The organism is Rhizobium sp. SG570, from assembly GCF_012275345.1.
Classification (GTDB): domain Bacteria; phylum Pseudomonadota; class Alphaproteobacteria; order Rhizobiales; family Rhizobiaceae; genus Rhizobium; species Rhizobium lusitanum.
The window spans coordinates 1-57,671 of record NZ_JAAZQI010000009.1 but is presented as its reverse complement, the minus strand read 5'-3'; the positions used below and the strand labels follow the sequence as shown (position 1 = coordinate 57,671).

52 protein-coding genes (1 of these 52 running past the window's edge) are annotated in these 57,671 nt (G+C 60.6%); 18 read left to right on the top strand and 34 right to left on the bottom strand.

All coding sequences use genetic code 11. The annotated features are described in order from the left end of the window. Both FHT28_RS18760 and FHT28_RS18755 read right to left on the bottom strand, forming a co-directional pair. A protein-coding gene (locus FHT28_RS18760) for a DNA translocase FtsK (protein ID WP_168597024.1) crosses the window boundary here: on the bottom strand, positions 1–1,930 show its 5' portion. It extends 1,055 nt beyond the left edge of the window; only the first 1,930 of its 2,985 coding nucleotides appear in the window; it begins with the start codon at positions 1,928–1,930; its stop codon lies off the left edge, out of view. A 209-nt stretch (positions 1,931–2,139) separates the two neighbouring features. Then, positions 2,140–4,647, bottom strand: a complete 2,508-nt coding sequence (locus tag FHT28_RS18755; RefSeq protein ID WP_168597023.1) for a DUF1217 domain-containing protein — start codon at positions 4,645–4,647, stop codon at positions 2,140–2,142. Positions 4,648–4,974: 327 nt separating this feature from the next. Here FHT28_RS18755 and FHT28_RS18750 point away from each other — a divergent pair, with 327 nt between their 5' ends. Next, positions 4,975–5,541 (top strand): DUF6101 family protein, encoded by a 567-nt coding sequence (locus tag FHT28_RS18750; protein ID WP_037198541.1) that lies wholly within the window; start codon positions 4,975–4,977, stop codon positions 5,539–5,541. Between the two features lie 120 nt (positions 5,542–5,661). Here FHT28_RS18750 and ubiA read toward each other — a convergent pair whose 3' ends face one another. Both ubiA and FHT28_RS18740 read right to left on the bottom strand, forming a co-directional pair. After that, positions 5,662–6,624, bottom strand: coding sequence for a 4-hydroxybenzoate octaprenyltransferase (gene ubiA, locus FHT28_RS18745; RefSeq protein WP_168597022.1), 963 nt, complete (start codon positions 6,622–6,624; stop codon positions 5,662–5,664). 64 nt (positions 6,625–6,688) lie between these two features. Next, entirely contained in the window at positions 6,689–7,498 is an 810-nt protein-coding gene (locus FHT28_RS18740; RefSeq protein ID WP_037198538.1) for a MipA/OmpV family protein, read from the bottom strand. A gap of 271 nt (positions 7,499–7,769) precedes the next feature. Between FHT28_RS18740 and FHT28_RS18735 the strand changes: the two genes are divergently transcribed. After that, a complete protein-coding gene (locus FHT28_RS18735) occupies positions 7,770–8,201 on the top strand; it encodes a hypothetical protein (protein WP_168597021.1) in 432 nt (143 codons plus the stop codon). 96 nt (positions 8,202–8,297) lie between these two features. On the opposite strand, the gene FHT28_RS18730 is transcribed toward FHT28_RS18735, so the two are convergent. Both FHT28_RS18730 and FHT28_RS18725 read right to left on the bottom strand, forming a co-directional pair. Continuing rightward, positions 8,298–9,557: a cyclopropane-fatty-acyl-phospholipid synthase family protein gene (locus tag FHT28_RS18730; protein ID WP_037198537.1), complete on the bottom strand. Its 1,260-nt coding sequence runs from the start codon at positions 9,555–9,557 to the stop codon at positions 8,298–8,300. A 145-nt stretch (positions 9,558–9,702) separates the two neighbouring features. Next, complete coding sequence (locus tag FHT28_RS18725) at positions 9,703–12,012, bottom strand: Tex family protein (protein WP_168597020.1); 2,310 nt, start codon at positions 12,010–12,012, stop codon at positions 9,703–9,705. Positions 12,013–12,260: 248 nt separating this feature from the next. Between FHT28_RS18725 and purD the strand changes: the two genes are divergently transcribed. From purD to FHT28_RS18710, 3 genes are all read left to right on the top strand, one after another. Then, complete coding sequence (purD, locus tag FHT28_RS18720; RefSeq protein WP_168597019.1) at positions 12,261–13,529, top strand: phosphoribosylamine--glycine ligase; 1,269 nt, start codon at positions 12,261–12,263, stop codon at positions 13,527–13,529. Positions 13,530–13,640: 111 nt separating this feature from the next. After that, positions 13,641–14,069, top strand: a complete 429-nt coding sequence (locus FHT28_RS18715) for a plant virulence effector HPE1-like domain-containing protein (RefSeq protein WP_037198533.1) — start codon at positions 13,641–13,643, stop codon at positions 14,067–14,069. A 385-nt stretch (positions 14,070–14,454) separates the two neighbouring features. Continuing rightward, positions 14,455–16,272, top strand: coding sequence for a methyl-accepting chemotaxis protein (locus tag FHT28_RS18710; protein ID WP_168597018.1), 1,818 nt, complete (start codon positions 14,455–14,457; stop codon positions 16,270–16,272). 73 nt (positions 16,273–16,345) lie between these two features. On the opposite strand, the gene FHT28_RS18705 is transcribed toward FHT28_RS18710, so the two are convergent. The 11 genes from FHT28_RS18705 to FHT28_RS18655 all read right to left on the bottom strand — a co-directional run bounded on the left by FHT28_RS18705 (position 16,346) and on the right by FHT28_RS18655 (position 26,940). Beyond that, positions 16,346–16,837, bottom strand: coding sequence for a DUF523 domain-containing protein (locus FHT28_RS18705; RefSeq protein WP_037198531.1), 492 nt, complete (start codon positions 16,835–16,837; stop codon positions 16,346–16,348). 13 nt (positions 16,838–16,850) lie between these two features. Then, positions 16,851–18,965, bottom strand: a complete 2,115-nt coding sequence (gene glyS / locus FHT28_RS18700; RefSeq protein ID WP_168597017.1) for a glycine--tRNA ligase subunit beta — start codon at positions 18,963–18,965, stop codon at positions 16,851–16,853. A gap of 157 nt (positions 18,966–19,122) precedes the next feature. After that, positions 19,123–19,422, bottom strand: a complete 300-nt coding sequence (locus tag FHT28_RS18695; RefSeq protein ID WP_246704895.1) for a DUF559 domain-containing protein — start codon at positions 19,420–19,422, stop codon at positions 19,123–19,125. Between the two features lie 170 nt (positions 19,423–19,592). Next, the gene (locus FHT28_RS18690) at positions 19,593–21,530 is read right to left on the bottom strand and encodes a DUF2207 domain-containing protein (RefSeq protein WP_168597016.1); all 1,938 of its coding nucleotides are present in this window, start codon (positions 21,528–21,530) and stop codon (positions 19,593–19,595) included. A 90-nt stretch (positions 21,531–21,620) separates the two neighbouring features. Beyond that, entirely contained in the window at positions 21,621–22,877 is a 1,257-nt protein-coding gene (locus FHT28_RS18685; protein ID WP_168597015.1) for a 3-phosphoshikimate 1-carboxyvinyltransferase, read from the bottom strand. Between the two features lie 87 nt (positions 22,878–22,964). Next, a complete protein-coding gene (locus FHT28_RS18680; RefSeq protein WP_037198525.1) occupies positions 22,965–23,516 on the bottom strand; it encodes a LemA family protein in 552 nt (183 codons plus the stop codon). Positions 23,517–23,666: 150 nt separating this feature from the next. Then, the gene (locus tag FHT28_RS18675; RefSeq protein WP_037198523.1) at positions 23,667–24,626 is read right to left on the bottom strand and encodes a glycine--tRNA ligase subunit alpha; all 960 of its coding nucleotides are present in this window, start codon (positions 24,624–24,626) and stop codon (positions 23,667–23,669) included. Between the two features lie 124 nt (positions 24,627–24,750). Beyond that, entirely contained in the window at positions 24,751–24,942 is a 192-nt protein-coding gene (locus FHT28_RS18670; protein ID WP_034508388.1) for a membrane protein, read from the bottom strand. Positions 24,943–24,958: 16 nt separating this feature from the next. Next, positions 24,959–25,819, bottom strand: coding sequence for a S49 family peptidase (locus FHT28_RS18665; RefSeq protein ID WP_047640411.1), 861 nt, complete (start codon positions 25,817–25,819; stop codon positions 24,959–24,961). A gap of 105 nt (positions 25,820–25,924) precedes the next feature. Further along, on the bottom strand, positions 25,925–26,701 hold the full coding sequence (locus FHT28_RS18660) for a methyltransferase (protein WP_168597014.1): 777 nt from the start codon (positions 26,699–26,701) through the stop codon (positions 25,925–25,927). A gap of 8 nt (positions 26,702–26,709) precedes the next feature. Next, the gene (locus tag FHT28_RS18655; RefSeq protein ID WP_168597013.1) at positions 26,710–26,940 is read right to left on the bottom strand and encodes a DUF2007 domain-containing protein; all 231 of its coding nucleotides are present in this window, start codon (positions 26,938–26,940) and stop codon (positions 26,710–26,712) included. 108 nt (positions 26,941–27,048) lie between these two features. On the opposite strand from FHT28_RS18655, the gene FHT28_RS18650 reads away from it, so the two are divergent. The 4 genes from FHT28_RS18650 to moaB all read left to right on the top strand — a co-directional run bounded on the left by FHT28_RS18650 (position 27,049) and on the right by moaB (position 31,513). Further along, complete coding sequence (locus FHT28_RS18650; RefSeq protein WP_168597012.1) at positions 27,049–28,065, top strand: polyprenyl synthetase family protein; 1,017 nt, start codon at positions 27,049–27,051, stop codon at positions 28,063–28,065. A gap of 123 nt (positions 28,066–28,188) precedes the next feature. Next, a complete protein-coding gene (locus FHT28_RS18645; RefSeq protein WP_047640437.1) occupies positions 28,189–30,042 on the top strand; it encodes a tetratricopeptide repeat protein in 1,854 nt (617 codons plus the stop codon). Between the two features lie 8 nt (positions 30,043–30,050). After that, complete coding sequence (locus tag FHT28_RS18640) at positions 30,051–30,959, top strand: 4-(cytidine 5'-diphospho)-2-C-methyl-D-erythritol kinase (RefSeq protein WP_168597011.1); 909 nt, start codon at positions 30,051–30,053, stop codon at positions 30,957–30,959. Further along, complete coding sequence (moaB, locus tag FHT28_RS18635) at positions 30,959–31,513, top strand: molybdenum cofactor biosynthesis protein B (protein ID WP_168597010.1); 555 nt, start codon at positions 30,959–30,961, stop codon at positions 31,511–31,513. Before FHT28_RS18640 ends, moaB begins: the two co-directional genes overlap by 1 nt. Before the next feature lie 31 nt (positions 31,514–31,544). Here the strand turns inward: moaB and FHT28_RS18630 are convergent, their stop codons facing one another. After that, on the bottom strand, positions 31,545–31,859 hold the full coding sequence (locus tag FHT28_RS18630) for a hypothetical protein (protein ID WP_037198515.1): 315 nt from the start codon (positions 31,857–31,859) through the stop codon (positions 31,545–31,547). A gap of 176 nt (positions 31,860–32,035) precedes the next feature. Next, entirely contained in the window at positions 32,036–32,554 is a 519-nt protein-coding gene (locus tag FHT28_RS18625; protein WP_037198514.1) for a glycosyl transferase, read from the bottom strand. A gap of 206 nt (positions 32,555–32,760) precedes the next feature. Here FHT28_RS18625 and FHT28_RS18620 point away from each other — a divergent pair, with 206 nt between their 5' ends. Together FHT28_RS18620 and FHT28_RS18615 are read left to right on the top strand one after the other, a co-directional pair. Next, positions 32,761–33,918, top strand: coding sequence for a PA0069 family radical SAM protein (locus tag FHT28_RS18620; protein ID WP_047560873.1), 1,158 nt, complete (start codon positions 32,761–32,763; stop codon positions 33,916–33,918). A gap of 110 nt (positions 33,919–34,028) precedes the next feature. Then, positions 34,029–34,688, top strand: a complete 660-nt coding sequence (locus FHT28_RS18615; RefSeq protein ID WP_168597009.1) for a ribonuclease HII — start codon at positions 34,029–34,031, stop codon at positions 34,686–34,688. Positions 34,689–34,709: 21 nt separating this feature from the next. On the opposite strand, the gene FHT28_RS18610 is transcribed toward FHT28_RS18615, so the two are convergent. The 12 genes from FHT28_RS18610 to FHT28_RS18555 form a co-directional block, all read right to left on the bottom strand. Next, complete coding sequence (locus FHT28_RS18610; protein ID WP_168597008.1) at positions 34,710–35,474, bottom strand: phosphotransferase; 765 nt, start codon at positions 35,472–35,474, stop codon at positions 34,710–34,712. 129 nt (positions 35,475–35,603) lie between these two features. After that, complete coding sequence (locus tag FHT28_RS18605; protein ID WP_047560865.1) at positions 35,604–36,095, bottom strand: F0F1 ATP synthase subunit B; 492 nt, start codon at positions 36,093–36,095, stop codon at positions 35,604–35,606. A gap of 3 nt (positions 36,096–36,098) precedes the next feature. Further along, complete coding sequence (locus FHT28_RS18600; RefSeq protein ID WP_037198509.1) at positions 36,099–36,692, bottom strand: F0F1 ATP synthase subunit B; 594 nt, start codon at positions 36,690–36,692, stop codon at positions 36,099–36,101. 78 nt (positions 36,693–36,770) lie between these two features. Beyond that, positions 36,771–36,998: a F0F1 ATP synthase subunit C gene (locus tag FHT28_RS18595; protein WP_004109844.1), complete on the bottom strand. Its 228-nt coding sequence runs from the start codon at positions 36,996–36,998 to the stop codon at positions 36,771–36,773. A gap of 66 nt (positions 36,999–37,064) precedes the next feature. Then, the gene (locus tag FHT28_RS18590) at positions 37,065–37,817 is read right to left on the bottom strand and encodes a F0F1 ATP synthase subunit A (RefSeq protein ID WP_037198508.1); all 753 of its coding nucleotides are present in this window, start codon (positions 37,815–37,817) and stop codon (positions 37,065–37,067) included. Positions 37,818–37,896: 79 nt separating this feature from the next. Continuing rightward, entirely contained in the window at positions 37,897–38,241 is a 345-nt protein-coding gene (locus FHT28_RS18585) for an AtpZ/AtpI family protein (RefSeq protein ID WP_037198506.1), read from the bottom strand. A 307-nt stretch (positions 38,242–38,548) separates the two neighbouring features. After that, positions 38,549–39,730, bottom strand: coding sequence for a cell wall hydrolase (locus FHT28_RS18580; protein WP_092572956.1), 1,182 nt, complete (start codon positions 39,728–39,730; stop codon positions 38,549–38,551). 170 nt (positions 39,731–39,900) lie between these two features. Continuing rightward, the gene (locus tag FHT28_RS18575) at positions 39,901–41,802 is read right to left on the bottom strand and encodes a potassium transporter Kup (RefSeq protein ID WP_037198503.1); all 1,902 of its coding nucleotides are present in this window, start codon (positions 41,800–41,802) and stop codon (positions 39,901–39,903) included. Between the two features lie 17 nt (positions 41,803–41,819). Next, a complete protein-coding gene (locus tag FHT28_RS18570; RefSeq protein ID WP_037198501.1) occupies positions 41,820–42,797 on the bottom strand; it encodes a magnesium transporter CorA family protein in 978 nt (325 codons plus the stop codon). Positions 42,798–43,211: 414 nt separating this feature from the next. Continuing rightward, positions 43,212–44,360: an Mrp/NBP35 family ATP-binding protein gene (locus tag FHT28_RS18565; protein WP_037198500.1), complete on the bottom strand. Its 1,149-nt coding sequence runs from the start codon at positions 44,358–44,360 to the stop codon at positions 43,212–43,214. 666 nt (positions 44,361–45,026) lie between these two features. After that, a complete protein-coding gene (locus tag FHT28_RS18560) occupies positions 45,027–45,767 on the bottom strand; it encodes a LuxR family transcriptional regulator (RefSeq protein ID WP_173410450.1) in 741 nt (246 codons plus the stop codon). 324 nt (positions 45,768–46,091) lie between these two features. Next, positions 46,092–46,901, bottom strand: a complete 810-nt coding sequence (locus FHT28_RS18555) for an IclR family transcriptional regulator (RefSeq protein ID WP_052212580.1) — start codon at positions 46,899–46,901, stop codon at positions 46,092–46,094. Between the two features lie 135 nt (positions 46,902–47,036). Here FHT28_RS18555 and FHT28_RS18550 point away from each other — a divergent pair, with 135 nt between their 5' ends. The 5 genes from FHT28_RS18550 to FHT28_RS18530 all read left to right on the top strand — a co-directional run bounded on the left by FHT28_RS18550 (position 47,037) and on the right by FHT28_RS18530 (position 51,264). Further along, complete coding sequence (locus FHT28_RS18550) at positions 47,037–47,807, top strand: SDR family oxidoreductase (RefSeq protein WP_168597007.1); 771 nt, start codon at positions 47,037–47,039, stop codon at positions 47,805–47,807. 22 nt (positions 47,808–47,829) lie between these two features. After that, entirely contained in the window at positions 47,830–48,762 is a 933-nt protein-coding gene (locus tag FHT28_RS18545; protein WP_037198494.1) for a 2-dehydro-3-deoxygalactonokinase, read from the top strand. After that, a complete protein-coding gene (locus FHT28_RS18540) occupies positions 48,762–49,397 on the top strand; it encodes a 2-dehydro-3-deoxy-6-phosphogalactonate aldolase (protein WP_092572959.1) in 636 nt (211 codons plus the stop codon). The genes FHT28_RS18545 and FHT28_RS18540 overlap by 1 nt, the downstream gene beginning before the upstream one ends. A gap of 3 nt (positions 49,398–49,400) precedes the next feature. Next, entirely contained in the window at positions 49,401–50,291 is an 891-nt protein-coding gene (locus FHT28_RS18535) for an SMP-30/gluconolactonase/LRE family protein (RefSeq protein WP_037198491.1), read from the top strand. 355 nt (positions 50,292–50,646) lie between these two features. Beyond that, positions 50,647–51,264 (top strand): PRC-barrel domain-containing protein, encoded by a 618-nt coding sequence (locus FHT28_RS18530; protein WP_037198489.1) that lies wholly within the window; start codon positions 50,647–50,649, stop codon positions 51,262–51,264. A 69-nt stretch (positions 51,265–51,333) separates the two neighbouring features. On the opposite strand, the gene FHT28_RS18525 is transcribed toward FHT28_RS18530, so the two are convergent. Together FHT28_RS18525 and FHT28_RS18520 are read right to left on the bottom strand one after the other, a co-directional pair. Further along, complete coding sequence (locus FHT28_RS18525) at positions 51,334–52,689, bottom strand: EAL domain-containing protein (protein ID WP_047560850.1); 1,356 nt, start codon at positions 52,687–52,689, stop codon at positions 51,334–51,336. A gap of 125 nt (positions 52,690–52,814) precedes the next feature. Next, on the bottom strand, positions 52,815–54,551 hold the full coding sequence (locus FHT28_RS18520; protein ID WP_037198486.1) for a response regulator: 1,737 nt from the start codon (positions 54,549–54,551) through the stop codon (positions 52,815–52,817). A 346-nt stretch (positions 54,552–54,897) separates the two neighbouring features. Here FHT28_RS18520 and mutL point away from each other — a divergent pair, with 346 nt between their 5' ends. Then, on the top strand, positions 54,898–56,730 hold the full coding sequence (gene mutL / locus FHT28_RS18515; RefSeq protein ID WP_168597006.1) for a DNA mismatch repair endonuclease MutL: 1,833 nt from the start codon (positions 54,898–54,900) through the stop codon (positions 56,728–56,730). A gap of 83 nt (positions 56,731–56,813) precedes the next feature. Further along, complete coding sequence (locus FHT28_RS18510; protein ID WP_047560846.1) at positions 56,814–57,044, top strand: DUF2093 domain-containing protein; 231 nt, start codon at positions 56,814–56,816, stop codon at positions 57,042–57,044. 147 nt (positions 57,045–57,191) lie between these two features. Here the strand turns inward: FHT28_RS18510 and FHT28_RS18505 are convergent. After that, positions 57,192–57,671: IS630 family transposase (locus tag FHT28_RS18505; protein ID WP_168597005.1), on the bottom strand; the 480-nt coding region annotated here is incomplete at its 5' end.

Here is a 57,671-nt window from a genome sequence, read left to right as displayed (position 1 = left end):
ACAGGATCATCGTATTGATGGCGACGGATTTGCCCGAGCCGGTGGTGCCGGCGACGAGCAGATGCGGCATCTTCGCCAGTTCAGCGATGACGGGTTCGCCGCCGATCGTCTTGCCGAGGCCGAGCGCCAGCTTGTAGCCGCTCTTTTCGAAATCCGGGGATTCGATCATCTCGCGGAAATAGACGGTCTCGCGGGTAACGTTCGGCAGTTCGATGCCGATGACGTTGCGGCCGGGGACCACAGCGACGCGGGCTGATAATGCGGACATTGAGCGGGCGATGTCATCGGCAAGATTGATGACGCGCGAGGATTTGACGCCGGGTGCCGGCTCGAATTCGTAGAGCGTGACGACGGGGCCGGGGCGAACGTGGATGATCTCGCCCTTGACGCCAAAGTCTTCCAGCACGCTTTCCAGCAGGCCGGCATTCTGCTCCAGCGTTTCCTGGGTCATGATCACGCCGGAACGGACGGCCGGCTCCTGCAGCAGCTCGCGCGGGGGAAACTCATATTCTCCCTCGCCGCTCTGGGCGATCGGGCGCCACTCGGGCGGCGTCAGCGATGCCGGTCGACGTGGCGTAATCCGCGACGGCGGCGCATCGATCAGCCGCTGGGCAGCGGCTTCGACGGCGGGAACGGTCGGTGTTGCCTTGGCAATCGGTCCGGCAGGTGCAGGTGCTGCGACCTTGGCCGGCATAGCCACGACCATTACCGGGGCCGGACGAGATTCGGCAACCGGAGCGGCCTCAGCGCCGTAGACGGCCGTTACGAAAGCGGGCGGTACAAATACCTCCGGCTGGGCTACGACTTGCGGCTCGACAACGGCAGGTGCGGCAATCTCTGATGCCTCTTCTACGACCGGCGCCAGAACGGCAGCTTCCCAAGCCGCGAGTTCGTCCATGGCCGGCGTGCTGACTGTTGCCGTCGAGAGGCTGGGAACGGCTTCGGCCAACACAGCAGCTTCAACGGCAGAAGCCGCTTCGACAGTCCGCTGAATCTCTGCAACCGCAGCCGGTCGGCGGCATTCCACGATGCGGAACTTCGCGACGATCGATTCGGCTTCAACCTTAAGCTCGGAAATCATCACCGGCTTGGTCGGCGCGCCCCTGATGGCGGACACGAATTCGCCGTCGAAGGGCATCGCGTCCCAGAAAGCGAAATCGGAGAGATGAGCGAGCCGCGACTCGACCACAGGCGCGGCAACGGATTCGGAAACATTCAACGATACTGGGGAAGCGTCCAGCGCGGTCGCCGGAGCCTTCGAAAATGCGGTAGCGATAACGGTCATCTCCAATGCGTCCGGCTCGGTTGCCGGAGATTTCTGAATTACTGATGGCATGTAGCTCTCCACCGCAAAAGGCATGTCCTCAAGCAGCGGCAGATGGAACTCGGCGGGCTGCGCCGGCTGTGGCGCAGCGAGGGTGGCCGGTGCCTCGATGACGGGCGGTTCCATGACCCGCATCGCGGCATGAGTGGAGACCGGCGGCGTGATTTCGGCCGGCGGCTCGGCGGGCGGGCGACGGCTGATGATCTCGTTTTCCCGCGTGCGGGTGAAACGAACGTTCGGACCCATCAGAAAAGCGTTCTGCCAGCCGGGCGAGGCAAGATCCTCCGCCGAAATTCCATGCGGCAGGACGGTCATCACCGGATCCTTCTCCGCGGGCTTCGCCTGCAAAGCCTCGACGACCGGTTTCGGTACGGCGGCCGTCCGCTGCCTTGCCTCTTCGGCACGCCGCAATTCCTCGGCGCGGCGATGCTCCTCGGCCTTGCGCTTGGCTTCGCGGGCGTTGCGAATCTTCTCTTCCAGGAATGCACGGCGGGCAGCAATCTGCTCGATCCGACGCGCCTCCTCGGCGGCCTGTTCCGGGTCGAGTTCGCCCTCCGGCTGGACGCCTTGTGACGCATTCGAAAGTGTCGTTCGGGAAAGACGCATGAGACCTGCAACCCAGTCATTGATATTGCCGATGGCTTCTCAAATCGAATAGGGCAAGGATGGTTAATAAGTTCCTTCTGACCGCTGCTGAAAGCACGTATTCCTGCTGTCTGTGCCGCCCGAACAACATCGAAAATTCCGCGCAAATAGGCGCACTTGCCGCGCGGAAACGCGGCGGCAATGCAGATCGGATTTTTTTGCGGGGTTCGTTACTTGGACGAGGACAGCTGCGCGATCGACAGCAGCGTGTCGGCGCTGATGCCGACGCCCGATGAAGAGCTCGTCAGAATCGACAGGGCCGGCGACGTGGACGACGCGGTATTGTTCTCCAGGTCATACATGGCAGAGAATCGCTGCAGCAGCTTATTGACCTTGTCCGGATCCTGAAGATCGGAAACGTTAACGAACTTGCTCAGCATATTGGCCTGGGTAGTGACATCCATGGAAGAGATCGAGCTCGGCAAGCTGTAGGTGGTGGTTATGACCTGGTAGAGCGCGGTGTCGCCCATGATGTCGTAAATCGAATTGATACTCGGCGCCTTGCGCTGGAAGTAGAGCGCCAGGCGCACACCGGCGTTGGTTTGTCCTTCCTGATCCTCGAGCGTCTGATGCAGGTAGAGATCGTTCGTCTGGGCGAGAGCGCCCCCATTCTGTGCGGTGCCGAGCTTGCTGTCCGTCAGGTTCCCGCTCGTATCGAAATTGAACGCCTCGACGATGCTCTTGAACTTGGCACCATCAGCGGTGTTGATAAAGCTCTTGGAGTCGGACGGATCGGAGGCGAAAGCCTTCTTCAGCGTCGCCGTGTCGACGGTTTTCGGATCGATGCCGTTGGCGGTCAGGATGAAATTTGTGAGCTTGCTGTCGGCAAGCAGACCGGTGACGCTGGTGACATTGACGATGTTGGTCGCGAAATAGGTGCCGGCAGTCTTGGCGTCATTGGTCGCCTTGGTCAGCAGGGCGCCCGTCAATCCTGCCGTGGAGCGGCTGGAATATTCGGAAATATAGCTGTTCGTCTGCGTTTGCGACAGGGACTGGACCGGAGGCTTCAGATTGCCCGCGCTATCGAAATTGAAGGCCTTGGCAAGCGCCGTAAAGCGCGAATCCTTAAGAGAGCTGACATAGCTCTTGGAATCGTAGGGATCGCTTTCGAGGATCTTGGTCAGCTGGGTCTTCGTGACCTCGTTCGAACCGATGCCATAGGCGCGCAGAGCCATCTGGTAGAGTTCGGGCATGCTGTCGTTGGACGTGCTGCTATCGGCGGTATTGCTCGTGAAGAAATCCTTGATGGTCTTCACGTTGGCGATGCGGTTCTTGTAGTTGTTGACCGCATCGGTCGTCAGGTTCGACTGCGAAGACCGATAGTTCGTCATATAGGCGGTCGAGGCAGCATCGATCGCGCTTTGGGACTGAGCCGTATCGCCAGAAGCAAGCGTGCCGTCCGATTGGAAATTGAACGCGGCGACGACATCCGTCAGGCCGAAGATGGAAGCGGTCGTCGGATCGGAAAAGGCATTTTTGAAGACGATGGCGGGTGTGCTCGCATCGACGCCGTAGGCCGTCTTGATAAAGTCGAAGAGGCGGGTGTCCGACGTCAACTGGTCGACTGACGTGATAGAGCCGATATGGTCCTTATAGTACAGAGCGTTGTCGGCCGCGCCGACACTGGTGGTGTACGAGGGCACGCCGGAGTTATAGGCGCTCATGACATCGGCCTGCTGGCCGAGGGTCTGCGGCCCCCCAGGGTAATTCGTCGTATAGGCCGTGGTCGTGGCGCTCACCTGAGCCGATGTCTGCGCCTGCGAGCCGGAAGCGACCGTCCCATTGCTTTGGAAATTGAATTCGGCCATGACGCTGGTCAACCCGTTCGAGCTCGCAACGCCCGCATCCTTGGCCGAGGCATTGAACTGGTCGGCGGTGATATAGACCGGGATATCGAAGGCTGTTTTGACGTACTGGAACAGCCGCGGATTGGACGTCAGCTGATCGACCGACGTGACATTGCCGATATTGGCCTCGTAATAGGCGTTGTCGCCGTCGGCCGTGGATGTCTTGACCGTGCCATCCGCGTTGAAATTGAACTCCGCTGCGAGAGCCTTGTCGGCCGCGCTGCCGTTCTGATTGACGTAGCTGTTTGGATCGCTGGTATCGCTCGTCAGCATCTGCTTCAGGATCGAATTCGATGCGTAAGTCGGATCGATGCCGTAGGCCTGCAGGACGTAGTTCCTCAGGCGCGTGTTGCCGAGCAGGTCATCGACAGACTTAACCGAGCTGATGTTCTGGCTGTAGTAACTCGTTTCCGTCGCGGCAGCCGTCGCCTCATTCGTATATGATTGCTGATAAAGCCCGATCAGATCGTCTTCCTGCTTGCTGGATTGCGCCGCGTTCGTGCTGCCCGTACCGAAATTGAACGCCGCGGCAAATTCCTTGTAGCGCGGATCGGTCAATTTATTGGCGAAACTGGTGGAATCGCTGAGGTCGCTGGTCAGCACCTGTTTCATAAAGGCCTTGGCGTATGTCATGTCGGAGAGCCCGTAGGCCTCCATTGCATAACTGTACAGCTGATAGTTATTCACGAAGTCATCGACGTTCTTTACTTTGCCGATATTGGCATTGTAATAGTCGATCAGGCGCTTATTCTGAGACTGTGATGCCACCTGATTGAGCGACGTTGACATATCTCTGGTTGCAACCGTATAACCAAGATAAGTGGAAATCATCAGCAAAATCCCAATAGATCTCTAATATAAGCTCGCACAAGCCCGCGAATCTGGAAGCATTTTCCCACACAAACCTTACCTGAGACTTACAACACCTCATCCTTTGCGTGTACCGCGATGGAGCAGCCGCCGTGCCTTGCATTCACTTTATGGAAACCCTGATGCATTCGATTTCGCTAACCATTTGAGGACGCAAAGTTTTCTTAACCGCAATTTTTAAGCTGTCTGGAAGGGACCGCGCCTAATCTGCCCAACAACGAGAGGACAAAAGTTCTCCGAGAGAAGACCGGAAAACCGGCTCTCAGGTAAAGCAAGGGTAGAGAATCGATGACAAATACCGTCCTGAAGCCCGACTGGGCTGGAACCACACTGCGGCTTGATCCGACGCGCTTTCCGCAACAGGTCAGCTATGCCATGCGGGGTGCCGAGGGTGACGTTACCATCACGATCGATGAGCGCGGCGCCGTGCTGCGCAAGATCCTGCCGTCCAGCGGCCTGCCGCTGTCCGTCGCCCTGCCAAAACGCGCTTTCATGGGTGTCGCCGCTCGCGCCATCGACCATGGTGACGGCGAAGTCACCGTTACGCTTGAACTGCATCACTCCGATCCGGACCTCTGCATCCCCCTCCTTGTTGCCCACGATCTCAGCGACATCGCTGCCGATTGGCGCTCCTGGTCGGAAGCCTTCCGTATCCCGATGCTGATGATCGAGGCCGATGGTGTTGCCCGCCCGCTGGAAGAGCATCTGGGCAGTGTCCGCGCGCTGGACAGCCAACCGCGTCGACGTCATTCCTATTTCGCCGATCGCCGCCCACGCTTCCTCGTGCGCCGCTCGACCGGCAAGCTCGGCATCAAGATGAAGATCGAAGGCCGCGAGATTATTGCGCGGCACTGAGCTGTCAGGATTAAGTTCCGACATTGCCAAAGATCGGCCGTGGGATGTGCAACCCTGCGGTCGACAGATTTTATGACCTCAGCAAACGCTCATCGCCAGTCATGCTCAATGGTTACATGCTCACGGAACAAGAAGCAGGAACGACAGGAAGAGCCCGGCAAAGACAATCAGGCCAACCCGGTTGTTGGATAGGAACAGGGCTCGGCACTGCTCGCCATCATTGATGTCAAGCACGGCGATCTGATAGGCGAACATACCGCCCGCGACGATCAGGCCGACATAGGAAAGCCAGCCGGCTCCGGCCAGGGCGAAGGCGATCAGCATCAGAAGCACTGTCGCGCCGTAGAGGCCGATCAGCCAGAGGCGCGTCTGGTCGCCGAAGAGCCGCGCGGTCGAGCGAACGCCGATCAGCTCGTCGTCTTCCTTGTCCTGATGCGCATAAATCGTGTCGTAGCCGATCGTCCAGAGGATGGCGGCGGCGTAAAGCACGATCGGAGCAAGCGACAGGCTGCCGAAAAGGCCGGCCCAGCCCATCAAAGCACCCCAGGAAAAGGCAAGACCCAGGAAGAACTGGGGCCAGTCGGTGAAGCGCTTTGCGAAAGGGTAGAGCGCGACGATCGCAAGCGACAACACGCCGAGAAGGACGGCAAACCAATTGAACTGCAAAAGCACGAGAAGGCCGGCCAGAGCCTGGAGCGCGATGAAGACCTTGGTCTGAAAGCGTGTCACGCGGCCAGACGGCAGTGGGCGCGAGCGCGTGCGCGCGACCTTCATGTCGATCCCGTGATCGACCAGATCATTATAGGCGCAGCCGGCGCCGCGCATGGCGACCGCACCGACGAAATAGAGGATGAGGTGATAGATCACCACAAAACCCGGCGAACCATGCCCCATGGAAATGGAGGCATTGGCGGCAAGTGCCACCGACCAGAAGCACGGCCACATCAGAAGCTGCCAGCCGATCGGCCTGTCCCAGCGCGCAAGCTGCGCATAGGGCCAAAGTACCGGCGGCAGAACGCGGTAAACCCAGTTTCCGGATGGCGCGTCAGCGACGCGCCCGTTGATGTCGCCTGTCTTTTGCATAGGCGATTAGTAGTGATATCCGGCGCTGAAGGTCAAGCGGCGGAGCCTAAGCCCCGCTCATTTCTCAGTTCATCGTGAAGTTGAACTTGTAGCTGGCGGAGACGCCGATCAGCAGCTGGTTGCGGTCGCCACGCTCGCGCACGAGGCTGCTGTCACCGGCCGGGCCGGTAAGACGCGTATATTCCAGGAAAGTGCTGGTGGTCCAATTCTCGGACGGCTTCCATGTCAATGCGCCACCGGCACCGACGGATTTCACGCCGCCGCCCGGGTTGTAACGGCTGAGGCCGGAGGCGGCCGCCTCCCGCGCGTTGACGCCGTAATAGGTGTTGAAATAATCGTTGGAGGCGAGCGTCATGCGCGGGCCGCCGGACAGGCGCAGTTCCGGAGTGATGTCGGTGAAGGCGTCGACGGCGGCATCGGCAACGAGGCCGCTATGGGCGCGAATGCCCTGGCGGACTTCGACGCGGGCGCGCAGCCAGTCGGTCGGATAGGCCTCGGCAAAACCGCCGGCCTCAACGCCCCACTTGACCTTCTTCAGGCCTCTCAGCTCACGACCGTCGCTGCTGTCCCGGCTCGGCACGAACTTGCCGACGATACCGACTCGGAACGCGTCACTCTCGATCAGAGCAAAGGACGGATTGTCGTTGCGCGAGGAGAAACGCGGACCCGGGCCCTGCTTGCCGACGGAGATCAACGGCGACCACTGCAGCTTGTTGTGCTTGCTGCCTTCGAATTTCGGCGCCGAGAAACCGGCCGCACCGACGCTTAGGTACCAGTTACCCGACCAGAAATGCTGGCCGTCTCCCGCCGAAGCCGCACCGGCTGAGGCAGCGAACAAGCCGAACGTGAAAAGCAGACGCGATTTCGTAAACACAATGCAACTCCATAATACGCAATACAAAGGGCCATACACGCGGCCCTAGAGTTGCCTCAAACTATTCGGATCGCGTTACCGCTCTCTTAACCACGCGCGGTCGAATTCGGGACCGACGGCAAAATTCTCGATGAGACTTGCGCTGGTCTCCGGCTTGCGCCGATCTGTCGCAGCGATTTAATTTCGGCATGCGCTACTCAATCCAAGGTAATGGCGCGACGCCAGAATTTGAGCAGTGACCTGCTCATATGAAGGTTGAACAAGAGGCAAAATGAAAACCAAATCTTGGATTTATCTCGGTGCGTTTCTCAGCATCGGCTTGATGCTTTCCAGCTGTGTCAGCGCACCGATCGGGGGCGCCAAGCAAGATCAATATTCGCACAGAGTCATTTCGGGCAAGAAGACCGCGCTCGGAATGGCTTCGTCGGTGAAGCGGGACTGCACCTTCAACTCCTACCCCTATACGGCGGTGGTCAAGCAGCCCAGCCATGGCAAAGTCACATTCGAACATGGCACGGTTCACGTCAAATACGACAAGGATAGCGATGCCTATATCTGCAGCGGCAAGCCCATTGAAGGCACTACGATATACTACACGTCCGATCCCGGTTTCGTCGGCACCGATCAATTCATCCTGCGGGTGACCGTATTGTACGGAAGTAAAGTCAGCGACGAGAATCTGACCGTCAAAGTGGTCAAATAGCACCCATATCCTCGCTAGCTGGCGGGACTGAACGCTAAAGCGCCGGACTTTGGAAATCCAAAATCCGGCGCAACCATTCAAAACAACGGCGAAGGTTTAGAACACTATCTTCTCCAGCGGCGCCCGTGTCGCCTCGAACTCCCTCAGCTTCGCCTCGCGCTCGCCAATATAGTTGCGGTTGTCGGGAACGGCGAACTGGTTCTTGGCAATCTGGATCTGCATGATGAAGAGCTCATCCCAGCGGAAGCCCATTTCCGAGCCGGCCAGATAGAATTCCCACATGCGGAAGAAATTCTCGTCGTAGAGCGCCACGGCTTCCGCCTTTCGCGCGACGAAGCGCTGGCGCCAGTGCCGCAGCGTATGCGCATAGTGCATCGGCAGGATTTCGACATCCTTGACCAGAAGCCCGGCCTTTTCCAGCGGCGGCAAAGTCTCGCCGACCGAAGGAATATAACCACCCGGGAAGATATACTTTTCGATAAAGGCATTGGTGGCAAAGCTCGGCTTCGGACGCGCAATGGAATGCAGCACCATCACACCGTTGTCGTCGAGCAGTTCCGAAACCTTCTTGAAGAACCTGCGATAGGCGCCGATGCCGACATGTTCGAACATGCCGACAGAGACGATGCGGTCGAACTTCCGGCCCGCCATGTAACGGTAGTCCTGCAGCTCGAAACGGACGCGGTCGGACAATCCGCGCTTGGCGGCGCGTTCACGGGAGACCTTGAGCTGCTCTTCGCTGAGCGTGATGCCGGTAAAATCGAGGCCGGGATTGGCTTCGGCGAGATACATGCCCATGCCGCCCCAGCCGGAGCCGATCTCCAAAACGCGCTGGCCGGGCTCAACCAGCAGCTTGGCGGCGATATGGCGCTTTTTGGCCACCTGCGCTTCGTCCAGGCTGATGCCAGGCGGCACGAAATAAGCGCAGGAATATTGCCAATCATCGTCGAGGAAGAGATCGAACAGCTTGGCCGAAAGATCGTAATGATGCGCAACATTGTATTTGTTGCGATTGATCGGCGACCGGCTCTTGAGCTGCTGCCAGACGATGCGCCCCATCAGTAGGGCCGCCATGCGCAGATCGAAGATTTCGTTGGTGGTGTTCTGCTTCACCAGAGAGAGGAATTCATAGATATCCCCCTGCTCGAGAATGAAGCGCCCTTCCATATACATCTCGCCGAGCTTCAAGGTCGGATCGCGCGCGATCGCGTCCTCCGCCTGCTGGTCGGCGAGGCGGATGGCGACCATTTCGCCGGACCCATCGCCGATCATGTGCGTCTCGCCGGACGCGAGCGTAAGTTTCAGTGAGCCTTTACGGACAAGTTTCGTAACAAGAGAGAAGAGTGCCGACGCCATGGACGCCTCGAATGTTATGACATGACATTAGGGCTGACTCTAGCGCTTCAGAACATTGTGGCAAGCGCACCTTTTCGCACTCTGTAGCACTCCGGCAACAACACTGCCAGAGTGTGACATTCTTGCAATGTCTCTCGCTAAGTCCTTATTTTCGCTTGAGTGCATCGGCCAGAGCGGCACCGAAACTGCCCTGCTGCTCCGCCTTCGGACTACTATCGCCCCTACCGCCAGCGTTGCGTGCCCCACCTTGCTCTCGCGAATCACGTGCCGGCGGCGGCGCCACAGTGCCGCCATCTTTGCGCATCGAGAGAGCGATTCGCTTCCGCTTCACGTCGATTTCCACGACCGTGACCTTCACGACGTCGCCAGCCTTGACCACCTCATGCGGGTCCTTCACGAAGCGATCGGCAAGCTGCGAGACATGCACCAATCCGTCCTGATGGACTCCTATATCGACGAAGGCACCGAAGGCGGCAACATTGGTCACCGTACCTTCGAGAAGCATTCCTGGCTTCAGGTCGCCGATCTCGTTGATGCCCTCGGCAAAGGTCGCGGTCTTGAAGCTCGGGCGCGGATCGCGGCCAGGTTTTTCCAGCTCGGAAATGATGTCGCGCACGGTCGGCAGACCGAATTTCTCGTCGATGAACTGCCTGGGATCGATGGCCTTCAGCTTTGCCGTATCTCCCATCAGGCTGCGCAGGTCGCGTCCACAGGCGGCAACGATCTTCTTGGCGACGCCATAGGCTTCCGGATGCACCGACGAGGAATCGAGCGGCTCCTTGCCGTTGGGAATGCGCAGGAAGCCGGCGCATTGCTCGAAGGTGCGCTGGCCGAGGCGGGCAACCTTCAACAGATCGCGGCGGGTCTCGAAGGCCCCCTCGCCGTCTCGATGCTTGACGATCGCATCGGCGATCGACGGACCGAGGCCCGAGACACGGGCCAGCAGCGGAGCGGAAGCCGTGTTCAGATCGACACCTACGGCATTCACCGCGTCCTCGACGACCGCGTCCAGCGAACGTGACAGCTTCAGCTGATCGACATCGTGCTGGTATTGGCCGACGCCGATCGACTTCGGCTCGATCTTGACGAGTTCGGCCAGCGGGTCCTGCAAGCGGCGGGCGATGGAGACGGCTCCGCGGAGCGAGACGTCGAGGCCGGGAAATTCCAGTGCCGCAGTCTCCGAGGCGGAATAGACGGAGGCGCCGGCCTCCGAGACGATGACCTTGGTCGGCTTCGGCGCCGGCAGATCGGCGAGCATGTCGGCCACAAGCTTCTCCGTCTCACGGCTGCCGGTGCCGTTGCCGATGGAAATCAGCTCGACCTTGTGCTTGCGTACCAGTGCCGCCAAGGTCGCCTGCGTGCCGCGCACATCATTCTTCGGCGGGAAGGGATAGACGGTCGTCGTCTCCAGCAACTTGCCCGTGCCGTCGACCACCGCCACCTTGACGCCGGTGCGGATGCCCGGATCGAGACCCATCGTGGCGCGCGAACCGGCGGGGGCTGCGAGCAGCAGATCCTTCAGATTGCGGGCGAAGACGTGGATCGCCTCCTCTTCGGCGCGCTCGCGCAGCTCACGCATCAGGTCGAGCGACAGCGACATGGAAAGCTTCACGCGCCATGTCCAGCTCGCGACTTCCATCAGCCAGCGGTCGCCGGGCCGGCTCGGGCCGATCTCATAGGCCGTGGCGATCATCCGCTCGACCGGCTTGTTCGGCGAGATGGCGTCAACATCGACATCAATGGTCAGCGTCAGAACCTCTTCGTTCCATCCCCGCAGCATGGCAAGCGCGCGATGGCCCGGCGCGGTTGCCCAGCGCTCCTGATGCGAGAAATAATCGGAGAATTTGGCGCCCGCCTCCTGCTTACCATCCACGACCGTTGCCTTCAGGATGGCGGTCGTCTTCATATGCCCGCGCAGCTTGCCGAGCAGGTCGGCATTTTCCGTAATGCCTTCGGCGATGATGTCGCGCGCGCCCTCGAGCGCCGCCTTCACGTCGGGCACATCGGCTGTAATGAAGCCTTCGGCGAGAACCGCAGGCTCCTTTGTCCGGTCTGCAAGTATGGTGTCGGCAAGCGGAGCGAGGCCGCGTTCCCTGGCGATCTCGGCGCGGGTGCGACGTTTCGGCTTATAGGGCAGATAAAGGTCTTCCAGCTCGGCCTTGGTGGCAACCTTGGCGATCTTGCCCATCAGCTCATCGGTCATCTTGCCCTGGCCGGTAATGGACTCGACGATCGCGGCACGGCGGGCTTCCAGCTCGCGCAGATAGACGAGCCGTTCCGCCAGCGTCCGCAGTTGCCCATCGTCGAGACCGCCGGTCACTTCCTTGCGGTAACGGGCAATGAACGGCACGGTCGCACCTTCGTCGAGGAGCTCGATGGCGGCCTTGGCCTGATCCGGGCGGGAATTGATCTCTGCGGCGATGGTTGCGGCAAGGGAACGGATATCAGCGGCCATGTGACTCTCTGGACTGGACAATCGTGAGGGGACCATAAGCACGATCCCGCGAACATAAGAAACTGTTTTCGACGCAGATCACCCCGATCCGGCGGGGGAAAGGCGACCTGACATCCAAAACCGCATCCCGCTTTAGCGACATAAAAAGGCATGGCAATGTTGGCCGCCATGCCTCCACAGGATTTGATGCTTGACCTTTGGCCCAACCCCCCTTAACCGCGCAAAAGGATGCAACGAAAGGGCAAGCCATGAGAGTTCTGTTGATCGGATCGGGCGGACGCGAGCACGCACTGGCCTGGAAGCTGGCGCAATCGCCGCTCATGACGGAATTCTATGCGGCCCCAGGCAATCCGGGCATTGCCGAACATGCGACGCTGGCGGTGCTCGATATCGACGATCATGACGCCGTCGTCGCCTTCTGCAAGGAAAGAGCCATCGATTTCGTCGTGGTCGGCCCGGAGGCGCCGCTGGTTGCCGGTATTGCTGACAAACTCCGCGCTGAAGGCATCGCCGTGTTCGGCCCCTCCGCCGCCGCGGCGCAATTGGAAGGCTCCAAGGGCTTCACCAAGGATATCTGCGCCCGCTACGACATCCCCACCGGCGCCTATCAGCGCTTCAACAACGCGCCAAAGGCCAAGGCCTATGTCCGCGCGCAGGGGGCTCCGATCGTCGTCAAGGCCGACGGGCTTGCCGCCGGCAAGGGCGTGACGGTCGCCATGACGATCGACGAAGCCCTTGCAGCCATCGACGACTGCTTCGAGGGCGCATTCGGCGAGGCCGGGGCGGAGGTGGTGATCGAGGCCTATCTGGACGGCGAGGAAGCAAGCTTCTTCTGCCTCTGCGACGGCAAGCATGCGATGGCGCTGGCCACCGCCCAGGACCACAAGCGCGTCGGCGACGGCGACACCGGCCCGAACACCGGCGGCATGGGCGCCTATTCCCCGGCCCCGGTCATGACGCCTGACATGGTCGATCGCACGATGAAGGACATCATCGAGCCGACGATGCGCGGTATGGCGGAGAGCGGCCATCCCTTCTCCGGCGTCTTCTTTGCCGGGTTGATGATCACCGCGAAGGGGCCGGAATTGATCGAATACAATGTCCGCTTCGGCGATCCGGAATGCCAGGTGCTGATGATGCGACTGAAGAGCGATCTTCTGCCGCTGCTTCTCGCCTGCGCCAACGGCACCCTGGATCAGGTCAACGCCGAATGGAGCGATGACGCCGCGCTGACCGTGGTCATGGCTTCGAAAGGCTATCCCGGCTCCTACGCCAAGAACACGCCGATATCAGCGCTGCCGGCAGACGCCGATGAGGCGAAAGTGTTTCATGCCGGCACAGCCCTCAAAGATGGCGCCCTGATCGCGACCGGCGGCCGTGTGCTCAACATTACCGCGACCGGCAAGACCGTGAGCGAAGCGCAGAAGCGTGCCTATGCCCTTGCCGGCCAGGTGCGCTGGGAAAACGGCTTCTATCGAAGCGACATCGGTTGGCGCGCGGTCGAGCGCGAGGCGTAAACGGCGCATCCTCTCTCAATGTGCGGTCCACTAAATTTTTACCTAATCTCCTGACGGTATGGAAACAAAGGCTCGCTAATGTCTTCGTCAACATAGACGGAGTTGTTTGTTATGCGTTCCTTCTTCCTGACCTTGGCTTGCGTACTGGCCGGCAGCTCCGCCATGGCCTCGTCTATCCAGCCTATCGACGGCAAGTTGCTCGACCGCAACAGCAGCATTGTCGACAAGACGTGCGTCCAGTGCCCTCCCCTCAAGCCGCCGGCGGTCGAAAAGGAATATGTCGTGCCGACGTTGACGCCCGGTACGCAATCCATCGCCATCCGCAGCATCGACGGCGAGAAGAAGGTGGTGCGCACTGAGGCTTGGATGGGCGGCTCTCCTGTCGTGTTCGTCACCAAGCCGACTCCTGAGGCCCTGGCTGCGGCCGGCGAATCCATCGACGGCATCGATACGGCGGCAAAGACCGCCGCCGTGCCAAAAATCGCCCAGACTCCCGAGCTTGCGCCGCTCGATCTCTCCGGCTTCCAGCTTCGTCAATAGCTGCGAATTTTCATGTCCTGCCTCGCCCGCCCACCTTTCGGGTCGGCGGGCCGAGCCGTGATGGCAGGACAATACGCTCAGGCTAAGTCCTGGAGCGCATTTGCTACTTCTAAAATAAATCCCGAGAAATTCTGATCTTCACTCGAGTTATTCTCGAGTCTGAATAAATATTACTTATCTCGCACGCCATATCCCAGGTTTCAACTCCCGGCAAATACAACCAGACTGCTCAAGTTAAAGGTTTTTTAGACATAAAATGAGATTTTACTGTCCACCGGACAGCAGCATGTCATTTCGAGCGGCGGCAAGCGTATTGGGAATCTCTCAGGCGATCGCACAGGCGGTAGGATACCGCACCGGTATTCAATTACCTGTGGGAGACGTTATGAAAAATCTCAAGATCGCACATCAATTATTTGCCCTGCTCGGCGTCCTCATGGCCGCCTTTGCCGTGGCCACCTATTTTCAAATCCGGTCGCAGGCCGATTCCATCTATGACGATCGTTTCGATATGCTGCGCACGCAGGTCGAATCCGGCATCTCGGTTCTGAACCAATATTACCAGCGCGAGAAATCCGGCGAGATGACGCATGACGCTGCCCAGGCCGAGGCATTCAAGGTGCTGTCGCATGTCAGCTTCGCGCCGGCCGGCTATTTCTTCGGCTTCGATTACAATGTGATCCAGCGGATTCATCCGAGCCCGGTCAACATCGGCAAGGACATGTCCTCGCAGGTCGACAAGAACGGCACGCATTTCAGCAAGGAAATGGTGGAGAAGGGCATCAAGGGCGGCGGCCGCACCATCTATTACTGGAACAAACCCGGCCACCCCGACGGCGACTTCTTCCTGAAGGGCAGCTATTCGGCAGCATTCGCTCCGTGGCAGATCGTGCTCGGATGCGGTGTTTACATGGATGACCTGCAGGAGCAGATCAATGCCACCATGTGGCGTGCGCTCATGATCTGCGGCATCGTATCCCTGATCGGCATCGGGGCTGCCTTCTATTTCATCCGCGGCATCACGAAGCCGCTCACCGATGTCCATGCTGCCCTCAAGGCTGTCGCCGACGAGGACGTGAAGACCGCCATCCCGCATATCGAAATGCGCAACGAAATCGGCCTGATGGCGAAGGCGACCAGGGCTCTGCAGGAAAAGATTCGCGAACGTCATGCACTCGCCGACCGCCAGGCGGCGCAGGAGCTGGAAATCAGCAACGAGCGCGAACAGAACCTGCAGCAGCAGCAGGATGAAGCGCGCGAGCAGGCACGCGTCGTCTCCGTCATCGGCAAGGCGCTCGAGGATCTCGCCCGCGGCGATCTGACGGTGCGTTGCGGCGATCTCGGTGCCAGCTATGCCGGCCTTCGCAACAACTTCAACGAGGCGCTCTCGCACCTTGAGGCTGCGATGGGCCGTGTCAACGCCAAGGGCAATGATATCGGCCTCAGCAAGGAAGAGATTCGTCGCGCCTCCAACGAATTGTCGCAGCGCACCGAACGCCAGGCCGCCAGCCTGGAAGAGACCTCGGCGGCACTGGACGAACTCACCGTCGCCGTCCGCCAGACCGCGGAAGGCGCGCATGAGGCCAGCAAACGCGTTCACGCCGTCAGCACCGAGGCATCGCGCAGCGACGCCGTGGTTGCCCAGGCAATCGAAGCGATGAGCGGGATCGAGAAGTCCTCGTCGGAGATCAGCAAGATCATCGGCGTCATCGACGAGATCGCCTTCCAGACCAATCTGCTGGCGCTGAACGCTGGCGTCGAAGCCGCCCGCGCCGGCGAATCCGGCAAGGGCTTTGCCGTCGTCGCCCAGGAAGTACGCGAACTGGCTCAGCGTTCCGCGGCCGCCGCCAAGGAAATCAAGGACCAGATCGCCCGTTCCTCCGGGCAGGTCGACCAGGGCGTCCGCCTTGTCGGCGAAGCAGGCGAAGCGCTGAAGCGTATCTCCGACCAGATCAAGGCGGCCAACGAGATCGTCTCGAAGATCGCCCACAGCGCCTCCGAGCAGGATACCACGCTGCGCTCGATCTCGTCCTCGATGAACCAGCTCGATGCCGCCACCCAGCAGAACGCCGCGATGGCAGAAGAGACGACGGCATCGGCCGAGACGCTCGCCGGCGATACGGAAGACCTGCTCGCCCTCATCCGTGGCTTCCGTGTCAACGATGGCCATCCGGCTGTGGATCATCGTCGTCGCGCGGCCTGAGCCGGAAAAGTCAGAAAAGAGAAACCGCCGGGCTTGCGTCCGGCGGTTTTCGTTTAAGCTGCGATCGGCTGCTTCAGTCTGCTGCCAACCGCACGACCAGCCTGTCTATCTCACGATCGGAATAAACCTCGATGCCGGCGTGCTGCAACAGCGCAGCCGTAACGCCATGGCCCGGATGCCGGCCCCCGGAAAAGGAGCCGTCATAGATAAAGCCCGAGCCACATGAGGGGCTGCCGTCGATCAATAAAGCGTACCGACAGCCGGTTTCTCGCGCGAGCGCCAGCGCGTTCTCCGCGGCCTGCCGAAACCCCTCGGTTACGTCGCCGCCACTGATCTCCATCACGCGTGCGGTGCCGGCGAGCACATCCTCGCCTGCGGCGCTGTTTTCGATTTCGGCTGGCGGCCTGGGCACAGCCATACCGGCGGACATTTCCGGGCAGATCGTCACCAGCCGCCCCTCCTCGCGCCAGCGATCGATCGCCGGATGGATGAGCGGCTTGGAACGGCCGTCATAGCGGACGGCATGGCCCATGAGGCAGGCGCTGACGAGGATTTTTCCGGTCATCGCCCCTCCGGCTTTATCCCGCAATCTTGGAGAAATCAGCGACCGTGCCGGTTGCCGCGCGGATCAGGCGCAGGAGCGCCAGGCGGTTGGCACGGATAGCGGCATCCTCATCGTTGACGAACACGTCCTTGGCGAAGCGGTCGACCGGCGCGCGCAGCTTGGAAAGCGCTGCCATGGCCGAGCGGAAATCCTCTTTGGCGATCGCATCGGAGGCCTCGGCGGAGGCTGCCTTAACGGCCGCAAAGAGATCCTTTTCGGCATCGAGCTTCAGCAGGGCTTCCGAAACGCTGTCGGCGACAACCGTGCCCTTCTTCTCTTCGGCGGCCAGAAGCTGGGTGGCGCGTTTGGTGCCGGCGAGCAGGTTCTTGCCATCCTCGGAGGTAATGAAGGCCGTCAACGCCTCGACGCGACGGGCGATCATCAGGAGATCATCCGTCTCCGGCGTCAGCACGGCGTCGATCAAGTCGTAACGGGCGCCGAGATCGCGCAGATAGACCTTGAGGCGATCATGGAAGAAGGCCAGCAGATCAGCATCGTTGGTCGTTGCCAGCAGTGGCAGACGCACGCCTCGCTCCAGCAGGATCCGGACGACGCCGAGAGCGGCGCGGCGCAGCGCGTAGGGATCTTTCGAACCCGTCGGCTTTTCGTCAATCGCCCAGAAGCCGACGAGCGTATCCAGCTTGTCGGCAAGCGCGACCGTGATCGCCACCTTGTCCTCGGGGACGCGGTCAGAGGGGCCTTGCGGCTTATAGTGATCCTCGATGGCGGCGGCGACCGAGGCGTCCTCGCCCTGCAGCACCGCATATTTGCGGCCCATGAGGCCCTGAAGCTCGGGGAATTCGCCGACGGCTTCCGTGCGGAGATCAGCCTTGGCCAGGACCACGGCGCGATCGACCAAAGCCGGATCGGCGCCGGTGATCTTGGCGAGTTCAGCTGCAAGCATGCGGATGCGGGCGACACGCTCGCCCTGGCTGCCCAGCTTGGCATGGAAGGTGACATCAAGCGCATCGAGCTTGGCCATGCGCTGATCGAGCGGCTTCGTCAGGTCGAGGCCGAACTTGGCGGCTGAAGCTTCCAGCGTTTCGAGATCCGGCAGGTCGCCCTGGTCGCGCTTCCAGAAATGCAGCGCGTCGGACAGGCGGGCACGCACGACCTTGCCGTTACCGTGGATGATTTCCTTGCCGCCATCCGTCGCCTGGATGTTGGCGACGAGAATGAAGCGGTTGGACAGCGTCTCGCCCGCCTGCGGGCGAGTAACGAAACACTTCTGGTTGGTCTTGATGGTGAGACGGATGATCTCAGACGGGATCGACAGATAGTCTTCCTCGAAGGAGCCCATCAGCACCTGGGGCCACTCGACCAGGCCGGACACTTCTTCCAGCAAGCCCTCGTCCTCGACCAGGTCCAGGCCGTTGGCAAAGGCGATGTCGCGGGCATCATGCAGGATGATATCCTTGCGGCGCTCGGCATCGAGGATGACGCTGGCCTTCTCCAGGCTCGCCACATAGTCGTCGAAGCGCTTGACGGTGATCGCATCAGGCGCATGGAAGCGATGGCCATAGGTCACGTTAGAGGCGACGATGCCGTCGATCTCGAAGGGGATGGCGGCGGTCTCTTCGTGTTCCGTGCCGAACATGCAGACGATCGACTGCAGCGGGCGCACCCAGCGCAGCGAGCCGGGCTTAGCCGAGGCCTTGCCCCAGCGCATGGATTTCGGCCATGGGAAATTTCTGACGATATCAGGCATAACGGCGGCGACGATTTCTTCCGCTGCACGACCGGGCCTGGAAATGATCGCAACGTAGAAATCACCCTTCTTCGGGTCGCTCTGCACCTGTGCTTCTGAAATGGAAGACAGGCCCGCTCCGCGCAAAAAGCCTTCGATCGCCTTTTCATTGGCATCGGTGCGCGGACCCTTGCGCTCCTCGCGCACATCGGCGGAGCGCGCCGTCAGGCCGCGAATGTCGAGCGTGAGGCGCCGCGGCGTCCAATATTCCCTCGCACCCTCATAGGAAAGACCCGCTTCGACCAGGGCATCGGTCACCAACTTCTTCAGATCGCCGGCAGCCTTGCGCTGCATACGGGCGGGAATTTCCTCGGAGCGGAGTTCGAGAAGGAGATCGGGCATGTCAAGGTTCCTCACCCTCCCCTTGAGAGAGAGGGTCGGCACGGTGTGCCGGAGTGGGGTGAAAACGGTCGGCCTCTGCTAGCAAAATTTGCCGCTGCTGCACAATGGCAAATATCGTATCCAGAACAGCCTCGATCTCATCCATGACCTCAGCATTTCAGAAGCGAACGACATGGTAGCCCTCATTTTCGAGATAGGACGTTCGTTCGGCGTCATAACGTCTTGCCGCTTCGTCTGCGTGCTGGCTGCCGTCGAGCTCGATAATCAAACCTATCTGATGACAGGTGAAATCAGCGAAATAACGCCTGATCGAAACCTGCCGCCGAAAATGCGTCCCTTCGATTGGAATGCGCCACAAATGCTTCCAAAGCTTGGCTTCCGCAGCCGTTGAACCAGCGCGCAAGCGCCGGCTATTGGCGATCTTGAAACGATCCAGCTTGGAGGGCTTTTTGGGCATCAAGGATCCACGTCTCTTACAATCGAAAATCGCGGCGTACACCCTCCCCTTGAGGGGGAGGGTCGGCCGAAGGCCGGGGTGGGGTGATCGCGACAACCTCCGCAGCTAGACAACGGTCACCCCCACCCGCCGCTGCGCGGCGACCTCCCCCTCAAGGGGGAGGTGGACAACTACCAGCCCCCACCGCCTCCACCGCCGCCGCCCCCGCCGGAGAAGCCGCCACCTCCACCGCCCGAAAAGGCAGAGGACGAGCTGGATACCGGGGCGGGGATGGTGGAAGCAATGGTGGAGGCCATTGACGAAGAGAAATCGCCGATGGTTCCGCCGATATTGCCGGGGTTGAAGTTGCCGGAATACCATACCGGCGCATAGGTCGCCGCCGCAGACGCGCCAGCCGCGGTGGCGAGCCAGGTCTCGAAAGCACTGGACCAGGGCTTTTCGACGCCGAGAGCGACGGCATAGGGCAGCAGCTTCTCGAAATGCTGCGGCGACATTTGCGGCGCGCCCTGCATGTTCATCCGGTCACGTTCTGCCAGCGTCAGATATTGCCGAAGACCGTCGATGCCATCCATCATCTTACGCCCGAGCGGTGTCGGCGCCCCCATCAGGAAATAGAAGACGACGTTGAGGGCGAAGATGCCGACGATGCCGGCCGTTAGTGGCAGCAAGCCCGCTTCCCACAGCGGCATGACTGCAGCCGCAAAACCGCTGACCGCGATGGATACGAAGACGAAGCCGAAAAAGGCGAAGACCAGGACAGACAGAATTCGCTGACCGAGGCTGGCATTGTGGCGGCGGAACCTGCGGCCGATCATGCTCGCGAAGATCGTCACGAAAATCGACAGGAAACCGGGCACGATGATCAGCGGCAGGGCATTCTCATGCAGGCGACCGAAGATGATGATGGACGCCAGGATCAGGACCGACAGCACAACGCCGAGAATGATGTAGAACGCATTGGCCTTATAGTATTCATCGCGATGGTCGCGCTCGATGGCGCTGCGAAACTGCGAGCCGAGCTTCTGCACCGCCTGGCCGTTTTCCTTGTCGATGACAAGCGGGGAAAACGGCCCGACAGCCTGCATCAGCACCTTTTCGCCGCCGCCCAGATTGCTGCCGGCCGCCTTGCCGGTCGGGCGGATGACCACTTTCTCCTTCAGATCGTCGAGGATGACATAGCCGCGCACCGCAAGATCGATCGCCGTCGCCGACAGTGCCGTCCATCCCGAGCGGGTGAAGCCCTTGTTGTCGATATAGTTGACCAGCGCCGGCGAAACACCGTCAGGCGGGTCCCAGCGTGGAACCATCACGCCCGGCGGCGGATCGCGCCCGACTCTGACCCAACTGCGCATGTAATAGATAAACAGCACGATCAGACCGCCGATGGCGATACTGGTATCCAGATGATCTCGAAAAAACCAGCTCCATTGCTGGCTGGCGCTCGGCGGCGTGATCGTCCCTTTCGCAAGCTTGACGGCAATCGTCAAACCTTCGGCCATAGCGAGGGGTCGGGTCGTTGCAAAGGTGACGATATTGCCCTGTGCGCTCGCGCTTGCATTCTTCCCGTTGGCGCCGAGCGGCCCGGTGAAAAAGGCAAGCTGCTGGGGTCCCACACCGTCAGGCAATGTGACAGTCGCCTTGGCATTGATGATCGGGAACAGCCAGCCATTGCCTGTCACGTTCCAGTAAAGCTCTTCGTGATCGTCGAAATAACGGATCTGCCGGTCGGTATCATAGGTGATACGGAACGTGTGCGGGCCTCGGTTCAGGAGTCGATCGGCGTTGCCGATATAGATGCGCTCACCGCCCCTGATGCGCTCGCTGCGCCAATCCTCCGGCTGCCCGTCGCGCTCGACGGAAACGACCTTGAAATCCACCTCGATCTCGCGGCCGTTGGCATCGGTCATTGTCACCGGAAAGTCCCGGAAGATGCCGCGTCGGATATCACGGCCTTCCGCATTCGCCGAAATCGTCTCGATAACCCGCATGGAACCATCGCGATGCAGGGCGATTGCCTGGTCGAAATTGGTGATGAGTTCTGCCGCCGTTACAGCCGTTGCGCAAAGCAGCAGGAGCAAAGCCAGCAGAAGCCCGGAAAGCCGCGTCATCACACCCCCAAGAGATACCGCGGCGCCCTCCTGGGCGCCGTCCAGCGTAAAACATAGTTTCCGCGCTCGGTTCCCTTTTGAAGCGAGGCGTCAGTCTTCGTAGGCGACACCCAGCGATGCCAGTACATCCCAATAGGCCGGGAAAGTCTTCGCAACGCAATCGGGATCGAGAATGGTGATGCCGCCGATCTTCAGGCCAGCGAGTGCAAAGCTCATGGCGATACGGTGATCGGCGAAGCTGTCGATCTCGGCCGGCAGAACCTTGCCGGCAAGGCTCGGATCGGAAGCGACGATCAGATCGTCACCCTCCTCCGTACCGAGGTTCGGGACGATGCGCGACAGGCCGCTCGACAGCGCGCGGATACGATCGCACTCCTTGACGCGCAGGTTCTCGATGCCGACGAAGCGCACCGGCGTCTCGTTGAAGGCGGCGAGAACGGCAAGCGTCGGGATGGCATCCTGCATCTGCGAGCCGTCGATGACGGCCGGAAGATGCGGAAACTTCGAGATGAAATCATAGGCTCGCGCATCCGGCTGCGAGAATTCCGTCGCCGGCGTGCCGAGATCGATCTTGCCGCCGCTCAGCACTTCGGCCGCCCAGAGATAGGTTGCGGCCGAGGCGTCCGGCTCGATCAGGAAATCGGCGGCCTGGTAGCCTGTGGCCTCGACGCGCCACGCAACCGGGCTCACACGCTCGACCTTGGCGCCGAAAGCGCGCATGGCCGCAACCGTCAGGTCGATATAGCCGAGGGCGCCGATATGCTCGCCGAGCAGCTCGACATCAACAGGGCGATCGCCGCCGGCAGCCATCATCAGCAGCGCCGAGACATATTGGCTGGAAAGGCCGCCATCGATCTGCACGCGGCTTGCCTCGAAGCGGCCGGTGCCGTTGATGGTCACGGGCGGGCAGCCGGTTTCAGCCGAAGCATCGATGCCAAGCGAGCGCAGCGCGTCGACCAGCGGGCCGATCGGCCGCTTGCGCATGTGGGCGTCACCATCCACCACGACCTTGCCGTCAACCAGTGCTGCGGCGGCGGTCAGGAAGCGTGTTGCCGTGCCGGCATTGCCGAGGAAAAGCGGCTCGGACGGCGCCGTCAATTTGCCGCTGCCTGTCACGATGAAGGTCGTGGCATCCGGCTCATCGATCGTCACGCCCATGGCGCGCAGCGCTTCGGCCATATAGCGGGTATCGTCGCTCTTCAGCGCGCCGGTCAGCCGGCTCGTGCCTTTGGCAAGGCCGGCGAGCAGCAGCGCGCGGTTGGTGATCGACTTCGATCCCGGCGGCATGGCGCGGCCGGTCAACGGCTTGCCAGGCGGGATAATCGTGAGTTTTGCTCTACCCATCATCATTCTCTTTGGTCAGTCAGGAAGGCGGCCGATGGCCGTCGGTCGGCTTCCTTTACCGCCTCGCATGAAAAACCGATAGCGGGAATCTCAGAACTTTACCGTGGGAACGGCGCGATCCGCTTCGTTTGATATCTCGAAATAGGCCTTCTTGACGAAGCCGAAGGGGCCGGCGATGAGATTGTTGGGGAAGGTCTCGACCTTGACGTTCAGATCGCGCGCGGCGCCGTTGTAATAGCGGCGCGACATCTGGATCTCATTTTCCGTCGTCTCCAGCGACTGCTGCAACTCGACGAAGCCGGTATTGGCCTTCAGATCGGGATAGGCTTCGGAAACGGCCATCAGACGGCCAAGCGCCTGGCTGAGAATGCCCTCGGCAGCAGCACGGCCGGCAACGTCACCAGCGGGCACAGCCTGGGCCGCATTGCGCGCCTGGGTAACCTCGATCAGCGTCTTGTTCTCATGGCCGGCATAGCCTTTGACCGTCTCGACCAGATTGGGGATGAGATCGGCGCGGCGCTTCAACTGCACGTCGATGCCGGACCATGCCTCTTCCGCGACCTGGCGCGCGCGAACGAGCCCGTTGTAGATGAAGACGACATAGAGTGCTGCCAGCACTATGATCGCTAGAAGAATATACATCTCGACTCCCCGGGGCGACTGCAACCGCAGGGACACTAGGCAGATTTGCCGGTAATGTCACCCGGCTTTCGCCGCGGCGCAAGCCCAAGATTGGGCCGCGGAGCAATGCCGCAGCCCGCAAAGTAGGCGAGCGCTGCTACTTCCAGCCGTTCAGGCTGCCCGCTGGTGCCAATTGGCGCCGCCGGCATCCGTCAGCAGGAAGGCCTCGCCGCAGGCCTTGGCCAGCGTGCGCACGCGCAGGATGTAGCTCTGACGCTCGGTCACCGAGATGACGCCACGGGCATCGAGCAGGTTGAAGACGTGGCTGGCCTTGATGCACTGGTCATAGGCCGGGAAAACGCATTTGTGCAGGCGCTGGTTATCGCTGTCGCCGGGCGCGCCGGCGGCCAGCAGCGCCTGGCATTCCTTCTCGGCATCGATGAAATGGCGATGCAGCATTTCGGTATTGGCATATTCGAAATTATGCCGCGAATATTCCTGCTCGGCCTGCAGGAAGATATCGCCGTAGCTGATCTTGTCTTCGCCCTCGAGGCCGTTGAAATTCAGATCGTAGACGCTGTCGACGCCTTGGACATAGGTCGCAAGGCGCTCAAGGCCGTAGGTCAATTCGCCGGCAACCGGCGCGCATTCGATGCCGCAGACCTGCTGGAAATAGGTGAACTGCGACACTTCCATGCCGTCGCACCAGCACTCCCAGCCGAGACCCCATGCGCCGAGCGTCGGGCTCTCCCAGTCGTCCTCGACGAAGCGGATGTCATGCAGAAGCGGATCGAGGCCGATCGCTTTCAGCGAGCCGAGATAGAGCTCCTGCAGGTTCGGCGGATTGGGCTTCAGGATGACCTGATACTGATAATAATGCTGCAGACGGTTCGGGTTTTCGCCATAGCGGCCGTCGGACGGGCGGCGCGACGGCTGGACATAGGCTGCACGCCAGGGCTTCGGGCCAAGCGCGCGCAACGTGGTCGCCGGATGGAACGTGCCGGCGCCGACTTCCATGTCGTAAGGCTGCAGAACCGCGCAACCCTTGTCGGCCCAATAATTGTGCAGCGTCAGAATCAGCGCCTGAAAGGAGCGCTTCGGGTTCATATGGTCGGGCACGTTGGCAGTCATGGGAATTGATTTCTTCCGCTAGCGAATGGTTTGGCGGACAGGTGCCACGACCGGGCGAAAGGGTCAAGACTTTGACGGGCAAACTGTCGCCTTGCCGTTGCGCGCGCCGCGGTGTCCGCGAATGTTACTCATCCTCCCGCTTGACGCGGTATTCCCCCGTCTTCGGATCCTTGACCAGGGTCCCGATTGCACCGGTACGCCGCTCCGTTTCGGCGCGACGGGACTTCTCGGCGAGCCTCTGGGCGTCGCGGACGAAGCGCCGATACAAAAACCACAGGCCGCCGACGGCGGCGACGAAGAAGATGATCTGGGGCATTACCCAGCGCTCCCGATTACAATCCGTACCGGCTCCACAATGCCTTTTCCTCTGCCACTTCCGCAAGCCCGGAAGCAAGGCCGGCACCGAGACCATCGATACCAGACAGAGAAACACCGGGGGCGCGACGGCCGAAAAGGCTGCGTGGCGTGGTGATCAGCGCGAGCTTGACCTTGTCGCCGAAACGCTTCCGCAATTCCTGACGCATGTCGCCGAGACCGTCGATAAGGCCGAGCTCAAGGCCGCGGCCTCCCGTCCAGAAGAGGCCGGAAAACACAGTATCGTCCGCATCAAGCTTTCCCGCCCGCCGCTCGCGCACCATGTCGATGAAGACCTTGTGGATCTCGAGCTGGAGGCTCTTCAGATAGTCGATGTCCTTTTCCTTTTCCGGCTGGAACGGATCGAGGATCACCTTGTTCTCGCCGGCGGTATAGACGCGGCGCTCGATGCCGATCTTCTTCAACAGCTCCGGAAAGCCGAAACCGCCGGAGACGACGCCGATCGAGCCGACGATGGAGGTGGCGTCGGCGATGATCTCGTCACCGGCGAGCGCGATCATATAGCCGCCGGAAGCCGCCACATCCTCGACGAAGACCAGAACCTTCTTTTTCTTCTCAAGAGCCAGATCGCGGATACGATTATAGATCATCCGCGATTGCACCGGAGAGCCGCCCGGCGAGTTCACCGCAATGGCGACGGCCGGCGCGTCCTTCATATCGAAGGCCTTTTCCAATGCCTGCGCGACGCCAGCCAGATTCAACGATTGCCGCAGCGGACCGCCGCCGGAGGAGATGACACCGCTCAACCGAACGACAGGTATGACCACCCTTTCCTTGCGAAACCGCTTCGGAAGCATGCGCCTGAAAAACCCAACCATTCGTCACCTTGAATCATGATGTTCGCTGCCCGTGATGTATGCATGGAAACGGCAAACGCAACATCGCCGATCGCATTTCATGCGCCGATTCACGCCGGCAACGCGTTATTTGCGCGGATAGGCGGCACGACCGTTGTTCATATCGTCGACGAAATCGGAGAATTTGTGCGTCCCTTCGCCGTGCATGATCAGCGACGCGCGCAGCACCAGCCTCGCCCTCGATCCCTTGATCGCCGTCACCAGGATGCGCACCGCGTTTTCGCCCTCGCGCGGATGGATCGGCGTGATCTCGATGCCGCCGAAGCGGCGGCCGCAGGCGCCGATGATCTCGCCGATCGATTGCGGCCGGGCAATGAGCGACAGCTGGCCGCCGGGGATCATGATGGCGCCCGCCGTGCGTATCCACCGCTCGAACAGCCCCTCGGTCATGGCATGCGCCTCGGCCTTCAGCGCATCGGGCGTCAGCCGGTCGCTGGCGTCGTTGAAGGGCGGGTTCATGATGACGTGATGGAAACTGTCGTCGATCAGCCCCGCCTCATTGCGGTCCTTGCCGGTCAGCGTCACATCGGCCTCGAGGACCGAGACACGGCCGGCGAAACGGGCATTTTCTGACAGCAACAGGCTCTTGCGGGCGAATTCGGCCATGTCGGGCGAGCGTTCGAACAGCACCACATCAGCCCGATCGAGCCGCGACGCCACCGCCATGCCGGCCGCACCCGCGCCGGCGCCGAGATCGGCCACCCGGATGGGGCGCTCGTCGGCGACGAGAGCTGCCAGCAGCATGGCATCCATACCGGAACGATGTCCCCTGCCCTTCGGCTGGACGACATGAAACGCCCCGCGATGGAAGGCGTCGATGGTTTCCGGGGGGCTATCGGTCATAGCGCACCTCAGGCACGCGCCGGGCGCAACTCGTCGCCGAGGCCGGCGTCGAAGAGGATACGCCGTGCCTGATCGGCGCGCTCCTCATCCACCAGAAAGCGCCGCGGCAGCATGCCGAGCGAGCCTTCGAGAATGCTCATGGCTTGATCCGCGACGAAGCAATGAATCCCGGCATCTTTCATCAGGCTCTCCGCAAAAGAGAGGAGGACCGGATCATTCGTGCGGATGAGTTCGTGCATAAGCCTTGAGTTTCCTGTCAAATTTACGCGACGAGACAATTCGCCTCTTGCCGCCTCTTTCGCCCCTTCTTATGGTGCTTTGCAGAAAATGAACAGGAGTCCGGATCGTTGGGCGTCGTGATACCGCTGGAAGAAAGCAAGAATAAACTGGCATCCATCAAGCCTTTGGTGGATCTGACCAAGGCGGACATGGAACGCGTCAATCAGCTCATCCTGTCGAAAGCCGGTTCCGATGTACAGATGATTCCCGAGGTTGCGGAGCATCTCATCTCGTCTGGCGGCAAGCGCTTGCGGCCGATGCTGACCATCGCCTCGGCGGCGCTCTATCACTACCAGGGCGACAATCACATCAAGCTCGCCACATCCGTCGAGTTCCTGCATACGGCGACATTGCTGCACGACGACGTGGTCGATGAAAGCGACCTGCGCCGCGGCAAGTCCACCGCCCGCATGATCTGGGGCAACCAGGCGAGCGTGCTCGTCGGCGACTTCCTGCTCGGCCAGGCTTTCCGGATGATGGTCGAAGTCGGCTCGCTCGAGGCGCTCGATGTACTCTCCTCGGCTGCCTGCGTCATCGCCGAAGGCGAAGTGCTGCAGCTCTCCGTCTCCAAGAACATGGAAACGACCGAGGACGATTATCTCTCGGTCATCCGCGCCAAGACCGCGGCGCTTTTCGCCGCCGCCGCCGAAGTCGGTCCGATTGTCGCCAATGCCGGCAAGGCTGAGCGCAACGCGCTGAAATCCTACGGCACCAATCTCGGCCTCGCCTTCCAGCTCGTCGACGACGCGCTTGATTACGGCGGCAAGGCCGCTGATCTCGGCAAGAATGTCGGCGACGATTTCCGTGAAGGCAAGATCACGCTTCCGGTGATCCTGGCCTATCGCCGCGGCACCGAAAAGGAACGTGCCTTCTGGCGTGACGCCATCGAAACGGGCAACAACAGCGACGAGAACCTTGAGAAGGCCCTGGGCCTGATCACGAAATATGGCGCACTTGCCGACACAATCGCCCGTGCCATTCATTATGGCACCATCGCCCGCGACGCCCTGGCGCCATTGCCGGAAACGCCCTGGAAATCCGCACTTCTGGAAGTGATCGATTTCTGCATCGAACGCGTTAATTGATAGCGGCGGACCGAATTTCTTGCAGGGCCGCTTCAAAAAAGCCATCCTGTTGTGAATCAGTTGACACGAATGCTTTATGCCGCCGGCGACTTCGCTGGCCATCCCTTGATGAAAGGCTTTCTAATGCGGCAGAGACTTGCCATCCGTTTCCTCTCGGGCGTAGCCTTGGCGGCGATCCTTTCCGTGTCCGCCCTGAATGGCGCGCGTGCTGAGGACAAGCCGGCAGCGCCGGAGATCAACACCCCGGTCGCCTTCGATCCGGAAAATGTCGATACTTTTGCCGGGGCTTTCCTGGCCGCCCGCACAGCCGATGTCGACCACGACTACGACACCGCCATCGCGCTCTACAAAAAGGCGCTGATGATCGAGCCGGGCAATCCGGAAATCCGTCAGCGGTTGATGATTTCGCTGCTGCTCAACGGCAATCTTGAAGAAGGCGTGAAATACGCCAACGAGCTGAAGAGCGATCCCTCCGTCGAGCGCGTCACGACGATCGTGCGCGGCATGGACGCCATCCGCCGCCATGAATACAGGAGCGCTCAGGATATCCTGAAGTATAACGGTCCGAACGATCTCGACCGGATGATGACCAACCTGCTCTCCGCCTGGGCCCGCGCTGGCTCCGGCCGCGGCAAGGAAGCGATCGCGATGATCGACAAGATGAAGGGCCCCGATTGGTTCAACATCTTCAAGAACTATCATGCCGGCGCCATCGCCCTGACGATAGGCGATTTGAAATCGGCACGCTCGCATCTCAACGACGCCGTCCTCGACAAGACGGGTGGCGCAACGGCACCCGACACCTTCATGCGCTCCGTCATGGCACTGGCACGCCTCGAGGCCAAGGCCGGCGACAAGCAGAAGGCTCTCGATGCAATTTCGGTCGGCGACAACCTCGTCAGCAATTACGCGCCGCTCAATGCGCTTCGCGACAGCATCAGCAAGGGTGATACGCCAGAGCAGCAGGTAACTGACGCGACGCAGGGCGCGGCGGCCGTGCTGTTCACCATCGGTGCCGCGCTCAACCGGGACGGCGCCGAAGATGTCGTTTCGCTTTATCTGCAGATCGCCAACTCGCTCGATTCGAAGGCCGCCGATACGCTGGTTCTTCTCGGCGGGCTTGCGGAAAAGCAGGAGCAGACCGATCGCGCCATCGCTTTCTACAGGAAGGTGCCGGACAATTCGCCGATGGCCCGCATCTCCGAGCTGCAACTCGGGCTTGCTCTGGCGCAGGCCGGCAAGGTTGACGATGCCCGCAAGCATCTGAAGGCGCTGATCGATTCCGACCCCAACGACGTCCGCAGCTATCTGGCCTATGGCAGCGTCCTTTCCGATGCCAAGGACTTCCAGGCCATGGCCGATAACTACGACAAGGCCGTGCAGATCATCGGCCCCGTGCCGAAGCGCAGCGACTGGGCCGTGTTCTTCCAGCGCGGCATCGCCTATGAGCGGCTGAAGAAGTGGGCCGATGCCGAGCCGAACTTCAAGAAGGCTCTGGAACTCAACCCGGATCAGCCGCAGGTGCTGAACTATCTCGGCTATTCCTGGGTCGACATGAACATGAACCTCGACCAGGGTCTGGACATGATCCGGAAGGCCGTCGACCTCAAGCCGGATGACGGCTATATCGTCGATTCGCTCGGCTGGGCCTATTTCCGCCTCAACCGCTTCGACGATGCAGTGAACGAGCTGGAGCGCGCCGCACAGCTCAAGGCCGGCGATCCCACCATCAACGATCATCTGGGCGATGCCTATTGGCGCGTAAACCGCAAGCTCGAAGCCGTCTACCAGTGGAATCGGGCGTTGGCCTCGAAGCCGGAAGAAGCCGATATTCCGAAGATCAAGGAGAAGGTCGACAAGGGCTTGCCTGCGCTCGACACCGATCCGAAGACGGTCGACAAGACCAAGCAGCCCGATCCGGCACCGGCGCCCGCTCCCGATTCGAACGCGCCTGCTCCGGTCGATAAGAAGTCCTAAGACTTTTCATGAACGCGATCTTGGCAGCGGGCGATTTCGACCTCACGGAGGAAGCGCCCGCAAAGATCAATCTTGCGCTGCATGTGATGGGCCGCCGCGCCGACGGCTATCATCTGCTCGATATGCTGGTGAGCTTTGCCCGCCACGGCGACCGCCTTGCCTTTCGCACCAGCGAGCATGACGAATTCAGCCTTTCCGGGCGCTTTGCCCCTCTTCTCTCCGCCGATGCAGAAGCGGGAAACAACCTCGTTCTCAAGGCGCGAGATCTGCTGCGGCAGGTTCTTTTCGAGATCGATGCGCCGCCCGTTCACATCCATCTCGAAAAGAACCTGCCGATCGCCTCGGGCATCGGTGGCGGCTCGGCGGATGCGGCCGCGACGCTACGCGGGCTGACGCGGCTATGGGGCGCAGCACTGCCGGAAGAAACGACAAAGGCAATTGCGCTGAAGCTCGGGGCGGATGTGCCGATGTGCCTCGCGAGCCGGCCGTTGGTGGCGCGCGGCATCGGCGAGGCGATCGAACTCCTGCCGGACTTTCCGTCCTTTTCCATGGTTCTCGGCAATCCCCTTGTCGGCGTCTCGACACCGGAGGTATTCCGCCGGCTTTCCCGCAAGGACAATCCGCCGCTCCTGTTCCCGTCGCGGATGCCGCAGGGGCGCGACGAATGGATCGAGACGATCAGAAGCCTGCGCAACGACCTCGAGCCGCCGGCGCGAATGATTTGCGGCGAGATTTCAACGCTCGCCGGTTTGATCGGAAGCCAGCATGCCGTTGTGACTCGCATGTCCGGCTCCGGGGCGACATGCTTCGGCATCTTCGATACCATCGAGCAGGCAGAGGCTGCGGCTGCCTTGCTTCACAGACAGAGGCCGGACTGGTATTTCCAGGCGACCGAGACGATTGCGGGAGAGGCATGATGGCAGGCCCAGGCACCGAAAGATCCTTCATTCCCGTCGGCATCGCCGTGCTGACCGTCTCCGATACGCGCACGCTGGCCGACGACAAGTCTGGCGATACGCTGGTCGCACGCATTGCCGAAGCCGGTCACAGGCTTGTCAGCCGCGCCATCGTTCCCGATGACAAGGAGCGCATTCGCGCCCAGGTGGAAGCCTGGACACTTGATGATGCGGTCGACGTCGTGATCACCACCGGCGGCACCGGCTTTACCGGCCGCGACGTCACGCCCGAGGCGCTGGAACCCTTGTTCGAAAAGCGGATGGACGGTTTTTCCGAGGTCTTCCATCGCATTTCCTACGACAAGATCGGCACGGCGACGATACAGTCGCGGGCAACCGGCGGCGTCGCCAATGCCACTTTCATCTTCGTGCTGCCGGGCTCTCCCGGCGCCTGCAAGGACGCCTGGGACGGCATATTGAAGGCGCAGCTCGACTACCGGCACATGCCTTGCAATTTCGTGGAGATCATGCCCCGCCTCGACGAGCATCTGAAGCGCGGCGGCGGTTCCAAATAGATCCTGCGTGTCCGCAAGGCCTCGCAGCCCGCTATGCCTTTGGCCCCGGCAGGGCAGGAATTGATTCCCAAGTATCACCGCTGAGAATGATGCAGCTCCGTCCGGAGACGTCGCTGATCATCAGCGTCCAGTTGCCGCTTTCGGCAGCGTAGATTTCAACGATGGTGTTGGGATCGAGCTTGCCGGCAGCCGACAGCTTTTCGGAAAGATGGTCGCCAAGGAACGCGATGATATCAACGCGCTTGGCGCAAGCCAGTGTCGCTTGGGAGGCGGCAACGCCGGGATAGAGAATTGCACTTGCAACGAAGGCCGTTGCAATAAGGCGGTAGAGCATCGTGCGTTTCATAACGCACCTCCTTTCGCCGAAATCTCGGCGGAAAAGGAGAGTTCCGCTGACCAGTTCCGCCGCATACCGGCATCTTTGTGGTCGGCCGCCCAACGCGATACGCGAAAGGTGCCGCCACAACAAAATTATGACAGCTATTCCCAGGTTTACAAATGGAATCTGGGACGATGAGAGCTCTATCGCGCCGCCCGCGCGACCCAGGATGGAATGAGTTCGCTTGAAAGCCTGCGGCTTTTCTGACCTTTGGCGAATTCCGCCAGCCGCATGCCGGTTCTGGCGACGGCGATGGCCTGTGGCTTGGAAAGCAGTAATCCCAGCTCCAGGGGCGGTGTGCCGCGGCCGATGCGCTGCAGGAAAGGCCGGCGATAACCGCGCGATGCGGTAAAGCGTGCAGGCACCTTGTTCAACGAAACATATTCGGCGATCTCGTCGATCCAGCCGGCCTGCGGGCGCGCGCCGGGCTCGACCAGCAGCAGCCATTCGCCGCGCGCCGTGCGCAATATGTCTTTTATATCCCACTGCGAATAGAACCGGCAGCCGGCGGCATCCGCCACCCGTGAGGTGCCGTCCCGCGAGCCGTGATCGAGCACGACGACATCGCAAACCAGGCCCTCGATAGCGCCCGCCACCAATGCCGCCAATGTCTGCGCCAGCTCAGGTTCCTGATCCTGACATTCGATGATTACCGTCAACATTGCCCATTTATAGAGCGGCGCACAATTTATTGCCAGCGCATAACCCCTCAAACCCGAAGGTTTAGCGGGAAGGCTTATACACAGCCTCAAAGGTCGCGGCGGAGTGCAATTTCGTATTTTGTTCTTGCATTGTTCTCATTTGTCGGATAGGAATTTAATCACCTTAGACGCGGCGTGCGGCGCCACGAACCGCCCTGGAGCTACCGATGAACGAGCAGTCCCTTGCAGGGCAGGCCGCATTCGCGCCTGCCAATACGCCAGACATTGCCAACGCCTTGATCGCCGACGCCGGCCTCAGGGTCGACGTCGAGCGCCGGCGCGGACGCGGCGCCGGGCTGAACCCGAGCGGCCGGTTCGAAGCTCGGCAGCGCGAGACCTTCGATGACGGCTGGCAGACCCTGGAGGAGCTTCCGCCCTTCAAGACCGAGGTGCAGGTGGAGAAGCCGCGCACCGCGATCACGCGCAACGAATCGCCCGATATTCCCTTCGATCGTTCCGTCAATCCCTATCGCGGCTGCGAGCATGGCTGCATCTACTGCTTCGCGCGGCCGACGCATGCCTATATGGGCCTGTCGCCGGGGCTGGATTTCGAAGCGAAGCTGTTTGCCAAGCCGGATGCGGCGAAGCTTCTGGAGCGGGAACTGGCAAAGCCCGGCTACAAGCCGCGCGTCATCGCCATCGGCACCAACACCGATCCTTATCAGCCGATCGAGAAGGAATGGCGGATCATGCGCCAGATCCTCGAAGTGCTGAACAGGGCGAACCATCCGGTCGCTATCGTCACCAAATCAGCGCTGGTCATGCGCGATATCGATATCCTCAAGGACATGGCCGCCAAGAACCTGGTGCGGGTGGGCCTGTCGGTGACGACGCTCGATCGGAAGCTGGCGCGCACCATGGAACCGCGCGCCGCGACGCCGCCGCGGCGACTGGAGGCGATCCAGGCCCTGAGCGAGGCCGGCATCCGCACCTCGATCATGGTGGCGCCGATCATTCCCGCCCTCAACGACCATGAGATCGAGCGCATCCTCGATGCCGGCAAGGCTGCCGGCGCGCTGGAGGCAAGCTATGTGATCCTGCGGCTGCCTCTGGAAGTGAGCCCGCTGTTTCGCGACTGGCTGCTGCAGCACTATCCGGATCGATACCGCCACGTCATGTCGCTGGTCCGCTCGATGCGCGGCGGCAAGGATTACGATGCCGATTTTGGCAAACGCATGAAGGGTGCCGGACCCTATGCCTGGCAGATCAGCCGTCGCTTCGAAATGGCAACGCGACGGCTCGATCTCACACGCCGCAATATCGCGCTGCGCGACGACCTGTTCGTGCCGCCTGACGGCAGCGGCGTCCAGCTGTCGCTGCTCTGACCTTTCCTCGCGGGTTTTTCCCTGTGCCCGCTGGAAGAGAGCCCCCCAGGTTCGCCGCCCTGATCCACCGGGGGCTTGCAGGAGATCGGGTGGTGTGCGAGCTTTGCCGCATGCCACGCAGCACATCACCCGATTCTCCCATGCTTTTCGACGAAGCGCCAATCATCCCGACCTTCGAGCTGGAACTGATCGCCCGCCGCGCCGGACACTGGCCGGTCGCCGGTGCCGACGAGGCAGGCCGTGGGCCCCTCGCAGGGCCTGTCGTCGCAGCGGCAGTCATTCTCGATCCCGAACGCATTCCGCAGGGGCTGAACGATTCCAAGCAGCTCACCGCCGCCAGACGCGAAGCGCTGTTTGTCGAAATCCTCGCGACGGCAACCGTTTCCATTGCCTCATCGAGTGCAGCCCGTATCGACACGACGGATATCCGCAAGGCAAGCCTCGACGCGATGCGCCGTGCCATTTGCAGCCTGGCGGTGCCGGCAAGCTATGTGTTGACCGACGGCCTCGATGTGCCCGCGGGCCTTGCATGCCCTGGCAAGGCTGTGGTCAAGGGCGATGCGCGCTCTTTCTCGATCGCAGCCGCCTCGATCGTCGCGAAGGTGACGCGCGACCGGATGATGGCGCGAGCAGGCGACGACTTTCCCGCCTATGGCTTCGCGGCCCATGCCGGCTATGGCACTGCCCAGCATCGCGCCGGCATCGAGCTGCATGGCCCGTGCTCCCTGCACCGCATGAGCTTTCGGCCCCTGAAGAAGGAAGCCGTCTGAAGATCATATCGCTGCTATCTGTTACTCGGTCATTCCTGCCGTAATTTCCGCCGACCATCTCGTCATATAGGCAATGTCCAGGCGGTAGCCCTGATCATGTCCCTCCTTGAGGTCCCGCCGGTATTTTTCGACGCCGCGCGCCGCCTCCTGCTCCATGAAGCTCAGCAGCGCCTCCAGCCGCTCGACGATGGCATCGGGCAGAGAGCGGCGTTCTGCAGCCGACATTCCATAGGCATCGGCAAAGATGCGGGCGCGCCGGATCTGGTTGTCCAGCCCATCCAGGCTTCCCACCCCGATGCCTGAGGACAGCGGCGCCCAGCGATAGACGGCATAGGCCAGATCCCAGCACCGAGGGGCGGGATGAGCCGTCTCGAAGTCGATGATGCCAGTCACCTCGCCGTTTTTCAGCACGACATTATAGGGTGCGAAATCCCCATGACAGATGACTTCGCGCGGCGTTCGGGCCGGCAATTGCCATATGCATTCCGTTGCAAGGTCGCGCAGAAACAGCGCTGAACAATCGTGATAATGACGAAGCAGAGACGCCGCCGACCGCAAGGCCAGTTCGGAGCGCATTTCGACGTTGTCGTCGAGATCGCCGGTGGTGCCGGGCAGATAGGTCACTTTCTCCCAGACCGCATCAAATCCAGCCGGCAGCGGAGCTGCGGCAAAACCATGTCGCCGCAAGGCGGCGAGCAAAGCATGAACGCTTGATGTCCATGGGCGAACCGGCCGCAGGATGTGATCGCCCTGACGAAACGGTTCCTCGCCGTCCAATATCTGCATCGACCCTCCCTGCGCGCCCAAATGATCTAGATGCGGAAAGGGCCCTTAGTCAAACACCGAGAAGACGGGAGGCCGAAACAAAAAAAGCCCCGCCGAAGCAGGGCTCTTTTGAATTTCGATCTCTCGGGCTTAGTTCAGCCGGGTCTTCACTTCGTTGACTGCGTCGTTGAAGAGGCCCGATTGAACGCTTCCACCGGTCTTCTGCGCAAGCACAGATTCCGCAGCCGCAATCGCGAGGTCAACGGCAGCGGAACGAACCGCCTTCATCGCATCGGCTTCCGCCTGCTTGATCTTCTGCTCGGACAGCGCCGTGCGGTTGGCGACGAATTCCTCCGTCTTCTTGCGGGCTTCCGACGTCAGCATTTGGGCTTCACGCTCGGCAGCCGCGACGATGTTCGCCGCATCTGCTTCAGCTTCCTTGCGCTTGCGCTGGTATTCGGCCAGCAGATGCTGAGCCTCTTCGCGCAGGCGCTTTGCTTCTGCCAGTTCGTTGCGGATCTGATCGGCACGGTCGTCCAGCGACTTCGCCATCATGCCCGGAACCTTCAGATAGACGATCAGGCCGAGGAAGATGAGAAGCGCGACAAAAGCGAAGAAAGTTTCATCAAGAGCAAACGTCATGGATCAACCCTCCCGCTTGGCGGATGCTGCGGCAACAGCCGAAGCGACATCAGCCTTGCCGGCGACGTTGCCGACCAGCTGCTCGACGACGGCAGCAGCCGTCTCTTCCGCGATCGCTCCGACATCGCCGAAAGCCTTTTGCTTGATCTCGCCGATGCGAGCCTCAGCGGCCTTGAGCTTTTCGGAAAGGCTTGCCTCGATCGCCTTGCGATCTTCCTCGGCCTTTGCCTTGGCGGTATCGCGGGCGGTGGCGCCGATCGAATTTGCCTTGGCGCGCGCAGCTGCCAATTCGCTTTCGTAGGTCGCGACGGCAGCGTCGGCTTCAGCCTTCAGGCGCGAGGCTTCCTCGATATCCTGGGCGATACGGTCATGCCGGCTCTCCAGGATCTTGCCAACGCGCGGAATGACGATCTTCTGCATGGCCACGTAGAAGATAACGAAGGTGATCACCAGCCAAAGCAGCTGTGAGGCGTAGGTCGTATGGTCGAACGGCGGGAATACGCCGGCGTGATGGCCCTGCTCGGGCGCACCCGTTTCCGTGTGCACCTCGCCGGCGGCCGGCGGTGCTTCGTCAGCGTATGCCGGGGTCACAAACATGCTCACCTCCAGGTGGTCTGCAAATACAAAGAATCACGGCTCGCTGCCCGCGAACCGTGATCTATGACGCCGCTGATATCAGACGGCGAAGAGCAGGAGGAGAGCGATGAGCAGCGAGAAGATGCCCAGAGCTTCCGTAACGGCGAAGCCGAATACCAGACGGCCGAACTGGCTGTCAGCGGCAGACGGATTGCGCAGTGCGCCGGACAGGTAGCTGCCGAAGATATTGCCGAGGCCGAGAGCCGTGCCGGCCATACCAAAGCAAGCCAAACCTGCGCCGATGAACTTTGCTGCTTCCGCGTCCATGTTGAACTCCTTTGAAATGGTTGTGCGGTGAATGACTGACGCCCTTAGACGCCAATGTCTTTATCCTTAGTGGCCACCCGGGTGGATTGCGTCGTTGAGGTACATGCAAGTCAGTACCGCAAAGACGTAAGCCTGGAGGAAGGCAACGAGGAATTCGAGACCGGTGAGGGCGACGGTCATGATGAGGGGAAGAATTGCTCCACCGATGCCAAGCGCGCCAAGGGCTCCGAGCGAGGCGACGAAGCCTGCGAAAACCTTGAGCGTGATATGGCCGGCGAGCATGTTGGCGAAAAGACGAACGGAGAGCGAAATCGGCCGGGACAGGAACGAGATGATCTCGATGATCACCACCAGCGGCAGAAGAATACCCGGGACGCCCTGCGGCACGAAGAGCTTGAGGAAACCGAAACCGTGCTTGAGGAAACCGTAGATAATGACCGTCAGGATGACCAGAAGCGCCAGAGCGAAGGTAACGATGATCTGGCTGGTGATGGTGTAGAAATAAGGAACCATGCCGAGCAGATTGGCCGTCAGCACGAACATGAAGAGCGAGAAGACCAGCGGGAAGAACTTCATTCCCTTCGTCCCCGCCCCTTCCTTCAACATCGAGGCGATGAACTCATAGGCCATTTCCGCCACGGACTGAGCCCGCGTCGGAATGACGCCGCGCGGTGCGCTGGCATAGTACAGGAATCCGGCAGAGAGCACTGCGGAGGCGACCATGAACAAGGAAGCGTTGGTGAACGAAAAATCAATTCCACCGATATCGATCGGGATAATCTTGAAGATCAGGAACTGATGGGTAGGTCCGTTTGCCACCGCTTGTTCTCTTTCATTTTTCCGCTCTGCCGAACGGATGCCTCTCATTTGAAAACAGCGCCCCCGGCGTTGTTTCCGCTCATTTCTTGTCAGGCCCGCGCTCTTCGAGTACCGGTGTCGCCACCTTTCCCGCGGAGCGCAGCACATTCAGCACGCCGGCACAAAATCCGAGAAGCAGCAAGATAATCATGCCCCACGGCGCCGTACCGACAAAACGGTCGAAGACATAGCCCAGAACAGCGCCCACGATGATGGCAGCAATGAACTCACTGGAAAGCTTCATCGCCTGAGCGTAGCCCTTGCGGCTTACCTCGGCGCGAACCTCCCCCGATTCATCCTCTCTCACCGCAGCGCGCTTGCTTGCCAGTTCGGCTCCCAGCTCCGCACGCCGCTTTTCCAGACCTTCGTCGCGATCATCCGTCATGGTGGCATCCTCCCATTTTCGTTGCGCGTATCCCATTTCCCCGGTCAACGCGTAAACGAACGGCAGGTTTCGCCACCTTTCGGCCCGTTTTGAAGTCGCGCGCAACATAGTTTTAGGAAAAAGCATAGTCAAGGCGTAGACACCATCTGTCCAGCCATTAATTAGCCCAATTAAATCATGAGTTTACGCTAAAGAAGCCTTGCCGGGCGGAAACTGAGCCGAAGAATCCTCTTCAGCCCGCAGTCTCATGTGGCTTTTTTGCCAGCCATGAGGCTTCAGGGCGCCTCAATTCATCGGCACGATCACGTCAGCTCCATCCGCCGCCATAGGTGCGATAGAAGATGTGCATGCCGATGCGGCCGACCTTCACCATGTATGCCGCCCATTTCGGCCTGACATAAACAGCATGGTAGTGGGTGGCCGAGCCGACTTCCGGAAGCCAGATCTTGCCGGCGGTGACGGCCATGGCAACCTGACGGGCGATGCGCCAATGCTCCGGCGAGTTGACCCGGTCCTTGACGCTGTCGCAGGCAAAGGAGAACTGGCAGGCATTGTGCCAGTCGTCGTTCTGGTAGACGACGCCGCAGATGGTCTTGGGGTAGGCCGGATTGCGAACGCGATTGAGAATGACCTGGGCGACGGCAGCCTGCCCTTTTACCGATTCCCCACGCGCCTCGAAATAGATGCCGGTGGCGAGGCATTGCTGCTCATCGGAGGAGAATACCGAAGGCGGCAGGACATTGGCAGCCCAGGGATGATCCTTCGGCCCTATCTGCGGCACAAAACGACCCTCGCCGTCCTGATCCTTGGCAAGGATGGAATCGAAGGGCGAAGTCCGAGCATAGTCCGGCGCCGGCGACGCATAGGCGGCGGCCAGAACATCGGCGTTCTGATTGGTGACCAGGCCCGCCAGATAAGTCGGCACACCATCGTCCGGCTGCGGCGGCCGCTTCTTGTAGAAGGCGGTGGCGATCTGGATCTCCTTGCCGCCGAGTTTCGGCTTCAGGAACGCGGTCCGCTCGCCGGTGTCCGATTCCTGCCGAAACAGCATGCTTTGCCGCTGCAGCACAGAGCCGGCAGAAAAATCCTTCGGCGGCAACATCGGCGCGACGGAAACTATCCGGCCCTTCTTGTCCCGACGATTGATGCGCTCTTCATCCGGCCGGGGATCGCTGCCCTTCTGCTCGGAAAGGAAGGCTACGCGGCGGCCATCGGGCATCACGAGACCGCCATCGCCAACGGCAGCCGCCGTCTTTGCATCGCCGAAAGCCAGTTCTGCCTGGTGGGTGGAGCCGGCCGGCGAGTTGGTCATCACCATGCGCCAGTTGCTGCCTTCCCTGTCGATGCCCGAAAGCAGGCCGGCGAGATCGGCGTAGGCAGCCGTCGATGGAAAGATCAGCCAGGCGCAAAGCCCGAAGACGGCTGGAGATATCCAATTTTTTGGAAGAATCCGCAATTTTCGGCTGATATGAGGCGAACGAGACAACACCGGACTCCAAACGGCACTCGGAACTAAGAGCCGGAATAATCTCCCATTAACCTTGATGGATGGTTAATTCGCGCAAAGGCGCATTCATCAATGGGCGAGCGAAAGCCTGAAAGAAAAAAGGCCCGGCGGATATCCACCGGGCCTTTGACAAAACAGCGATAGCATCTGCCTCAGATGATGACGTGCGATCCGAGTTCGACCACGCGGTTGGCCGGCAGGCGGAAGTAGTCCGACGGATCCGTCGCGGCATTGGCAAGCGCGATATAGAGCCGGTCCTGCCAATGCGGCATGCCCGATTTGGCATCGGGGACCAGCTTGCGACGGCCCAGATAGAAAGAGGTCGACATGATGTCGAACTTCAGGCCGGTCTTGCGCAGGGTCGCGAGCGCCTGCGAGACGTTCTGCGATTCCATGAAGCCGAAGCGCAGCTCGACACGCGAGAACCGGTCGGAGACCTTCTCGACCGAGTAGCGGTCTTCCTGGGCGACGCGCGGCTTGTTGATCGTGCGGATCGTCAGGATGACGTTCTTGTCGTGCAGGACGTGATTATGCTTCAGATTGTGGAGCAGCGCGGCGGGCGCCGATTCCGGATCGCTGGTCAGGAAGATCGCCGTGCCCGGTACATGCGCCGGCGAGTGATCGCTCTTGCGCTCGATCGAGCTGACGAAGGATGACAGCGGGATGTCGGTATGCCGCGTCTTTTCCATGAGAATCGCGGTGCCGCGACGCCAGGTCCACATGATGACGGTGAAGGCGGTTGCGATCAGCACCGGTACATAGCCGCCGTCGTGGATCTTCAGCAGGTTGGCGCCGAGGAAGACGAATTCCAGCAGCACCAGCGGCGCCAGCACGGCGATAGCCATGGGCAGCGTCCAATTCCAGCGAACGCGGACGAACTCGAAAGCCATGATCGAGGTGACGACCATCGCACCGGTGACCGAAATACCGTAGGCCGTCGCCAAGGCATCCGAGGTCTTGAAGCTCAGCACCAGGAAAATGACGCCGAAGAACAGGACGGCGTTGACCGACGGCAGGAAGATCTGGCCGGTATTGGTCTCCGAGGTGAAGAGGATTTCCATGCGCGGCAGGAAGCCCAGATGGATGGCCTGGCGTGTCAGCGAGAAAGCGCCTGTTATAACGGCCTGGCTGGCGATGATCGTCGCCATGGTGGCGAGAATGACCACCGGCAGGATGGCCCAGCGCGGATACATCAGGAAGAAGGGATCCGACATGGCAAGCGGTTCGCGCAGCACCAGGGCGCCCTGGCCGAAATAGTTCAGCGTCAGCGACGGAAACACCAGCGCGAACCAGGCCCACTGGATCGGCCGGCGGCCGAAATGGCCGAGGTCGGCATACAGCGCTTCCGCGCCGGTCACGGTCAGGAAGACGGCGCCGAGCACGACCACGCCGAGAAAACCCTCCTTGACGAGGAAATTGACCGCGTACCAGGGATTGAAGGCCGCGAGGATGCCGTAGTCATCGGAGATGTGCATGATGCCGACAACGCCCATGACGATGAACCACAGCGCCGTGATCGGGCCGAAGAAACGGGCAACGGCACCGGTGCCATGCGACTGGATGGCAAAAAGCAGCGCCAGAATCGCAACCGATATGGGCACGATATAGGCCGACAGCTGCGGCGTCACCAGCTTCAGACCCTCGACGGCGGAAAGCACCGAGAGCGCCGGAGTGATCATCGCGTCGCCGAGAAAAAGTGCGGCACCCAACAATCCGAGCAGCATCAGGACGGCTGTATGGCCGTTTGCCGTCTTCATCAGCAGCGCCAGGAGCGACAGCGTGCCGCCTTCGCCGTCATTGTCGGCGCGCAGCAGAAAAAGGACATATTTGATCGTGACGATGATGGTCAGCGCCCAGAACATCAGCGAGACGACGCTGATCACTTCGTTGCGCGTCAGGCCGTCGACGGCCACCGGTTTCAGTGCCTCGCGAAAGGCATAGAGCGGGCTCGTGCCGATGTCACCGTAGACGACGCCGACCGATCCGAGGGCGAGGTAGGCGAGCTTACGAGGGTTCATTTTCCCGTCGGGAGAATGATCGGTTTGGTTAGACATTCAGGACCACTAGACTCTCAGAGCCAGCCTTTCCAGCGAAAAAAGAAAAACGGGACGATGGCGGATATGACCATCAGCAGCAGCGAGCCCGGGTATCCGTAGGCGAAATGCAGTTCGGGCATAAGCTCGAAATTCATGCCATAGACGGATGCCACGAGCGTCGGCGGCAGAAACACAACAGATGCTATCGAGAAGATCTTGATGATGGCGTTCTGCTCGATATTGATCAGTCCGAGCGATGCATCCAGCAAGAAGGTGATGTTGCCTGCGACGAAAGATGCATGCTCCGACAGCGATTGCACATCCCGCGAGACATTGCGGCACAATTCCTTGGCCTCTTGGTCCTGCTGCATGGCGGATATGGTATAAAGGAAGGTCAGCAGCCGCGACAAAGAACTCAAGCTGTCACGCACCTTGCTGATGGTACGATGGTAGCCCGCAATGTCCTTGAGCTTCTCTTCCAGATAGTTTGACGGGCGGCGGATCTTCTTGACACGATCGCCGAACACATGCGCCGACAATATATCGATACCGGAGACCGTCTGTTCAAGGACCTCCGCGGTGCGGTCGACGATCGTTTCCAAAAGCATGGTCAGGAGCGCGATACCGGTACGCCGCTCCGGGGGAATGCGCGGCAGAGCCGCGATGAACAGCGCGAAGGATTTCGGCTGCGCATAACGGATCGTCACCAGCCGATGGCCCGTCAGAATGAAGGCGACATCGGTCAGCATCGGCAGATTGGTATCGGCCTTCCACAATAGCGAGGCCGTCAGAAAAACCGAGCCGTTCTCGACATAGAGCCGGCTCGACGGCTCGATATCCTTCATGTCCTCTCGCGTCGGCACTTGGAGCCCAAGCAGGCGCTCGATGTTGGCTTCTTCCTCGCGCGTAGGGTCGACCATGTCGATCCAGATAACATTGTCGGGCAAATGAGCGGCAGCCGAAAGGTCGTGAAGCTCAAGCGGCTTTGAATCTGAGCAATGGGCAGTTATCAACTGCTGGCTCCCAGAGCAGCGGAGACAAAGCTACAGCCAAGGCGCTTTGCACGCACTCGCCGCGATCCCACCAATGGCCAATGAAAAAAACTCATAAAACTCCGGTCGTATCCCGCCGGTTCGGCCGGGAATCCGTGTCCATGTTCCATTGCGCTGCTGTACCAATCCTTCGTCCGTCCCGGTGATCCAGCCTAGCCGAACGAAATAAAACCACCGAACGGCGGAGGGTGGTCATAGGACACGCCAGACCAGCTCCACGTCGGCGGCGCATATGCAGCAAAGCTCGCAAAGAATCAAGTCACAACCTCTTCATTGCGCGCTTTCACCGCAGATTCCCAAATTCTGCGAAGTCATAGCACACGATGCCGGCAAGACAATCCGTGGCGACGGAGAAAGCGGATATGCCGCTGTGTATTATTCAAACACGATGGCGGGCGCGGCGCGCAGCGGGGTATTGGCCACTTGTGCCCAGACCTTCGCGGCGATCTCGCGATAGATACCGGCGACCACGCCTTCCGGTTCGGCGGCGACGAGCGGCGTGCCGGCGTCGGAGGTCTCGCGAATGCTCATGGTCAGCGGCACTTCGCCAAGGAAGGGCACGCCGATGCGTTCGGCTTCCTTGCGCGCGCCGCCATGGCCGAAGATATCGTAACGCGCGCCCGTATCCGGAGCGATGAAATAGCTCATGTTTTCAACGATGCCGAGGACGGGAACCTCAACCTTGCGGAACATGTTGAGGCCCTTGCGCGCATCGATCAATGCCAGGTCCTGCGGGGTGGAGACGATGACGGCGCCGGCAAGCGGCACCTGCTGCGCCATGGTCAATTGCACGTCGCCCGTGCCGGGCGGCATGTCGACGACGAGCACGTCGAGCTCGCCCCAGGCAACCTCGCGCAACATCTGCAAGAGTGCGGACTGAACCATCGGCCCGCGCCAGATCATCGCGGTCTCTTCCTCGACGAGAAAGCCCATCGACATGACCTTGAGACCGTAGTTCTCCATGGGAACGATAATGCGGCCATCGATCTGTGACGGCTTGCCCGAGATCTTCAGCAGGCGCGGCATCGACGGGCCATAGACGTCGGCGTCCAGGATGCCGACGCGCAAGCCATTGGCAAGCAGGCCGAGCGCAAGATTGACCGCCGTCGTCGATTTGCCGACGCCGCCCTTCCCCGACGCGACCGCGATGATGGCGCCGACGCCGGGAACGCCGATCTTGGCGGCGCGGGGTGGCTGTTGCGGGGCATGCGGATGGGAATGGGCATGCGGGGCAGCTTGCGGCGGCGCCGGGCGCGCAGCCGGGGCGCCGGCCTTCTTGTCGGCGGTCAGCGCCACCATGGCACCCTTGACACCGGGCATTTGCTTGACGACGCGCTCGGCCGCAAGGCGCATCGGCTCCAGATCCTTGGCGCGTTCGGCGGGAACAGTGATGGAGAAATAGACCTTGCCATCGGATATGAAGACATCCGACACCATGCCGAGCTCAACGATATTGTGCTCCAGATCCGGGCCGCGAACCGTCTTCAGCGTCTCCAGCACCTGTTCCTTGGTGATGTCTGCCATTCCATCCTCACTGCGCAATCTTCATCCGGAGCAAGGCATCAAGTCGCGTGCCTTCCGGAATCTCTCTGGCTTAGATAGTGGAGCGGGAGGGCTTCGCCAAACGAAATTCAGGGGGCTTCGACAAAAAGCGTCGTCCGCTGCGGCCAGCAGGTCCGCCGGGTCTATGACCCTTACCAGCCGCAACGCTCTCCCAAGACGAAAGTTATTTGCGACGGCCGACATAAAGCAAAGTTGGGAAAGAAGTAGGGCAAGGTCGCAAAAATCGTGCTTTCGGCCCTATCGATGTCGATCGACGTGCCAAATAAGCAACAACCGCCGCCGATACCTTTCGCCAGGAGAAGCTAGGGCGATGGTATCAACGACGGTCGTCTGATCCGCGCGCATTGATCGGCGCTGTTATCAAAGTCCCCTCTGGACCTCTGCCTGTTAACAAGCAGGAAGCGTGCCAATTTCGGAGGAAACAGAGAAGCTTATATTTTTCAAACACTTGAGGAACAGACGCTCAATTGCGCGGCGAAAGTGCCGCAAAGCGCTCCATCAGTTTTTATTTGCAGCGCACAAAATTCACTCAGGATGCTGCCTGAATTTCGTTCAATTGGGATCAGTTCGGCCGTCGATCGCTCGCGAAACAAAATATCCACCCGGACCGGCGTCGGCCAGCAAGGCCTATTTTATCAGCCCGACGCGGAGCGCCTTGGCAACCGCTTGCGTGCGGTTGACGGTATCGAGTTTCTTGGTGGCCCTGTTCAGATAGTGATTGACGGTATGTTCCGAGAGCGTGAGGATTTCGGCAATTTCGGCGCTGGTTTTGCCGGCCGCCGTCCAGTTCAGGCAATCGATCTCGCGATCGGTAAGTGCATCGACAACGCGGATATCGAGATTGCGGATCTCTGCAAGCCGATCGAAGATATGGGTTGCGATATAGAAGAGATCCTTGACCTCTTCGCGCGAGAAAGGCTCGCGATCGCCGGCCAGCGAAACCGCTCCGCGAACGCCTGAGACATCATGGGCCGGCAGATAGATGAAGCGCGTCATGCGAAAGCGTTCGAACAAGGCAACCGCGAACTGGGATTTGCTCTCTTCCCTATTCGGGCTCGTGGAGACCTCGTAGACAAAGGGTAAGGTCGAGGTTCGCAAGCGCTGCAACACCGGGCTGGTCGGCAACAACGCTTCCTGATCATAGATGGACAGAAGTTCAGCCGGCCAGTTGTTGATCACCGAACTGCTCTGCAACTCGAAGGAGGTGATCGGCGGCAGATTGACGACCATGAAAGCCCGGCAACGATAGACCTCCGTCAATCGTTTCATGAACCGAAACACGTCGAATTGGGTCTTCAGCCTGCTGACTTCGTCAATATAATCCTCGCCGCGAGGAGACGTTCCCACCTGCACCAATGCCGCCATCATCAGTCTTCTTTATGTAAAAAAGGGAAAAATACGAAATTTCCGTCTCTTGGCCCCGGGAGGTCATCGTACCAACGTCGGTAGCCGGCACTTGTTCAAATATAATTTTCTCAGGATCTCGCTCGCGTCAACGCTCGTTACTACGATGTCCGGTCGTCATTTCACCAAACCCCTTCGCGCGCCCAGTAGTCACGCGAGGGATAATGGCAGTTCTTGCGCGCTTCTCAACAAGCAAATTCAAGACAAGCATGCAATTTTGCTAAGATCCAGCGCCTGAAGCATTAATTCGATATAATTCAGCGGCCCCTTGAGGAAAACATGTCGGAGCTATCGCTTCGGACCCAGCCGGTTGCGCATGTCCGTCATGATCGAATCGGCGGCGGCCACCACCAGGGGCGCCCATTGCTGCAATTTCTGCGATGTCACGCGATAGGCCGGACCGGTCACCGAGACGCCCGCCAGCATACCGCCATCATCTGCGCGGATCGGTGCGGCAACGCAGCATATGCCGCTCTCGTGCTCCTCGCGATCGAATGCATAGCCGCGCACCCTGATCTCCACGATATCGGCAAGCAGCCGCGCGGCATTGCGATGAGTATGCGCGGTGTAGGCTCGAAACTCGAGAGCGGCAATCCGCCCAGCGAGATCTAGATCGTCCAGTGCGGAGAGCGCCGCCTTGCCAACCCCCGTGCAATAGGCCGGCGAGGCATTGCCGATCTGGGAATACATGCGCACGGACTGTCGGCCTTCGACCTTGTCGAGATAGATGACCTCAGAGCCGCGCAACACACCGAGATGCACGGTTTCGCCGGTCAATTCCTGCAAGTGGCGCAAATGCGGTTCGGCCACGGCGCGGAATTCGTTGCGCGCCCAGCTGCGTGAGGCAAGGTTCAGAAGCCTGATCCCGAGACGATAGCGCCCGTCGCGGTCGACCTCCAAAAGTCCTTCCTCGACGAGGTGCGACAATTGCCGATGTAGCGTACCACGCGGCTGATCGGACAATGAGAGGATGTCGGTAAAACGCATCGGACCATCGGCAAGCGCCACATGGTCGACCAGCGCCATGAGCTTTCCAAGCGTGCCGGTTTCGCGGCCACGGCGGGTATCCCCTTTTTCGCCATCCGAATTCAGACCCATGCGCCCTTCATTTATCGCTGGCACTGCCGCCGCATCCTTGACACGATGGAAGGGTAATCCGATAATTCCACATAGTCAAATTTCGTTCCAAATAATGGAACTGGAGATTTCATCGATCCTGGGAGGGAAGAAACCTTGACCGAGACGCAGGCACAATTTCCCGATCTGAAGGATCGAACCGTGCTGATCACCGGCGGCGGCTCCGGCATCGGCGCGGCACTCGTCGAAGGTTTCGCCCGGCAGGGCGCGAAAGTCGCCTTCATCGACATTGCCGAAGAGCCGAGCAAGGCGCTTGCCGCCAAGCTCTCGGCACAGTCGGCCCATCCTGTCGTCTTCTATCACGCCGATCTGCGCGATGTCGGCGCCATCAGGAACACGGTCGCAGCGGTCGAATCCGATCTCGGCGCGATCCGCGTGCTTGTCAACAACGCGGCCTGGGACGACCGGCACGACATCGACACGACCACCGAGGAATATTGGGACAACAACCAGGCGATCAACCTCAAGCAGGTCTTCTTCGTATCGCAGGCGGCGGCCCCCGGCATGCGGGCGGCCGGTGGCGGCGCGATCGTCAACTTCTCCTCGATCGTCTTCAGGATGAACCCACCGGCGCTTTCCTCCTACGCAACTGCGAAATCCGGTATTATCGGGCTCACCAAGAGCTTCGCGGGCCGCCTCGGCCCGGAAAACATCCGCGTCAATGCCGTTTTGCCCGGCATGATCGTGACGGAGAGACAGCTTGAGCTCTGGCTGACAGAGGAAGGCATGGCCAAAACCGTCGAACGGCAATGCCTCAAGCATGTGCTGAAGGCCGCCGATCTTGTGGGGCCAGTGCTTTTCCTCGCCTCGGACTGCTCAGGCAGCATCACCGCGCAGGCCATTACCGTCGATGGCGGCATTTTCTAGTGAAGAATCGGAGCATTTTCTTATGACGAAACCCGCATATGTCGCGGTGGACTGGGGCACCAGCAGTTTTCGGCTATGGCTGATCGGCCAGGATGGCAGCATTCTGGGGGAGCGTCGCAGCGGCGAAGGCATGACCACGGCGGCCCAGACAGGCTTTGCAGGGGTATTGCAGGCACACCTGGATGCACTCTCGGCGCCGGCAGATATTCCCGTGATCGTCTGCGGCATGGCTGGCGCGCGCCAGGGCTGGGTGGAAGCCGGTTACATCGACACGCCGACATCGCTTGCCGCCATTCTCACCGGCGCGGTCGCCGTCCCCGGACAGTCGCGCGATGTTCGTATCCTGCCGGGTCTCGCGCAACGCAGCAGGCAAGCGCCTGACGTCATGCGCGGCGAGGAAACGCAGTTGCTCGGCGCGATCGCCGCCGATACAAAGGGCGAGCAGCTCGTCTGCATGCCGGGGACGCATTCGAAATGGGTGCGCGTGGTCGACGGCCAGGTGATGGGTTTCTCGACCTTCATGACCGGCGAACTCTTTGACGTCATCACCAAGCACAGCATCCTGTCGCATGCCGTTGCCGGCAGCGCCGACATGCCCACCGATACCGGGGCCTTCGAAGCCGCGCTCAAGGCTGCTTTCGACAAGCCGGCGCTCGCTACCAATCTGCTGTTCACCGCCCGCTCCGGCCAGCTTCTGCACGGACTGACGGCTGCCGGCGCCCAGGCGTTGATATCAGGCACGCTGATCGGCGCCGAGATTGCCGGCGCTTTGGCTTCCGCCGGACAGGGAGCATCCATCATGCTCGTCGCTTCCGGACGCCTGCAGGCTCTCTACGAGGATGCATTCCGCACCCTATCTCTCTCCCACAAGACCATCGATGCCGATGCCGCCGTCCGTCGCGGACTTTCCGCGGCGGCGGAAGCGATCTGGCTCAAGAACGAAAGCAAAAGCTGATGACGACTCGCATTCCCTTCCCTCCCATGAAGCGCCCGCTCATTGCCATTCTTCGCGGCATCAAGCCGGAGGAAACGGCCGATATCGTCGGCGCTCTGATCGAGACCGGCTTCACCGCCATCGAGATCCCGTTGAACTCGCCCGAACCTTTCCGCTCGATCAAAATCGCCGCCAAGATGGCGCCTGCCGACTGCCTGATCGGAGCCGGCACCGTGCTGACCATCGAGGACGTCGACAGACTGGATGGCGCCGGCGGCAAGCTGCTTGTCACGCCGAATGTCGAGCCTGCGATCATCAGCCGCGCCCGCGACAAGGGCATGGTGACAATGCCCGGCGTGTTCACCGCCACGGAGGCGCTTTCCGCGGCAAGGGCCGGCGCCACGGGTCTCAAATTTTTCCCGGCGGGTGTGCTCGGCGCTTCCGGCATTACCGCTATCCGCGCCGTTTTGCCGCCGGAGCTTGTTATCGCTGCCGTCGGCGGCGTTTCGGACAAGAATTTCGCGGATTACACCAAGGCCGGCATTCTCGCTTTCGGTCTCGGCACCAGCCTCTACAAGCCGGGAATGACGGCGGAGGAGGTTGCCGAACGCGCCAAGGCAACCATCTATGCCTATGACGAAGCCATAGGAGCCTGATCTATGACCGATATTCATGATTTTCAGGGCAATATTCTCTGCAATACTTCATCTGTCCTGGGCGAAGGCCCAACCTACGATCCCGATACGGACACGGTCTGGTGGTTCAACATCCTCGGGAAGGAATTGCACGAGCTGCATCTGCCGACCGGCAAGAAGCAGGTTCACGAGCTGCCGATGATGGCGAGCGTGCTCGCCCGCGTCGACGCAGAGCGGCAGATGATCGCCACCGAAGAGGGGCTATTCCTGCGTGACATCGCCAGCGGCGAGCTAAGCTTCTATGCGGCGATCGAAGCCGACAAGCCTGAAAACCGTTCCAATGACGGGCGTACGCATGTCTCCGGATCCCTATGGATCGGCACCATGGGCAAGCGCGCCGAGATGCAGGCGGGCGCCATCTATCATGTGGCAGCCGGCGGCAAGGTCACCAAGATCTTCGACCAGATCAGCATTCCGAATTCGATCTGCTTTTCGCCCGATGGCACGATCGGCTATTTCACCGATACCCGCGTCAGCCAGCTCATGCGCGTGCTGGTCGATCCGGAGACCGGGCTTCCGGCAGGTGAACCGATTGTGATGGTCGACAGCATGGAGGACCCAGGCGGTCTTGATGGCTCGGTCTGCGATGCCGACGGCTATATCTGGAATGCGCGCTGGGGTTCCGGCTTCGTCGACAAGTACAGCCCGGACGGCCTGCGTATCGAGCGCTATCGCGTGCCCGCGATGCAGCCCTCCTGCCCCGCCTTCATCGGCAAGAACGCTGATCGGCTGGCGGTGACGACCGCCTGGGAAGGGCTTGATGACGAAGCTCGCTCCATGCAGCCGCAGGCCGGTGCGCTTCTGGAACTTGGCGCGACGGTCAGGGGCGTTTTCGATCCGCGATACAAGCTTTGAACGAAGGCCACCTTCGCGCGTTGCGGGTGCGAAGGTGGTGCCCGCGATGCGAATTAGCGCCGTAACAGACCAAGCCCCGCGCCACCAAAGATGAGCGGGCACGATCCTTCATCACCACTCCGCTCAATCTTCCAGGTTGTTTTTGATCTTCATAACAAATTGTTTTTTCACAATATTCTCTCGGTCTGTCGCTCCGACAAATTTTCTTCCTGCAACTTTTGACGGAACCAAAGCCTCCGTGAACCATTAGCCTCTACGACCGGTACGATGATGGTCGGCAAAACAAAGGCTCCACTCGTACTGGTATGCATGCGCTTCTTAAAGCATGCCCATCAGAATGAAAGGTAGGTTCACGATGACTGGGAAACTCTTCACTTCCGTCGCCGCAGGCGCAATCTTTGCCACTGCATCCGTTCTTTCACCAATGGCTTTCGCGCAGTCGCAGCAACCGTCGACCGGCGGCAGCGGCGCACCGTTGTCGCAGAAGGCTCCGGCCACACCCGACACAACGAAGCCGGATAGTGCGGCTCCGCAGACCAAGGCACAGGCTCCCGCCGCCATGACCGGCACGGAACAAGCCGGTAATCTGACCGAACAGTCGGCAGACCAGATCAGCGCCAAGACCTATATGGGTCAGTCTGTCTATAACGGTAAGAACGAAAGCATCGGCAGCATCAACGATCTGATCCTGCAGAAGCAGGGCGGTGTTGTCGCCGCGATCGTCGGCGTCGGCGGCTTCCTTGGCATGGGCCAGAAGAACGTCGCAGTCCCGTTCGACAAGATCAGTGCCACCCAGAATGCTCAGGATGGCACCATCAAGCTGACGACGACCGAAACGGCTGAGTCATTGAAGGCTGCGCCGGAGTTCAAGACGCTTGCGATGCAAGCTTCCGACAAGGCCGCAAGTTCGGCTGGAACGTCGACAATGCCGGCAACGGACAACACGACGACATCGTCGACCACCAACAAGTAACTCAGGTGGTCAGATAGACGGACAAGCGGCGGCCCTCAGGGGCCGCCTTTTTTGGATTATTTTTCAGCCCTATGCGATCTCACGCTCGCTGGCGGCTTCGAAATAATGGGTCTGCAGATAGCGAAGCGTGGCGACGCTATCCACGGGCTTGCCGAAATAATAGCCCTGCCCCATGGCACAGCCCAACGCCTTCAACTTTGCGGCTTCCGCATGTTCTTCGATGCCTTCGGCGACCACCCGCAGCTCCAGCCCTTCACACATGGCAAGAACCGCCTTAATGATATGTTCGGAGGCTCTGTCCGAATTCATGCGCGAAACGAAGGCGCGATCGATCTTCACCTTGTCGAAGATGAATTCGCGCAAGCGGCCGAGGCTGGATTGCCCGGTGCCGAAATCGTCAAGGGAGATACGCACGCCCACTGCCCTGAGATCGGCAATGATGCGATGCGCCGTGTCGGCCGAACTCATGACCGCCGTTTCGGTGATTTCGAGCTCCAGGCGATGCGGGTCCAGGCCGACGCGGGCGAGAATGGCAAGGACGCTGCTGCTGGTGCCGGGGTCCATCAACTGCGCCGAGGACAGATTGAAGGACAGAAAAAGCTCGCGTGGCCACGAGAGCGCCGCCTCGGCAGCCTTTCGCAAAAGGGCCTCGGATAATGCGTCGATAAAGCCGCGCTCCTCGGCCAGCGGCACGAAGACGGCAGGTGAGACGAAGCCGAGATCGGGATCGTTCCAGCGAGCCAGGGCCTCGAAACCGAGAACCATATTATTGGCGAGCGAAACGATCGGCTGGAAATGCACATCGATGACATCCGAAATGATGGCATTGCGCAGCGCCTGCTCGAGCTGCGTCGCGCGCTTCATCTCCTGTGCGATCTCCTTGGAATAGACGGTGATCTGGCCACGGCCGCGACGCTTGGAGCGATAAAGCGCGGTCTCGGCATTCTTGAGGAGATCGTCGAATTCATCGCCGGCGAAGGGATGGATGGCAAAGCCGAAGGAGGCGGAAAGCCGAACGTTGCGGTCGCCGAGATCATACGGCGCCGACAGCACTTCGCGGATCATCTGGCCGAATTTTTCGGCGCCAACGCGTTCGAAGACCAGCGGCAGGACAAAAGCGAATTCGTCGCCGTCATGGCGGGTCACCGTCGCACCGTCCGGAATGCACGCCTTGAGGCGATGCGCAACCTGGCAGAGAATTTCATCGCCGGCTTCGACGCCGAAAAGATCATTGATCGGCTTGAAGGCATCCAGATTGGCGATGCCGATGGTGAAGGGGGCGGGATCGCTGGCGCGCTCAAGCGAAAGCTGTCGCGTGCGCTCGCGCATGCGATGACGATTGCCCAATCCGGTCAGCGGATCGGTATATGCTGTTGCCTGCAATTCCTGACTGACTGGCCCAAGCGGTATTTCAGCCGATTTCATATTCGATTCCGACGTTTTCTCCACCCTGGAAAAAGCATGAGGGCTAAGTCTTAACAAAGGATGGCAGGGTGATACTCATTCGATGTGAGCGATAACTTGCCGTCGGCGCTATACCATTGCGATACTTATCTGTTTTTTGCTTTAGCGGCGCTGCACAGGTGCTTCTGGAATACCGTCTCGATAATATCAGGGCTGACGGGCTTCAGGATGACGTCATCCATGCCAGCCTCCCCGCATTCCTTGCGATCGCGCTCGAAAGCCTGGGGCAGCACACCGATGATCGGCGTATGCGATCCGCTGCCCTTTTCCGCGCCACGGATCAGGCGCGCCGCCTCGAAGCCGTTGAGGCCCGGCAGCGAAATATCCATAAGGATCAGTTCGGGGCGGTGCTCGCTCCACATTCGCGCTGCCTCATCGCCGCTCGCAGCAATTGCATAGCTGTACCCGAGGCCTTCGAGAATCTGTGAAAAGACGATCTGATTTATATCATTGTCTTCGGCGACGAGGATCTGGATGCTGCGGCTTTCACCGGCGGCGACCCGCCATTCCTGACCTATCCCCGGCTCGGCAATGTCCCCGAGCTCGCCGCGTATATTCCGGTTGAAATGACGTGCTATCAGGAATGTGAGCTCGGTGGAGAGTTGCGAACCATCGAGGGAGAGAGCGGAGACGTTCTGCCGCTCGGCCAGTTCGATGCCGCGCTTGCCGAGCTGGTTGTCGACGATCACAAGATCGATCTTGACGCCGTGCGCGCTTGCCACATCGAGAAACGCCGCCTCTTCGTTCTCATTATGAACGACACATGCCTCGAAGCCGTAATTCCCGAGCGTTTTCAGCGCGGCCGTCTCCGCGGCAAAATCGGCCGTGACGACCAGAATCCTGCGGCCACTGAAATTCTCCGGGACGAAGGTCTCCATGGCAGCCGGACGGCGCGAAATGGTTTGTAAAGCAGCCATGGGAACATAGGCGCGCCGATAGGACCGGTCGTTGTTCTCCCTGATCTGGGAAGCATGGGCGAATTCCTCGAAATCGCCTCCGTCCTTCGGCAGATCCTGCATGGTACCCACGAGGAAGTAACGGCCGGGTTTGCCGATGCGCTGCTTGCGCGTGACGATATCGCGCACGACGCCGTCTCGGGCAATCTGACGCTGCCGCGAGATCGACATCTCGCCGGTCTCGATGACATGCCGGTCACTCTCATGAAAGCGATTGGCAAGATCGGTGGAGAAGAGATCGGTGCCCTTGCGACCCAGCACCTCGTCGGCCACCGCCTGGTATTTATCGCAGAACGCCCTGTTAACAGCGACATAGACCATGTTCTGGTCCTTGACGAAAAGCGGGAACGGCAGGTTGTCGAGGATGTCCTCAGTAAGCTGCACGCGCTCCATGTCGACGCGCCACTGCTCCTCGCGCTTCTTCACTTCGGAAATATCGGAGACGATGCAGACGCCAATGCCAGACGGTAGTCGGCGCTTGATGATGCGAACCCAGCGCTCATCCGAAAAGTGTTCGGTCGTCTCAAACCGCTCGCGCCAGTGCGAGGCGATGCGCTGCGAGATCCAGTTTTCACGGTTGGCCGAAGACTTGGCCTGGCCGCGGTCCCGAGTCCGTATGCCCGTGTCGAACACGGCGCCCAGGAAGTCGCGCAGTCGCGTCGAGGGTCGCAGGAATTCAGGTTGGATCGGAAAGAAGTTCAGGACCTGACGGTTGGCGAATAACAGCAGATCGTTCTTGTCGTAGGCGAAGAGGGCGCTGGACAGTCCGTCACAGAGGGCGTCAAAGAGCATTGTCTGCAGATTGCCGCCGGAAAGCGCATCTTCAGTCATGATTGCCAAGGCTGCCTTTTCAATTCCGGCAGTCATTCGTCCGATCCCTACACCCAACCAGTTTCACAGCACGAAAAATCGACAGAGCGGCACTCACTCTGCAAGGCAAATTTATGAAAATATCATGCTGGCCTTGCCACTTGAAACAGATGGAACCTGGCTCATGAGAGTTGACGGCCACCAACCTGCCATCAAGAGCCTCCAGCGTGCACGAAGCGCGCCACCTGTAGTCATTTCAAGCTTCTTGTCACGCAACCTGTCATCATTCCCTTAAACATTGATTAAATTTCTTAACAAAGCCCCTGGATGGAAACGGGTGGATGATGACACGAGCACCGCCTTTCCTCTTTTCACGCTGCCGCGAATCCACGAGAATGAAGCCATGGCCATCAAGCAACTTTCCGAAACACTGATCAACCAGATCGCCGCGGGCGAAGTCATCGAGCGGCCGGCAAGTGCTGCCAAGGAGCTGATCGAGAACGCGATCGATGCCGGCGCAACGCGCATCGAAATCGCCACGGCAGGCGGCGGCAAGGCGCTGCTGAGGGTAAGCGACAACGGCTCCGGAATGGAAGAGGCAGACCTCGAACTCGCGGTCAGGCGCCACTGCACTTCGAAAATCTCGGATACGCTGGAGGATATTCGCACGCTCGGCTTTCGCGGCGAGGCCCTGCCCTCCATCGCTTCCGTGGCGAGGCTGTCGATCGCCAGCCGCAGGACGGGTGCGGCCGGCGGCACGGAGATTGCTGTTGCCGGCGGAAAGGTGTTGCATCTGCGCCCGGCGGCGGCCAATCCCGGCACGATCGTCGAGGTGCGTGACCTGTTCTTTGCGACGCCGGCGCGCCTCAAATTCCTGAAGACCGAGAGGGCGGAAGCCGCTGCCATCACCGAGGTCGTCAAGCGCATGGCGATCGCCTTCCCACAGGTGCGTTTCGTGCTGTCGGGCAGCGACCGTTCGACGCTCGAATTTCCCGCGACCGGTAACGATCATCTCGCGCGCATGGCGCAAGTACTCGGCGCGGACTTCAAGGATAACGCCATCGCGCTCGACGCCATGCGCGAGGATGTGGGCCTCACCGGCTTTGCCGGCGTTCCCACATTCAATCGCGGCAACTCGGCACACCAATATGCCTTCGTCAACGGCAGGCCAGTGCAGGACAAGCTGATCCTGTCGGCGATCCGCGGCGCCTATGCCGAAACCATTCCCTCCGGTCGCTACCCCGTCGCCGTCCTCTCGCTGACGGTCGACCCGGCGCTCGTGGACGTCAATGTGCATCCGGCGAAATCGGATGTGCGCTTCCGCGATCCCGGCCTCGTGCGCGGCCTCATCGTCGGCGCAATCCGCGAGGCATTGGTGCGGGAGGGTGATCGTGCCGCAACGACGGGGGCGGATGGCATGCTGCGCGCCTTCACCGCCGGCCGCTCGGGCTTCCAGCCGGGATGGCGGCCATCGCCCGCGGCCGCTCCTTGGACGCCAGAAACATCGCCATCACGCCCTTATGAGAGGACCGCGACAGCCGGAGGATACGGTTTCACGGAAAGGTCTCAGGCTGCCTTCGACGGGCTTGCCATGCCCACTGCCCGCGCCGAGGCTGCTCAGCCGATAGAGCCGGTGCGTGCCGAAGAACCGTCCCGCTTTCCGCTGGGCGCTGCCCGCGCCCAGCTGCACGAGAATTATATCGTCGCGCAGACCGAAAACGGCCTCGTCATCGTCGATCAGCATGCGGCGCATGAGCGGCTGGTATTCGAAGCGATGCGCAAGGCCCTGCATTCGAAGCGGCTATCCTCGCAGGTCCTGCTGATCCCCGAGATCGTCGACCTGCCGGAAGAGGACTGCGACCGGCTGATGGTGTTCGCCGAAGAGCTTGGCGAGCTTGGCCTTGCCGTCGAGCGCTTCGGTCCTGGCGCAATTGCCGTGCGGGAGACGCCGGCCATGCTTGGCGAGGTCGATGCGCAAGGGCTTATCCGACAGTTGGCCGATGAGATCGCCGAGTGGGACACCGCCTCCGGGCTTGCCGCGAAGCTGGAATATGTGGCCGCGACCATGGCCTGCCACGGTTCGGTACGCTCAGGGCGGCGGCTGCGGCCGGAGGAGATGAACGCGCTGCTGCGCCAGATGGAAGCGACGCCGGGCTCGGGCCAGTGCAACCACGGCCGGCCGACCTATATAGAGCTGAAGCTCTCGGACATCGAACGGCTCTTCGGGCGCAGCTGAAGACGCCCCGTTTCGAAAGGACTGGAAAAGTCCCGTCCGGCGCGGTATGGCAAACAGGTGACAGAGATCGAGGACGGCATCAGATGAATCTTTTCGAAGGACATGGGAACCGCGAGGCGAAAGTTCGCTACCTCGACGGCGACTTCCAGATCCTGATGCCCGGCTCGTACGTCATCTGCGCCATGACCGGCCAGCGCATTGCGCTCGATGAGCTGCGCTACTGGAGCGTTGCCCGGCAGGAACCCTATGCCGATGTGATGTCCTCGCTGGAAGCCGAAAAGCGGGCCGGCGCGCTTCCCAACCAGAAACGCTGAATATCTTGGCTTTTGCCTGACACGGGCCGGCAGCTTTAGAGCAATTCCAGGAAAAGTGCGTAGCGGTTTTCCGTCCGGAATTGCGCAAAAACAATAAGCCAGAGCGGTCAGGCGATTCCGTGAAGCGCGCAACCGCTCTAGAGCGTTTCAGGTTTTGACGGAAGCGTATCCAGCGTTGACGAAGTAGTTGTTGCATTCGTTGGGCTCGATTGTTTTGACGAGATGTCCGATGTAGCGCCAGGTGTCATCGATGGTTCGCTTCTGAGCCAGGCGCATCCAGTGCTTGATTTTGGCGAAGGCTTGTTCGATCGGATTGAGGTCGGGAGAATAGGGCGGCAGGTACCAGAGCCGCGCACCGGCATTGCGGATCATCTGACGGATGGCGACCGACTTGTGGGAGCCGAGGTTATCCATCACGACGATGTCGCCGGGTTCAATCACCGGTAGGAGCTGCTGCTCGACATAGGCTCGGAAGCACTGACCGTTGATCGGTCCATCGAATACACAGGGTGCGGTCAGCCGATCGCAGCGCAGCGCGCCGAGAAAGGTCAGGGTGCGCCAATGGCCGTGGGGGGCGAAGCTGCGCAGGCGTTTGCCCCTCGGCCCCCAGCCTCGAAGCGGCGCCAT

Coding starts and splice junctions, on each gene's coding strand:
- ubiA (WP_168597022.1), bottom strand. CDS start 6,624: ATGCAAAAGACAGGCGACATCAACGGGCGCGTCGCTGACGCGCCATCC.
- FHT28_RS18640 (WP_168597011.1), top strand. CDS start 30,051: ATGAACGCGATCTTGGCAGCGGGCGATTTCGACCTCACGGAGGAAGCG.
- FHT28_RS18620 (WP_047560873.1), top strand. CDS start 32,761: ATGAACGAGCAGTCCCTTGCAGGGCAGGCCGCATTCGCGCCTGCCAAT.
- FHT28_RS18730 (WP_037198537.1), bottom strand. CDS start 9,557: ATGGCGTCGGCACTCTTCTCTCTTGTTACGAAACTTGTCCGTAAAGGC.
- glyS (WP_168597017.1), bottom strand. CDS start 18,965: ATGCCCGATCTCCTTCTCGAACTCCGCTCCGAGGAAATTCCCGCCCGT.
- FHT28_RS18595 (WP_004109844.1), bottom strand. CDS start 36,998: ATGGACGCGGAAGCAGCAAAGTTCATCGGCGCAGGTTTGGCTTGCTTT.
- FHT28_RS18755 (WP_168597023.1), bottom strand. CDS start 4,647: ATGATTTCCACTTATCTTGGTTATACGGTTGCAACCAGAGATATGTCA.
- FHT28_RS18725 (WP_168597020.1), bottom strand. CDS start 12,012: ATGGCCGCTGATATCCGTTCCCTTGCCGCAACCATCGCCGCAGAGATC.
- moaB (WP_168597010.1), top strand. CDS start 30,959: ATGGCAGGCCCAGGCACCGAAAGATCCTTCATTCCCGTCGGCATCGCC.
- FHT28_RS18680 (WP_037198525.1), bottom strand. CDS start 23,516: ATGTATATTCTTCTAGCGATCATAGTGCTGGCAGCACTCTATGTCGTC.
- FHT28_RS18655 (WP_168597013.1), bottom strand. CDS start 26,940: ATGCACGAACTCATCCGCACGAATGATCCGGTCCTCCTCTCTTTTGCG.
- FHT28_RS18555 (WP_052212580.1), bottom strand. CDS start 46,901: ATGGGTCTGAATTCGGATGGCGAAAAAGGGGATACCCGCCGTGGCCGC.
- FHT28_RS18735 (WP_168597021.1), top strand. CDS start 7,770: ATGAAAACCAAATCTTGGATTTATCTCGGTGCGTTTCTCAGCATCGGC.
- FHT28_RS18685 (WP_168597015.1), bottom strand. CDS start 22,877: ATGATGGGTAGAGCAAAACTCACGATTATCCCGCCTGGCAAGCCGTTG.
- FHT28_RS18600 (WP_037198509.1), bottom strand. CDS start 36,692: ATGTTTGTGACCCCGGCATACGCTGACGAAGCACCGCCGGCCGCCGGC.
- FHT28_RS18665 (WP_047640411.1), bottom strand. CDS start 25,819: ATGGTTGGGTTTTTCAGGCGCATGCTTCCGAAGCGGTTTCGCAAGGAA.
- FHT28_RS18535 (WP_037198491.1), top strand. CDS start 49,401: ATGACCGATATTCATGATTTTCAGGGCAATATTCTCTGCAATACTTCA.
- FHT28_RS18565 (WP_037198500.1), bottom strand. CDS start 44,360: ATGGCAGACATCACCAAGGAACAGGTGCTGGAGACGCTGAAGACGGTT.
- FHT28_RS18645 (WP_047640437.1), top strand. CDS start 28,189: ATGCGGCAGAGACTTGCCATCCGTTTCCTCTCGGGCGTAGCCTTGGCG.
- FHT28_RS18715 (WP_037198533.1), top strand. CDS start 13,641: ATGCGTTCCTTCTTCCTGACCTTGGCTTGCGTACTGGCCGGCAGCTCC.
- FHT28_RS18605 (WP_047560865.1), bottom strand. CDS start 36,095: ATGACGTTTGCTCTTGATGAAACTTTCTTCGCTTTTGTCGCGCTTCTC.
- FHT28_RS18625 (WP_037198514.1), bottom strand. CDS start 32,554: ATGTTGACGGTAATCATCGAATGTCAGGATCAGGAACCTGAGCTGGCG.
- FHT28_RS18615 (WP_168597009.1), top strand. CDS start 34,029: ATGCCACGCAGCACATCACCCGATTCTCCCATGCTTTTCGACGAAGCG.
- FHT28_RS18585 (WP_037198506.1), bottom strand. CDS start 38,241: ATGACGGATGATCGCGACGAAGGTCTGGAAAAGCGGCGTGCGGAGCTG.
- FHT28_RS18675 (WP_037198523.1), bottom strand. CDS start 24,626: ATGACTGCCAACGTGCCCGACCATATGAACCCGAAGCGCTCCTTTCAG.
- FHT28_RS18545 (WP_037198494.1), top strand. CDS start 47,830: ATGACGAAACCCGCATATGTCGCGGTGGACTGGGGCACCAGCAGTTTT.
- FHT28_RS18710 (WP_168597018.1), top strand. CDS start 14,455: ATGAAAAATCTCAAGATCGCACATCAATTATTTGCCCTGCTCGGCGTC.
- FHT28_RS18560 (WP_173410450.1), bottom strand. CDS start 45,767: ATGATGGCGGCATTGGTGCAGGTGGGAACGTCTCCTCGCGGCGAGGAT.
- FHT28_RS18530 (WP_037198489.1), top strand. CDS start 50,647: ATGACTGGGAAACTCTTCACTTCCGTCGCCGCAGGCGCAATCTTTGCC.
- purD (WP_168597019.1), top strand. CDS start 12,261: ATGAGAGTTCTGTTGATCGGATCGGGCGGACGCGAGCACGCACTGGCC.
- FHT28_RS18525 (WP_047560850.1), bottom strand. CDS start 52,689: ATGAAATCGGCTGAAATACCGCTTGGGCCAGTCAGTCAGGAATTGCAG.
- FHT28_RS18610 (WP_168597008.1), bottom strand. CDS start 35,474: ATGCAGATATTGGACGGCGAGGAACCGTTTCGTCAGGGCGATCACATC.
- FHT28_RS18660 (WP_168597014.1), bottom strand. CDS start 26,701: ATGACCGATAGCCCCCCGGAAACCATCGACGCCTTCCATCGCGGGGCG.
- FHT28_RS18510 (WP_047560846.1), top strand. CDS start 56,814: ATGAATCTTTTCGAAGGACATGGGAACCGCGAGGCGAAAGTTCGCTAC.
- FHT28_RS18695 (WP_246704895.1), bottom strand. CDS start 19,422: ATGCCCAAAAAGCCCTCCAAGCTGGATCGTTTCAAGATCGCCAATAGC.
- FHT28_RS18520 (WP_037198486.1), bottom strand. CDS start 54,551: ATGACTGCCGGAATTGAAAAGGCAGCCTTGGCAATCATGACTGAAGAT.
- FHT28_RS18540 (WP_092572959.1), top strand. CDS start 48,762: ATGACGACTCGCATTCCCTTCCCTCCCATGAAGCGCCCGCTCATTGCC.
- FHT28_RS18750 (WP_037198541.1), top strand. CDS start 4,975: ATGACAAATACCGTCCTGAAGCCCGACTGGGCTGGAACCACACTGCGG.
- FHT28_RS18705 (WP_037198531.1), bottom strand. CDS start 16,837: ATGACCGGAAAAATCCTCGTCAGCGCCTGCCTCATGGGCCATGCCGTC.
- FHT28_RS18575 (WP_037198503.1), bottom strand. CDS start 41,802: ATGTCTAACCAAACCGATCATTCTCCCGACGGGAAAATGAACCCTCGT.
- FHT28_RS18670 (WP_034508388.1), bottom strand. CDS start 24,942: ATGCCCCAGATCATCTTCTTCGTCGCCGCCGTCGGCGGCCTGTGGTTT.
- FHT28_RS18690 (WP_168597016.1), bottom strand. CDS start 21,530: ATGACGCGGCTTTCCGGGCTTCTGCTGGCTTTGCTCCTGCTGCTTTGC.
- mutL (WP_168597006.1), top strand. CDS start 54,898: ATGGCCATCAAGCAACTTTCCGAAACACTGATCAACCAGATCGCCGCG.
- FHT28_RS18630 (WP_037198515.1), bottom strand. CDS start 31,859: ATGAAACGCACGATGCTCTACCGCCTTATTGCAACGGCCTTCGTTGCA.